Raw genomic sequence first — 57,034 nt, 5'->3', positions numbered from 1 at the left:
CAGCGACTCGACGTAGTCCCCGATGAAGATCGAGATCGCGGCGGGGGCGAGGACGTACTCGATGAGGATCGCCGTACCGGTGAGGAAGCCGCCCCAGGTGCCGAGCGCCCGCCGCGCGAAGCCGTAGCCGCCGCCCGCGGCCGGCAGGACGGCGGAGAGCTCGGCCAGGGCGAGGACCAGGCAGGCGTACATCGTGCCCATGAGGAGCGTGGCCACCGCGAGCCCGCCGAAGCCGCCCTTCGCCAGGCCGATGTTCCAGCCGGAGTAGTCCCCGGAGACGACGTAGCCGACGCCGAGCCCCGTGAGCAGCAGCCAGCCCGCGCTGCCGCGCCGCAGGGCGCGGCGCCGGAGGTAGTCGTCGGCCGGCGGGGCGCCGGGCGGGCCGGCGTGGGGTGACCCGGCGCCGGGCGGCGCGGTGTCGGGGTTCTCGTCCAGGGTCATGGCAGCGTCAGCTCCCCGCCTCGGTCCAGCCAATGGGATGGACCCATACCTTTGCGGGGGTCGGGGATCGGCGCAATACCCTCGGCGCCACTTCGCCGTCAGGCGAGGAAGCCGCGCAGCAGCGCCGCCGTCCCCGCGCAGTGCTCCCGCGCGACCTCCCGCGCCCCCTCGGCGTCGCCCTCCAGGACCGCCTCCACCAGCGCGTCGTGCTGGTGCTGGGCGTGCTCCAGGTTCCGTACGAGCAGCGGTATGCAGTCCAGCAGGTCGTTGACCGTGGCGCGGACGGCCGCGTACCGCTCGGCCAGCGTCGGCGAGCCGGACAGTTCGGCGAGGGTCAGGTGCAGCAGCGTGTCCTGCCGCCGGTACTCCTCCAGCGGCGCGTCGTGCGTGGCCCGCAGCGCCGCGCGCAGCCGGGCGGCGTCCGCCCCGTCCAGCCCGCGCCCCGCGCACAGCCCGGCCGCCCCGGTCTCCAGCACCTCGCGGAAGAGCAGCACGTCCGCGAGGTCGACCGCCGCCGTGCGCCGCCGCAGCTCCTCCCCGCCCGGCCGGACCTCCCGACGCAGCACGAAGGTGCCGCCGTACCGGCCCCGCCGGCTCTCCACCAGCCCCTGCTCCTGGAGCACCCGCAGCGCCTCGCGCAGCGTGACCCGGCTGATCCCCATCCGCTCCGCGAGCTCCCGCTCGGCGGGCAGCCGCCCCCCGGCGGGCACCAGGCCGAGCCGCACCACCTGGAGGAGCTGCTCCAGCGCCTCCTCGAACCCGCTGCCGGCGCGCACCGGCCGCAGCACCGGCGTCAGCCGATCGGGCGCCTGCTCCGTCGCCATGTGTCCGCCCTCTTCCCAATCAAAGGTCCACGGCAATACCTTATGGCTTCCGGCTGACCCAAGGAGGACCCACCCCGTGGCAGACCGCACACCCCCGCTCACCGTCGACGACCTCCGCGCGCTCGTCGCGGACGGCGAGATCGACACCGTCGTCCTGGCCTTCCCCGACATGCAGGGCAGGCTCCAGGGCAAGCGGTTCGCCGCCCCCTTCTTCCTCGACGAGGTGCTGGAGCACGGCGCCGAGGGCTGCGACTACCTGCTGGCCGTCGACACCGAGATGAACACCGTCGACGGCTACGCCGCCTCCTCCTGGTCCACCGGGTACGGCGACTTCGCCCTGCGCCCCGACCCGGCCACCCTGCGCCGCGTCCCCTGGCACCCCGGCACCGCGCTGCTCGTCGCCGACCTCCTCCGGCGCGACGGCTCCCCGGTCGACGTCGCGCCCCGCGGGATCCTCCGCCGCCAGCTGGAGCGGCTCGCCGCGCACGGCTACACCGCCCACGTCGGCACGGAGCTCGAGTTCATCGTCTTCAAGGACACCTACGAGCAGGCGTGGGACGCCGGCTACCGCGGCCTCACCCCGGTCAACCAGTACAACGTCGACTACTCGATCCTCGGCACCGGCCGCGTCGAACCCCTCCTGCGCCGCATCCGCACCCAGATGGCCGGGGCCGGCATGACCGTCGAGTCCGCCAAGGGGGAGTGCAACCCCGGGCAGCACGAGATCGCCTTCCGCTACGACGAGGCGCTCACCACCTGCGACCACCACGCCGTCTACAAGACCGGCGCCAAGGAGATCGCGGCCCAGGAGGGAGTCGCCCTCACCTTCATGGCGAAGTACAACGACCGCGAGGGCAACTCCTGCCACATCCACCTCTCCCTCCAGGACGCCGACGGCCGCAACCCCTTCGCCGGGGACGGCCCACCGGGCGGCCCGGACGCCCTGTCCCCCGTGATGCGCCACTTCCTCGCCGGTCAGCTCGCCGCCCTGCGCGAGTTCTCCCTCCTCTACGCCCCCAACATCAACTCCTATAAGCGGTTCCAGCCGGGCTCCTTCGCCCCCACCGCCGTCGCCTGGGGCCACGACAACCGCACCTGCGCCCTGCGCGTCGTCGGGCACGGCCCCTCCACCCGCTTCGAGAACCGCCTCCCCGGCGGCGACGTCAACCCCTACCTCGCCGTCGCCGCGCTCGTCGCCGCCGGCATCCACGGGATCGAGCAGCGGCTCGAACTCCCCGACCCGTGCACCGGCAACGCCTACGCCGGCGACCACGACCACGTGCCCACCACCCTGCGCGAGGCCGCCGGGCTGTGGGAGGGGAGCGCGCTCGCCCGGGCCGCCTTCGGGGACGAGGTCGTCGCCCACTACCTCAACATGGCCCGCGTCGAACTGGCCGCCTTCGACGCCGCCGTGACCGACTGGGAGCTGCGCCGCTCCTTCGAACGCCTGTGAGGCCGCGTTGACCACCGAGCCCCCCGCCCCGGCCCCCGCCGGCGGGTCGCCCGCCCGGCACCCCGGCGACGAGCCGCCCGCCACCGAGCTGCACGTCCTGAACCCCGCCACCGAGGAGCACGTCGCCACCGTCGCGGCCGCCGGCGCCGCCGACGTCGACGCCGCCGTGACCCGGGCCGCCCGCGCCCAGCGCGCCTGGGCCGCCGCCGCCCCCGGCGACCGTGCCCGGCTGCTGCGCCGCTTCGCCGCCGTCGTCGACGACCACGTCGAGGAACTGGCCCTGCTGGAGGTCCGCGAGGCGGGCCACACCCTCGGCAACGCCCGCTGGGAGGCCGGCAACGTCCGCGACCTCCTCGACTACGCCGCCGGCGGCGTCGAACGCCTCACCGGCCGGCAGATCCCGGTCGCGGGCGGCGTCGACGTCACCTTCCTCGAACCGCTCGGCGTGGTCGGCGTCATCGCCCCCTGGAACTTCCCCATGCCGATCGCCGCCTGGGGCGCGGCCCCCGCCCTCGCCGCCGGCAACGCCGTCCTCCTCAAGCCCGCCGAGACCACCCCGCTGACCGCCCTGCGCCTGGCCGAGCTGGCCCTGGAGGCCGGCCTGCCCGAGCACCTCCTCCAGGTGCTCCCCGGCGAGGGCCCCGTCGCGGGCGCCGCCCTCGTCGAGCATCCCGGCGTCGCCAAGATCGTCTTCACCGGTTCGGCCCGCGTCGGCAAGGGCGTCATGGCCAAGTGCGCCGACCGCCTCGCCCGCGTCACCCTCGAACTGGGCGGCAAGAGCCCCAACGTCGTCTTCGCCGACGCCGACCTGGAGGCCGCCGCCCTCGCGGCGCCCATGTCCTTCCTCGACAACGCCGGCCAGGACTGCTGCGCCCGCACCCGCATCCTCGTCCAGCGCACCGTCCACGACCGCTTCCTGGAGCTCCTCGCCCCCGCCGTGGAGCGGGTCGTCGTCGGTGACCCGGCCGACGAGCGCACCCAGATGGGCCCCCTCATCTCCCGCGTCCAGCTCGACCGCGTGCGCTCCTACGTCCCCGACGGTGCCGACGCGCTGCGCGGCAGCGCGCCCCGCGGGCCGGGGTTCTGGTACCCGCCGACGGTCCTGACCGGCGTCGACCCCGGCGCCCCGGTCGCCACGGAGGAGGTCTTCGGCCCCGTCGCCGTCGTCCTCCCCTTCGACGACGAGGCCGACGCCGTACGCCTCGCCAACGCCACGGACCACGGCCTCTCCGGCTCCCTGTGGACCCGCGACGTCGGCCGCGCGCTGCGCGTCTCCCGCGCGGTCCAGGCCGGAAACCTCTCCGTCAACTCCCACTCCAGCGTCCGCTACTGGACCCCCTTCGGCGGCTTCAAGCAGTCCGGCGTCGGCCGCGAGCTGGGGCCCGACGCCCTCGCCTCCTTCACCGAGACCAAGAACGTCTTCATCAGCACGGAAGGCTGACCCATGACCGAGAGCACGGACACCGCCGTCGTCTGCCGCCGCCTCGTCGGCCGTACCGCCGTCGTCACCGGCGCCGGCAGCGGCATCGGCCTGGCCACCGCCCGCCGCCTCGCGTCCGAGGGCGCGCACGTGGTGTGCGGGGACATCGACGAGAAGGCGGGCAAGGCCGCGGCGGAGGAGGTGGACGGCCTCTTCGTCCGCGTCGACGTCACCGACCCCGAGCAGGTCGAGGCGCTCTTCCGGGCCGCGTACGACACCTACGGCAGCGTCGACGTCGCCTTCAACAACGCGGGGATCTCGCCGCCCGACGACGACTCCATCCTGGAGACCGGCCTGGAGGCGTGGAAGCGCGTCCAGGAGGTCAACCTGACCTCCGTCTACCTGTGCTGCAAGGCCGCCATCCCCTACATGCGCCGCCAACGCCGGGGCTCCATCATCAACACGGCCTCCTTCGTGGCCCGCCTGGGCGCCGCGACCTCGCAGATCTCGTACACCGCCTCCAAGGGCGGCGTCCTCGCCATGTCCCGTGAGCTGGGCGTGCAGTTCGCCCGCGAGGGCATCCGCGTCAACGCCCTGTGCCCCGGGCCCGTCGACACGCCGCTGCTGCGCGAGCTGTTCGCCAAGGACCCCGAGCGGGCCGCGCGCCGCCTGGTGCACGTACCGGTCGGCCGGTTCGCCGAGGCCGAGGAGATCGCCGCCGCGGTCGCCTTCCTCGCCAGCGACGATGCCTCGTTCGTCAACGCCACCGACTTCCTGGTCGACGGCGGGATCGCGGGAGCGTACGTCACCCCGCTCTGAGCGGGCCCGCGGTGACTACCCTGACCGCATGAGCATGACGACACCGCCGGGCTGGTACCGCGATCCGTCCCTCCCCGCCGTGGAGCGCTGGTGGGACGGGACCGCGTGGACCGCGCACACCCGCCCCGCGGCCGGCCCCACGCCCCCCGCCACCGTCCCCGCGGCGCGGGCCTCGGGCGGGCGCGGGGTGCGGATCGCGGTGGCGGCGGCCGTGGCCGCCGCGGTGGCGGTCACCGCCGTGGTCGTCCTGCGTCCGGGAGACGACCAGGCGCCCGAGGCGCGGCCGCCGGCCGCCGCCTCCGGACCCGCCGCGGCGACCGGCTCCCCGGACCCGGCGACGCCCACCCCGCCCCCGCCGGCCGCCCCCTCCGCGCCCGAGGAGGACGCCACGGTCCTCCTCGACCAGCTCAACGGCATCGACCTCCCCATCCCGGAGGGCTGGTCGAAGGCGGAGATCGGCATCGACCAGGCACCCACGATGGTCACCGTCGCCGACGGCCAGTGCCCCGGATCCACCCGTCTGTGCAAGCCCGGCCGGGTCCTCTCCCGCACGCTGACCTCCACCGCGACCACCCACCGGGCCATGGCCGAGCAGGACGTCGTGGACGCCGCCGAGCAGCTGTACGGCGACGACGGGCTCGGCAACCAGCACTACGGAGGCGTCACCGGCCACACCGTGGTCGCCGCGCGCCAGGCCGTCGTCGCCGGACGCACGGGCTACCTCGTCCGCTGGCGGGTCACCACCGGCAAGGGACCCGGCGGTCACGTCCAGTCGCTGGTGTTCCCCTCGCCCAACGGCGTCGAGCAGCCCGTCGCCGTGCGGTTCGCGTTCGACGCCGGGCCCGACGGGCCGCCGCTCGCCCTGATGGACCGGATCACCCGGGGCATCCGCCCCACCGGCAGCGCCACGGGCGGCGGCGTGGGCAGCAGCCTCGCACCGGGCGGCACCCGGTAGCGGTGGAGCGGGGCGGGCGACGGCAGGGCGCACGGCGGGGGAGGGGCGGAGGCGGGGGAAGGGCGCCCGGGGAAAGCGAGCCGGGTGAGCGGGCGCCCGGGGGCGTCTAGAGGAAGGTCCGTCCCTCGCCGCGGTAGGTCGGGACGACCGCCGTGACCCGGTCGCCCTCGATCAGGTGGAGCCGGTCGAACCGCTCGCACAGTTCGCCCGCCTTCGCGTGCCGGAACCACACCTTGTCGCCGATCAGCAGGTCGTCGGCGGGCGGTCCGACCAGCGGGGTCTGCACCTCACCGGGCCCCTCCCGCGGGTCGTAGCGCAGCCCCTCCGGCAGGTACGGCACCGGCAGCCGGTCGCGCCCCGGGGCGCCCGACGCCGGGTAGCCGCCGCCCAGCACCGTCACCACGCCCACGCCCGGCCTGCGCACCACCGGCTGCGCGAAGAGCGCGGCGGGCCGGCCGGCGAAGGACGAGAAGTCGTCGAACAGCCGCGGCACGTACAGCCCGGAGCCGGCGGCGACCTCCGTGACCGCGTCCTCCGCGACCGTGTACTGCACGCTGCCCGTGCCGCCGCCGTTGACGAACTCCAGCTCCGGGGCCACCTCCCGCACGGCCGCCACCACCGCCGCCCGGCGCGCGGCCAGTTCCCGCCGCGCCACCGCCTGCATCAGCCGCACCGCCCGCGACCGCAGCGGCCGCCCGGCGACCGCGTCGCCGACCCCGGCCACGTGCCCCTCGTACGCCATCAGCCCCACCAGTCGGAACCCCGGCCGGCGGGCCACCGAGCGGGCCAGCTCGGCGAGTTCGGCCGGCTCGCGCAGCGGCGACCGCAGCGCGCCGATCCGCACCCGCCCGCCCAGCAGGCGCAGCGACGTGTCGAGCTCCAGGCAGACCCGCACCTCCTCCCGCCCGTCCCCGCGGGCGGCGTCGACGAGGTCCAGCTGCGCCGGGTCGTCCACCATCACCGTGACGGCGCCGGCCAGTGCGGCGTCCCCGGCCAACTCCGCGAAGCCGGCGCGGTCCGCGGACGGGTAGGCCAGCAGGACGTCCCGGAACCCCGACCGCGCCAGCCACAGCGACTCCGCCAGGGTGAACGCCATCACCCCCGCGAACCCCGGCCGCGCCAGGACCCGTTCGAGGAGTGCCCGGCAGCGCAGCGACTTGCTGGCGACCCGTACCGGCTTGCCGGCGGCGCGGGCCGCGAGGTCGTCGGCGTTGGCGTCGAAGGCGTCGAGGTCGACCACGGCGAGCGGGGCGTCGAGGTGCGCGGTGGCCCGGTCGTACCGGGCGCGGTCGGCGGCGCGGGGAGTCATGGCCCGAGCGTGCCAGACGGGGCTACCGGGGGGTAGGGGTGATCGAGGGGACGTTCCGGTCAGATCCGCCCCGACCTGCGGCCTCGTTCCCGCCCCCGCCCGGCCAGCCCTTAGAGTGACGCCTGCACGCTGACGCCTGCACGCCGCGGAACGGGCCTGCCCGGAGGCGTGCGGGTACGACGACGAGGGGGGCGGATGAGCACCGAGGCACGGCGCCCGGAGCCGCCCGGCACACCGGCCCCGCGCCGCCCCGCCGCGGAGCCCGCGACCGACACGGAGACCACCACCCGCCTCCGGCCCGTACCCCCCTCCTCCCCGCGGCCGCCCGCCGCGCGCGACCCGCGCGGCACGCCGCCCCCGCGCCCCGCCCGGGCCCCCGGCCCGACGGCGGACGCGCACACCGGCACGGGCACGGGCACCGCGGAGGGCACCGGAACGGGAACGAGTACGGGCACAGGAACGGGCACGGGCACCGGAACGGGAACGAGTACGGGCACGCCCGCCGTCCCCCGGCAGCCCGCCCCGGCGCCCGCGCCCGACCGGGCGCCGACCGCGCCCCAGGCCGCCCCGCGGCCCGCACCGCCGCGGCCCGCCCGACCGCCCCACACGACGACAGCCGCACCCGGCCCCGCAGCCCCCGCCGCACCCGGCCCCGCAGCCCCCGCCGCGCCCCACCCCGGATCGCCGCCGCCCCGCCCCGCGCCGGCGCACCCCGCCGCGCCCCCGCACCGGCCGCCGCCCGAGGCGCCCGCCGAGATCACCACACGGCTGCGCCCGATCCCCGCCCCGCGCCCCGCGCGCACCGCCACGGCCGTCGCCTGCCTGGTGCTGGGGCTCGGGCTGCTCGGCGGCGCCGCGGCCGGCTCCTGGGTGCTGCGCGACCCCGGCACCACCACCGAGCGCACCGCCTACACCGAGACCGCCACCCTCTGGCACAGCACCCCGGTCGACACGCTCTTCCCGCGCGCCCTCAAGGGCGCCGGCGCCGGGCCCGGCGGTGCCGACCGCTCCTGGACCCGCGTCGCCGTCGCCCCCGACGCGCCCTGCGCCGCCGTGCTCCAGCCGCGACTGGCCGCCGCCCTGCGCCCGGCCGGCTGCCTGCGCGTCCTGCGCGCCACGTACACGGACGCCACCTCGACCCACGTCACCACCGTCGGCATGGCCGTGATGCGGACCGACGCCGCCGGCATGACCGCCCTGCACAGCCGCTTCACCGCCGGGGGGCTCGACCGGAACCCCGAGCTGATACCGCCCTCCCTCGCCGCCCCCGGCACCGTCGCCGCCGGCTTCGGCAACGCGCAGCGCGCCAGTTGGCACGTCAGCGTCCTCACCGAGGTCCCCGCCGTCGTCTTCGCCGTCTCCGGCTTCGCCGACGGCCGCGCCGTGACCCAGCCCCAACCCGCCGCCCTCGCCATGGCCAAGGGCCAGTCGACCGCCCCCGCGCAGGCCGGGCTCGGCCACGAGGCGCGCGGCGTCGCCGACCGCGTGGAGCAGCAGCTGCGCTCCGCGGTCACCCGGGCGATCGAAGGCCCCGCGGCGAAGGGGGAGCGGTGAAGCGCACCCCCGGGGCCCGCACCGCCCGCCTCCTGCTGGCCGCCGCCACCGCCACGGCCTTCGCCGTCCTGCCCGCCGCCCCCGCCCGCGCGGACGCCATCCGCGCCCGCCAGTGGGGCAACGAGGCGCTCAACGCCGAGCAGGCGTGGCGCACCACCAAGGGCGCGGGCGTCACCGTCGCGGTCCTCGACACCGGGGTCGACGACAGCCACCCCGACCTCGCGGGCAACGTCCTGCCCGGCAAGGACCTCGTCGGCTTCGGCGCCCGGCGCGGCGAGCGCGCCTGGGCCCGCCACGGCACCGCGATGGCCGGCATCATCGCCGGCCACGGGCACGGCCCGGGCAACGGCGACGGCGTCCTCGGCGTCGCCCCCGAGGCGAGCATCCTGCCCGTACGGGTCATCCTGGAGGGCGGCGACAAGGCCCGCGCCCGCGCCCGCCACACCCGGGGCAACGCCCTCGCCCAGGGCATCCGCTGGGCCGCCGACCAGGGCGCCGACGTGATCAACCTCTCGCTCGGCGACGACAGCGAGTCCGCCCATCCGGAGCCCGCCGAGGACGCCGCCGTCCAGTACGCCCTCGCCAAGGGAGCCGTCGTGGTCGCCTCGGCCGGCAACGGAGGCGAGAAGGGCGACCGGGTCTCCTACCCGGCCGCCTACCCCGGCGTGATCGCCGTGACCGCCGTGGACCGGTTCGGCACCCACGCCTCCTTCTCCACCAGCCGCTGGTACGCCACCGTCAGCGCGCCCGGCGTCGACGTCGTCATCGCCGACCCCGACCGCAAGTACTACGAGGGCTGGGGCACCAGCGCCGCCTCCGCGTTCGTCTCCGGCGCGGCCGCGCTCGTCCGCGCGGCCCACCCGCACCTCACGCCCTCCCAGGTCCGCAAGCTGCTCTCCGACACCGCCCGCGACCGGCCCGCCGGCGGCCGCGACGACGACAAGGGGTACGGGACGGTCGACCCGGCCGCCGCCATCGAGGCGGGCGCGAAGCTCCGCCCGGCCGACCTCAAGGCGGCGACCGCCGGCTACGGCGGCCGCTACTTCGGGCCGGGCCCGGAGCCGGCGCCCGCCCCCGGCGGCTCCCCGGGGCTCCTCGCCCCCGTCGCGGGCGGTGCCGGCGCGCTCCTCCTGGCGGTCGCCGCCGTCCTGTGGCGCTCGGGGCGCCGCCCCGGGTGAGCGGGGACGGGGCGCCGTACGGGGCGGGCCGGGCGCCCGGATAGGCTCGGCGCGTGGCGCTCAAGAACATCCCCGATCCCGGTTTCTCCGACGACGACGGCTCCGCCGACCCGCGGCTCGCCGAGGCGCTCGCCGCCTGGGCGCAGGACCGCTCGGCCGAACCGCGCGTCCTGGAAGCCCTCCAGGGGGCCCGCCTCCTCGTCCCGGTCGTCGCGGTCCTCGGCGAGGTCGAGGAGGACGAGAACGGGCTGCGCCGCGAGAAGACCAGCGACATGGCCGTGCCGACGCTCACCGCGGGCGACCGCCGCGCGCTGCCCGCCTTCACGTCCACCGAGGCGCTGGCCCGCTGGGACCCGGCCGCCCGGCCCGTCGCCGTACCGCTGCGCCAGGCGCTCCAGGCGGTCGCGCACGAGAAGGCCGACACGCTCGTGCTCGACCTGGCGGGCCCCGTCCCGTTCCAGCTGACCGGCCGGACGCTGCTCGCCGCCGCGGAGGGCCGCACCAGCACCGATCCGCTCGCCGACCCGGCCGTGACGGCCGCCGTGCGGGCGCTCCTCGCCGCCGAGCCCGCCGTCCTGCGCGCCCACCTCGGCCGGGGCGCGGACGCGGACGGCACGCTCGCCCTGGTCCTCGCCCCCGAGGCCGCCCCCGCGGAGGCGGCCCGCCGGGTCGCGACGGCCATGGCGGCCGACGAGACACTGAGGGCCCGCCTGGTGCGGGGCCTCGACCTGGCACTGCTGCCGGCCGGGGCCGCCGCGCCGGGCGAGCCCTTCTACGTACGCGGGGCGTGACCCCTCGGGGGCGTCAGCCGTAGACCGGACCGGTGTACTTCTCGCCCGGGCCCTGGCCCGGCTCGTCCGGCACCAGCGACGCCTCGCGGAACGCCAGCTGCAGGGACTTCAGCCCGTCCCGCAGGGGAGCCGCGTGGAAGGAGCTGATCTCGGTCGCGCCCGCGTCCAGGAGGCCCGCGAGGGCGTGGACGAGCTTGCGGGCCTCGTCGAGGTCCTTGTGCGCCTCGCCCTCCTCGGTCAGCCCGAGCTTCACGGCCGCGGCGCTCATCAGGTTGACGGCGACCGTGACGATCACCTCGACGGCGGGGACCTCCGCGATGTCGCGGGTCAGGGCGTCGAAGTCGGGCTGGGGCCGGCTGGGCGTGGCGTCACTCATGCCCCACACGATAGGCGGTCCCCGCCCGGGCGGACGCCGCCCGCCCGGTTGGGTCCGCCCCCGGACAGCTGGTAACCTGGAGGGACGACCGGCCGGAACCGATGTGCTCCGGCCCACAAGTGGAGGCTCCGCTCTCCCACCTGGCCGCTCTCAGGGCGGCGGGTCACCGGTCAGGTGGTGCCCATCGTTCCGTACGGACGATGGAAGCCGCCCGATGTGCGCCCCGCGGTACGCCGTGGCGGTGCTCCGGTATGACGAGGAGCCCCGCCTGTGTCCCGTCCGGGGCGTTTTTCATGCGCCGGCGCGGTTGGTCTCAAACAGACGTTACGCGTCCGTCCGCCAGGCGGTCGCGTGGTGCTACCGAGGAGGATCCATCAGCGCCGAGCCCCGCATCAACGACCGGATTCGCGTTCCCGAGGTGCGACTTGTCGGTCCCAGCGGCGAGCAGGTCGGGATTGTTCCGCTTGCCAAGGCCCTGGAGCTTGCGCAGGAGTACGACCTCGACCTCGTCGAGGTCGCGGCGAACGCCCGTCCGCCGGTCTGCAAGCTCATGGACTACGGGAAGTTCAAGTACGAGTCGGCCATGAAGGCCCGTGAGGCGCGCAAGAACCAGGCGCACACGGTCATCAAGGAGATGAAGCTCCGGCCGAAGATCGACCCGCACGACTACGACACCAAGAAGGGTCACGTCGTCCGGTTCCTCAAGCAGGGTGACAAGGTCAAGATCACGATCATGTTCCGTGGTCGCGAGCAGTCCCGGCCGGAGCTCGGCTTCCGGCTGCTGCAGCGGCTCGCGGAGGACGTCCAGGACCTCGGTTTCGTCGAGTCGAACCCGAAGCAGGACGGCCGCAACATGATCATGGTCCTCGGCCCGCACAAGAAGAAGACCGAGGCCATGGCCGAGGCCCGCGAGGCGCAGGCCGCCCGCAAGGCGGAGCGCCAGGGCCAGCCCGCCCAGGCGGAGCAGTCCGCCGACGCGGACCAGTCCGTCGAGGCGGCGCAGCCCGTCGACGCGGAGCAGTCCGCCGAGTAGTCCACCAGGGCCGTGTCCTGGGCAACCAGCCCGGGACGCGCAACGATCCATCTGACGCTCCCGAGCGCCGGTCCCCGGACCGGCTGGGAGCGCCACTGACGAGGAGATAACGGCGCTATGCCGAAGAACAAGACGCACAGCGGTGCCAAGAAGCGCTTCAAGATCACCGGCTCGGGCAAGGTGCTCCGCGAGCGCGCCGGCAAGCGCCACCTGCTCGAGCACAAGTCGTCCAAGCTGACGCGCCGCCTCACTGGCAACGCCGAGATGGCCCCGGGTGACAGCGCCAAGATCAAGAAGATGCTGGGCATCTGACCCCGCTCGTCTGATCAAGCCCCCGACACCGGGACCCATTCGTTTCCGGGCCGTGTGAACACCACCACGGCCCCGCTGCAAGGAGTCAACACGTGGCACGCGTCAAGCGCGCAGTCAACGCTCACAAGAAGCGCCGGGCGATCCTCGAGCAGGCCAGCGGTTACCGCGGCCAGCGCTCCCGCCTGTACCGCAAGGCCAAGGAGCAGGTCACCCACTCGCTGGTCTACAACTACAACGACCGCAAGAAGCGCAAGGGTGACTTCCGCCAGCTGTGGATCCAGCGCATCAACGCCGCTGCCCGCGCCAACGGCATCACGTACAACCGCTTCATCCAGGGTCTGAAGGCCGCCAACATCGAGGTGGACCGCAAGATCCTCGCGGAGCTCGCGGTCAACGACGCGGGTGCGTTCGCCGCCCTCGTCGAGGCCGCCCAGAAGGCGCTGCCGAGCGACGTCAACGCCCCGAAGGCCGCCGCCTGATCGCCCAGGCGCGTACTTCCCACCGGACCCGCAGGCGCCGCGAGCGCCTGCGGGTCCGATGCGTTCGCCGTCCACCGCGCCGCCGCCGGGCCCGGCCCGGCGCCGCCCGCGACCCCGTCCCGCCGCCAGACGCCGTCAGAAAGAGCCGCCGAGCACCATGGGCACCCCCGAGCTGATCTCCTCGCGTTCCCCCCGCGTCGCCGCCGCCAGGCGACTCGCCAAGCGGAACTTCCGGGGCAAGGACCGCCGGTTCATCGCCGAGGGGCCACAGGCCGTCCGCGAGGCCGTCGCCCACCGCGGGCCCGACGGCGAGCCGACCCTCGTCGAGCTCTTCGCCACCCCCGAGGCCGCCACCCGGTACGCCGGCATCGTCGAGGCCGCCCAGGCCGCCGGCGCCCGCGTCCACCTCGCCCCCGACACCGTGCTCGCCGAGGTCTCCCAGACGGTCACCCCGCAGGGCATCGTCGGCGTGTGCCGCTTCCTCGACTCGCCGTTCGAGGACGTCCTGCGCGCCCGCCCGCGGCTGGTCGCCGTCCTCGCCCACGTACGCGACCCCGGCAACGCCGGCACCGTGCTCCGCTGCGCCGACGCGGCCGGCGCCGACGCCGTCGTCCTCACCGACGCCTCGGTCGACCTGTACAACCCCAAGTCCGTCCGCGCCTCCGTGGGCTCCCTCTTCCACCTGCCCGTCGCCGTCGGCGTCCCCGTCCGCCAGGCCGTCGCCGGACTCCAGGAGGCGGGGGTGCGGATCCTCGCCGCCGACGGCGCCGGCGACGACGACCTCGACGCCGAACTCGACGCCGGCACCATGGGCGGCCCCACCGCCTGGGTCTTCGGCAACGAGGCGTGGGGCCTGCCCGAGGAGACCCGCGCCCTCGCCGACGCCGTCGTCCGCGTCCCCATCCACGGCAAGGCCGAGAGCCTGAACCTGGCGACCGCCGCGGCCGTATGCCTCTACGCCTCCGCCCGTGCGCAGCGTGCTGCGGGAGGGTGCCGCTCCGTCACCCCGAACTAGTAGGGTGACGGGCTCGGGGGCCCGTCGCGCGAGCCTGAGGGGTGGGGTACGGGGATGACGCTCGGCACGAGCAGCCACACGGAGGGCCGCGGCGCCTTAACGCGCCCGGCGGCCCACCACGGCGCCCCCGGGTACGACCCCGACGAACTGCCCGACGGGCTCGTCGTCGCGGACGCGCGCGGACGGGTCGTCTGCTTCAACGCGCGGGCCGCCCGCATCACCGCCGTCCCGCGCGACCGCGCGCTCGGCCGCCCCTTGGAGGAGGCCCTCCCACTGGAGGACCTCAAGGGCCGCCGCTGGTGGGCGCTGACCGACCCGTACGGCGGGCTCGCCACGCGCACCGGCCAGCCCGAGCGCAACCTCCTCCTGCCCGGCGGCCGCGAGGTGCTCGTCGCCGCCCGGTACGTACGGGACCGGCCCCTCGGCCCGGTGGCCCGCGTCGTGGTCACCCTGCGCGGCACCGAGGCGCGGCGCCGCACCGAGCGCAGCCACGCCGAGCTGATCGCCACGGTCGCCCACGAACTGCGCTCCCCGCTCACCTCCGTCAAGGGGTTCACGGCCACGCTCCTCGCCAAGTGGGAGCGGTTCACCGACGACCAGAAGCGGCTGATGCTGGAGACGGTCGACGCCGACGCCAGCCGCGTCACGCGCCTGATCGCCGAACTCCTCGACATCTCCCGGATCGATTCCGGCCGCCTGGAGCTGCGCCGCCAGCCCGTCGACGTCGCCGCGGCCGTGGAGCGCCACATCCAGGCGCACACCGCGCGCGGCCAGGCCCCCGACCGCTTCCGCGTCCGCGTCCAGGGCCCGCTGCCCGACCTGTGGGCCGACCCCGACAAAGTCGACCAGGTCCTGTCCAACCTGCTGGAAAACGCGGTGCGGCACGGCGAGGGAACCGTCACCATCGAGGTGGCCCCCACCGGCCCGCAGGACGACGAGAAAGGAACGGCGGTCACCGTGAGCGACGAGGGACCGGGCATCCCCGAGGAGTCGATGGGACGGGTCTTCACCCGCTTCTGGCGGGGCAGCACCCGCGGCGGCACGGGCCTGGGCCTGTACATCGTCAAGGGGATCGTCGAGGCGCACGGCGGCACCATCACCGTCGGCCGCGGCCCCGCCGGGGGCGCGGAATTCCGGTTCACCCTGCCCGTGGCGGCCCCGGCCTACCTGACCCAGGGCTTCTGAGCCGCCGGTCGCACCCGGCCCCACCCGGGCGGACTTATCCGGGTCCGCCCCGCCCCGTTAGACTCGTCCTTTGGCACCTTTGCGTCCTCGGTCGTCGAGCGGGGGCTCCAGCCAGACCATTCGGAAGCACGGGAAGAGATGTCCGCACCCAACAAGTCGTATGACCCAGTCGAGGTCGAGGCACTGAAACCGGCAGAGATCGAGCGCATGCGGGACGAGGCGCTCGCCGCCTTCGCGGCCGCGGGCGACCTCGACGAGCTCGCCCACGCGAAGGTCGCCCACACCGGCGGCACCTCGCCCCTCGCCCTCGCCAACCGCGAGATCGGCGCCCTGCCCCCGCAGGCCAAGGCCGAGGCCGGCAAGCGCGTCGGCCAGGCGCGCGGCGCCGTCTCCAAGGCCCTGGCCGCCCGCCAGGCCGAGCTGGAGGCCGAGCGCGACGCCCGTGTACTGGTCGAGGAGGCGGTGGACGTCACGCTCCCCTACGACCGCACCCCGGCCGGCGCCCGGCACCCGCTGACCACCCTCATGGAACGCGTCGCCGACGTCTTCGTCTCCATGGGGTACGAGGTGGCCGAGGGCCCCGAGGTCGAGGCGGAGTGGTTCAACTTCGACGCCCTCAACTTCGTCCCGGACCACCCGGCCCGGCAGATGCAGGACACGTTCTTCGTCCGGGGGACCTCGCCCGACGGGAAGGACACGTCCGGCGACGAGTCCGGCATCGTGCTGCGCACCCACACCTCCCCGGTGCAGGCGCGCACGCTCGTCGACCGCGAGCCGCCCGTGTACGTCGTCTGCCCCGGCCGCGTCTACCGCACCGACGAGCTGGACGCCACGCACACCCCGGTCTTCCACCAGATCGAGCTGCTCGCCGTGGACGAGGGCCTCACCATGGCCGACCTCAAGGGCACCCTGGACCACATGGTCCAGGCGCTCTTCGGGCCGGAGATGAAGACCCGGCTGCGGCCGAACTTCTTCCCGTTCACCGAGCCGTCCGCCGAGATGGACATGCTCTGCTACGTCTGCCGCGGCGAGTCCGTCGGCGACGCCGACCGGCCCTGCCGCACCTGCGGCAGCGAGGGCTGGATCGAGCTGGGCGGCTGCGGCATGGTCAACCCCAAGGTGCTCGTCGCCTGCGGCGTCGACCCGGAGCGGTACAGCGGGTTCGCCTTCGGCTTCGGCATCGAGCGGATGCTGATGTTCCGGCACAACGTGGAAGACATGCGAGACATGGTCGAGGGTGACGTCCGGTTCACCCGGCCGTTCGGGATGGAGATCTGATGCGGGTCCCGCTTTCGTGGCTGCGGGAGTACGTCGACCTGCCGGCGACGGAGACCGGCCGTGACGTACAGGCCAAGCTGGTGTCCGCCGGGCTGGAGGTCGAGACCGTCGAGCGGCTCGGCGCCGGCCTGAGCGGCCCGCTGGTGGTGGGCAGGGTCCTCACCATCGAGGAGCTCACGGAGTTCAAGAAGCCCATCCGCTTCTGCACCGTCGACGTCGGCCCGGCCAACGGCACGGGCGAGCCGCAGGAGATCATCTGCGGCGCCCGGAACTTCGCCGAGGGCGACAAGGTCGTCGTCGCCCTCCCCGGCGCCGTGCTGCCCGGTGACTTCCGCATCGCCGAGCGCAAGACCTACGGCCGCGTCTCCCGCGGCATGATCTGCTCCGGCGACGAGCTCGGCATGGGCGACGACGGCACCCACGGCATCATCGTCCTGCCGCCGGAGCACGAGGTCGGCACCGACGCGACCGCCCTGCTGGAGCTGTACGACGAGGTCCTCGACATCGCCGTCACGCCCGACCGCGGCTACTGCCTGTCGATGCGCGGCGTCGCGCGCGAGACCGCCACCGCGTACGGCCTGCCGCTGCGCGACCCGGCGCTCCTCGACGTCCCCGCGCCCAACGGCTACGGCCACCCCGTCCAGGTCTCCGACCCGATCGGCTGCTCCCGCTTCACCGCGCGCACCGTCGTCGGCCTCGACCCGGAGGCCCGCTCCCCGATCTGGCTCCGGCGCCGCCTCCAGAAGGCCGGCATGCGCCCGATCTCCCTCGCCGTCGACGTCACCAACTACGTGATGCTCGAACTGGGCCAGCCGCTGCACGCCTACGACCGCGCCCGCCTCGACGGCGCGATCGGCGTGCGCCGCGCCGAACCCGGCGAGAAGATCACCACCCTCGACGGCACGGTCCGCGCGCTCGACCCGGCCGACCTCGTCATCACCGACAACCGCGGCCCCATCGGCATCGCGGGCGTCATGGGCGGCGCCAACACCGAGATCGCCGACGCCGAGACCGACCCGGAGACGGGCCAGGTCCGCGGCACCACCGAGGTCGTCATCGAGGCCGCGCACTTCGACGCGATCTCGATCGCCCGCACCGCCCGCCGCCACAAGCTGTCCTCCGAGGCGTCGAAGCGGTTCGAGCGCGGCGTCGACCCGCAGGCCGCGGCCGCCGCGGCACAGCGCACCGTCGACCTGCTGGTCCTCCTCGCGGGCGGGACCGCCGAGGCCGGCGTCACCGAGATCATCGCGCCGAGCGCCCCGCGCACGGTCGCCATGCGCGCCGACCACCCCGACCGCGTCGCGGGCGTCGCCTACGGCCGCGAGACCGTCGTCCGCCGCCTCCAGGAGGTCGGCTGCGACGTCTACGGGCAGGACGAGCTCGTCGTCACCGTCCCGTCCTGGCGCCCCGACCTCAACGAGCCCAACGACCTCGCCGAGGAGGTCATCCGGCTGGAGGGGTACGAGAACCTCCCCTCCACGCTGCCCCGCCCGCCGGCCGGCCGCGGGCTCACCGAACGCCAGCGCACCCACCGCCGCGTGGGCCGCGCCCTCGCGGGCGCCGGGTACGTCGAGGCGCTGAACTACCCGTTCATCGGCGAGCAGGTCCTCGACCAGCTCGACCTCCCGGCCGACGACCCGAGCCGCGAGGTCGTCCGGCTCGTCAACCCGCTCTCCGACGAGGAGCCGGCGCTGCGCACCACGCTGCTGCCCGGCCTCCTCGCGGCGCTGCGCCGCAACGACGGCCGCGGCAGCCACGACCTGGCGCTCTTCGAGACCGGCCTCGTCTTCCGCGTGCCGGCGCGGCCCGGTGTCGCGGTGCGGCTGCCCGTCGACCGCCGCCCGACCGACGCGGAGATCGCGGGCGTCGACGCCGTCCTGCCCGAGCAGCCGCGGCACGCCGCCGTGGTCCTCGCCGGGGCGCGCGAGCAGGCCGGCTGGTGGGGCGCGGGCCGCCCGTCCGACTGGGCCGACGCGGTCGAGGCCGCCCGGACCGTCGCCCGCGAGGCCGGCGCCGAGCTGGTCGTCCGCCAGGGCCAGTACGGGCCGTGGCACCCGGGCCGGTGCGCCGAGCTGGTCGTCGTCGTGGACGGCGCCGAGCGGACCGCCGGCCACGCGGGCGAGCTGCACCCGCGCGTCGTCAAGGCGCTCGGTCTGCCCGCCCGCACCTGCGCCATGGAGCTCGACCTCGACCTGGTCGAGCGGGCCTCCGCGGGACCCGTGCGCGCCCCGCGGATCTCCACCTTCCCGGTGGCCACGCAGGACGTCGCCCTGGTCGTCGACGCGACCGTGCCGGCCGCCGAGGTCGAGGCGGCGCTGCGGGAGGGCGCGGGCGAGCTGCTGGAGTCGATCCGGCTGTTCGACACGTTCACCGGCGAGCAGATCGGCGAGGGCCGCAAGTCCCTCGCGTACGCGCTGCGGTTCCGCGCCGGCGACCGCACGCTCACCGTCGACGAGGCGTCCGCCGCCCGTGACGCCGCGGTGGCGCTCGCCGCCGAGCGCACCGGCGCGGTGCTGCGCGGCGCCTGACGCGGCCGCCGCGTCACCCCCGCGGAGGGGCGCATCCGGACCACCGGGTGCGCCCCTCCGGCGCGTCCGCCCTCCGGGGGGAGCGACGAGCGGGCCGGGCTCTGGGGCGCGCGCACGGTTGCTCACTCGTTCGGGTGAGAACCCTGGTGGACGTTCCCCGCGAGCCGGGACGATCGACAGAATCGTCCCGACCGCGACAAGGGGCCTGAAGAAGGGCGGTCCGCATGATCCGTTGGTGGTCCCGGCGACCCCGGGCTCGCGGACGCGCCCCGCTCGCCCCCCTCGTGGCGCCCGTTCTGTGGGCCGCCGTCGCCCTCGCCTGGGAGATGGGCAGCCCGCTGGCCCGCCGGGACGACACGCTGACCCGGACCGTCACCAGCGTCGTCTTCTCCGTCGTCGGCGTCGCCCTGGTCGTCGGGGCGTTCCAGCGGCTGCGGCGCGAGCTGAGACAGATCCACGCCGTCGCCGACGCCGCCCAGCAGGCGCTGCTGCGGCCGCTGCCGCACCACCTCGACGGCCTGTCCGTCGCCGGGGTGCAACTGCCCGCCGTGCCGGGGGCGGCCGTCGGCGGCGACCTGTACGAGGCGGTGGCCACCCCGTACGGCGTGCGCGTGATCATCGGTGACGTGCGCGGCCACGGGCTGGCGGCGCTCGGTGCCGTCGCCGCCGTCCTCGGCAGCTTCCGGGAGGCGGCGCACGAGGAGCCCGGCCTCGGCGGCCTCCTGCGGCGGCTGGAGCGTGCCCTCCAGCGGTACGTGAGCGAGCGGCAGCGCGACGAGGGCGAGGCGGCGCCCGGCGCGGCCGGGAACCCGTCGGCGGAGGAGTTCGTCACGGTGCTGCTGCTCGACCTCCACCCCAACGGCGACGTCCTGGTCCTCAACTGCGGCCACCCCTGGCCCTACCGGATCGGCGACGGGGCGGAGCCGCTCGCCGTCGGCGAGCCGCTTCCCCCGCTCGGGGCGTTCCCGCTGCCCGACACCCTGCCCGTCCGGCGGTGTGCGCGGCTGCTGCCCGGCGAGGCGCTGTTCCTGCACACCGACGGCGCCGAGGAGGCCCGCGACACCGCCGGGCGCTTCTTCCCGCTGGACGCCGTACTGGCCGGGGCCGCCGAGCCGCCGCGGTCGCCCGACGAAGTCATCGACCACGTCCGCACGGCGCTGCTCGCGCACACCGGGGGCCGCCTCACCGACGACGTGGCCTTCGTCGTCGTCCGGGACGACCGGACACCGGCGGCGGCGCCGTGCGCCCCGGCGCCCGGCCCACGGCCCGCCCGGACCGCACCGTCCTCCCGATAGCGGCTGGACACGGACGGTGCGGCCGGGCGCCACCCGCCCCTCCCCGGAGAACGCCTCCCCGGGGCTCCCAGGCGCGTCGGGCGGACCGGCGCGGCGGGTGGCGGTCGGACGGGCCGCCGCACTGTACGAGGGGGGAGCCGGCGGCCCGGCCGCCTCCTGCTGGGAGGCACCAAGTCAACCGGGGCCCCGCGCATGCCGACAGAGGGCGCGGGGCACGGATACGGACACTTCATTCACACCCCGTGCGAACCGGACCCCGCCGCGGCGGGGTCCGGCGGAGACACGGCACCGGAGGGGCACATGCCGCCCAACACCCTGCCCAACACGCTGCTCGACGCCCTGCTCGACGAAGCGGGGATGTCCCACGCGGGCCTCGCGGCCCACGTCAACCAGGCGGGTCGTGCGCGCGGGCTGGCACTGAGGTACGAACACACGGCCGTGGCGCGCTGGTTGAAGGGGCAGCGGCCGCGCGGGCAGGTGCCCGACCTGATCTGCGAGGTGCTCGGCGCGCGCCTCCGCCGCCCGGTCACCCTCGACGACATCGGGCTCGGCGTGGCCGGGGACGCCGCGGTGCCGCACGGGACGCCGCTGTCGGGGTTCGTGGAGCGCGCGACGGCCCTGTGGCGGTCGGACGAGCAGAACCGCCCCCACCTGATGGGCGTGGCGGCGGTGACCGGGACGCCCGCCGTGATGCCGGTCTGGGAGTGGGAGAACCCCCCGGAGGACGCGGACGTGTCGCGCCGCGGCCGGACCCGCGTCGGCTCGGGCGACATCGAGACCCTGCGCGCCGCCCGGGCCCACTACGAGCTGATGTACCGCAGGGCCGGCGGCATGGCGACCCGTTCCCGGATCGTGGGGTTCCTCAACGCGGAGGCCGCCCCGCTGCTGCGCGGCGCGTACGGCGACGCGGTGGGGCGCCAGCTGCACCGGGCGGCGGGCGGGCTGGTCGCGGTGGCCGGCATCTGCGCGTACGACTCCGACGCCCTCGGGCTCGCCCAGCGCTACTTCCACCAGGCGCTGCGGCTGGCCAAGGCGAGCGGCGACCGGGGGCTGGGCGCCTACGTGATCGCCCTCCTCGTCAACCAGGCGCTCTTCCTGGGCGAGTACCGGCAGGCGGTGGCGTTCGCGGAGGCGGCGCTGCGGGCGGCCCGGCGGGAGATCACCCCGGCGCTCGCCGCCGACCTGTACGCGATGCAGGCCAAGGCGTACGCGCACCTGGGGGACTCGGCGGCGGCGCTGCGGTGCATCCACCGCGCCGAGGCGGACGCCGAACGGATCAGTCCGGGACGCGAGCCGGACGAGACGGGGTACGTCCAGCCCGGCCTGGTCAACGTCCGGGCCGCCGAGGCGCTGCTGAGTCTGGGTGACCTCGCCGGGGCGCGGGAGAACGCGGCCGCGGCGGTGCGGACGCCGACGCACGACCGGGGCCGGGTGCACCGGCTGGCGATTCTCAGCCAGATCCAGCTGCGGCAGGGAGAGGCGGACGGGGCGGCGCGGACGGCGGTGGAGATGGCCGAGCGGGTGCGCGGGATGGAGTCCCAGCGGCTCAGGGACCGTCTGCGCGAGGTGCGCGGGCACCTGGTGGCCAGTGGTTCGGATGACGCCGGGGAGGCGGCGGATCTCATCGAGGCGGCCTTGCGCGTTCCGCTCTGAGCGGGCGCCTGCTGCGATATTGCCCCCGACACGACCTACACGTCGGAAGGTGGCAGAGCAGTGCGGTGGACCAACTTAGGTGAGACGACCGTGTACGAGAACCGCTGGTTCAAAGTGAACCTGGCCGATGTCGCCCTCCCCGACGGACGGCACCTCGACCACTTCCTCATCCGGCTCCGGCCGGTCGCGGCGGCCACCGCGGTCAACGAGGCCAACGAGGTGCTGCTGCTGTGGCGGCACCGCTTCATCACCGACACCTGGGGCTGGGAGCTGGCCGCCGGCGTCGTCGAGGACGGGGAGGACGTCGAGGCCGCGGCGGCCCGCGAGATGGAGGAGGAGACCGGCTGGCGCCCCGGCCCGCTGCGGCACCTGCTCAGCGTCGAGCCGTCCAACGGGCTCACCGACGCGCGCCACCACCTGTACTGGTCGGAGGAGGCCACGTACACCGGTGAGCCGCAGGACGGGTTCGAGTCCACCCGCCGCGAGTGGATACCGCTGAAGCTCGTCCCCGACATGGTGGCGCGCGGCGAGATCCCGGCCGCCAACATGGCGGCCGGCCTGCTGATGCTGCACCACCTGCGGCTGGGCTGAGGGGCGGTGCGGGCGCCGCACCGCGGCGCCCGGCCCGGCCCCCGCCCCGATGCGGCGTCAGGCGTAGGGGTAGAAGCCCGATCCGGTCTTGCGGCCCAGGCGGCCGGCGTCCACCATCCGCTGGAGCAGCGGCGGCGCGGCGTACAGCGGCTCCTTGTACTCGGCGTACATGGAGTCGGCGACCGAGGCGACCGTGTCCAGGCCGATCAGGTCGGAGAGCTTCAGCGGGCCCATCGGGTGGGCGCAGCCCATCTCCATGCCGTTGTCGATGTCCTCGCGGCTGGCGATGCCCGACTCGAACATCCGGATGGCCGACAGCAGGTACGGGATCAGCAGCGCGTTGACCACGAAGCCGGACCGGTCCTGGGCGCGGATCGCGTGCTTGCCGAGCACCTTCTCGACCAGCGCCTGGGCCCGGCTGATGGTGCCCTCGGAGGTGGTGAGCGCCGGGATCAGCTCCACGAGCTGCTGGACCGGGGCCGGGTTGAAGAAGTGGATGCCGATGACCTGGTCGGGGCGGGAGGTCGCGACGGCCAGCTTCACCAGGGGGATGGAGGAGGTGTTGGAGGCCAGGATGGCGTCCTGACGCGTGACGACCTGGTCGAGGATCTGGAAGATCTCCGTCTTGACCTGCTCGTTCTCCACGACGGCCTCGATGACGAGGTCGCGGTCGGCGAACTCCCCGAGGTCGGTGGTGAAGCTCAGCCGGGCCAGCGTGGCGTCCCGCTCGGCCTCGCTGATCTTGCCGCGCTGGGCGGCCTTGTCGAGCGAGTTGTACAGCCGGGTGCGGCCGATCTCCAGGGCCTCGCCAGTGGTCTCGGCCACCCTCACCTCCAGGCCGCTGCGGGCACACACCTCCGCGATGCCCGCGCCCATCTGGCCGCAGCCCACCACTCCCACGCGTGCAATGTCGGCCATTGAGTCCGTCACCTCGTGCCTTTCGTGATCTTCGGGTGGCGGCGGCCGTATGGTTCCGGCACTCCCGCCTCGACCCCACGACGTTACTCGGTGCGCGGGGATCGACGACCTTCCGGGCCGGGCATCCTTCCCGCGGAGGCCGGACCGTCCGGAGCACCGGGTTCGGGCGCATAGAGTACTCAAGGTGCAAAACGGCCTAAACGATCACGGTGGCGGCGGACGAGGAACGACTGGGGCGGCGGTATGAGGCACACGGGCGGTGGAATCGGACGGCGCGGGATGGTCGCGGCGGCGACCGGACTGGCGGCGTCCCTGCTGGTGTCGGGCTCCGGCGCCTTCGGGCAGCGGCGGCACGGCGGGGACGACGGGCACGGCGGGGACGGTGGCCGCGGCGGGGACGGCAAGTCCCGGGGGCGCCGGCGGACGGAGGAGTTCCGCGGCATGTGGGTGGCGACGATCACCAACCGCGACTGGCCCTCCAAGCCCGGGCTGCCCCCGGCCGAGCAGCGCGCGGAGCTCCTCGCCCTGCTCGACCACGCCGTCGAGCGGCGGCTGAACGCCGTGATCCTCCAGGTCCGGCCGAGCGCCGACGCCCTGTGGCCCTCGCCGTACGAGCCGTGGTCGCAGGTCCTCACCGGCACCCAGGGCAAGGACCCCGGCTGGGACCCGCTCGGCACGGCGGTGGAGGAGGCCCACCGGCGCGGTCTGGAGCTGCACGCGTGGTTCAACCCCTACCGCGTCGCGACGCACGCCGACCCGACCCGCCTCGCGCCCTCGCACCCGGCGCGCCTCAACCCCGACTGGGTCGTCACGTACGGCGGCAAGCTGTTCTACGACCCCGGCCTGCCCGAAGTGCGGCGCTTCGTCGAGGACGCCATGCTGGACGCCGTCCGCCGCTACGCCGTCGACGCCGTCCACTTCGACGACTACTTCTACCCGTACCCGGTCGCCGGGCAGGTCTTCGACGACGACGCGGCCTTCGCGGCGTACGGCGGCGGCTTCCCCGACCGGGCGGCGTGGCGGCGGGACAACATCGACCGCCTCGTCCGCGAGACGTCCGAGCGCATCGCTCAGGTGCGGCCCGGCACGCGGTTCGGGATCAGCCCCTTCGGGATCTGGCGCAACGCCGCGACCGACCCGCTCGGCTCCGACTCCCGCGGCCTGCAGACCTACGACGACCTGCACGCCGACACCCGCAAGTGGGTCAAGGAGCGGTGGATCGACTACGTCGCCCCGCAGCTGTACTGGCACATCGGCTTCGCCGCCGCCGACTACGCGAAGCTGCTGCCCTGGTGGAACGAGACCGTCCGCGGCACGGGCGTCCACCTGTACGTGGGCGAGGCCCTCTACCGCGCCGGCGACCCGGCGGCGCCCGCGCCGTGGCAGGACCCGGCCGAGCTCTCCCGCCACCTCACCCTCGCCCACGAGTACGACCACGTGCTGGGCCACGCCTTCTTCGGTGCCCGGGACGTGGTCGCGGACCGGATCGGGGCGATGGCGAGGGTCGTCGCCGACCACTACCCGACGCAGATCCGCCCGCCGGCCCGGTGAGCCGCCGGCGGGGCGCACCCCGTCGGCGGCGCGGAGCCGCTGCCGGTCAGGGGCCCAGGGGCCTGTCGACCGCGTCCCGGTGGCGTACGACGGAGTCCGGGCCGGGGGACATGACGGCCTCGTGCCCGTCGTCGAAGCGGACCCGGTACGGGGGGTGGCCCCGGTCGCCCAGGACCTCCACGATCTCGGCCTTGCGGTCGTGCTGTCCGACCACCCGGCCGTGCATCAGCAGTTGGTCGCCCACGGTTGCTTCCATCGGGAGTGCCCTTCTCGCGCTGGATGTCCGTATCTGGGAGTCTACGTCCGTGGGTGTGGTCCGCGTCACCCGAGGCGGCGGCCCCGGATCAGTAGGCCGGCGCCGACCCGCTGAGCCACTCGGCCCCGTCCAGTACCTGCGGTGTCAGCCGCACCCCGGTCAGCCGCTCCGCCAGGGCGAACGCCGCCTCCGTCGCCGCGCCGACGTCACCGCCGTCCCGCCGCGGGTCGAAGCCGACGTCCCGCAGCAGGGCCGCCGCGCCGCCCGGGTCGGCGTCCTGCGGGGCCGGCGGGGAAAGGGGCTCGACGCGCAGCCTCAGCGCGCCGTCCACGTACCGGCTGAACTGGTCCACCGCGTTCACGTTGCGGAAGTGGGTCACCAGCTCCGTGCCGCGCGACAGCTCGGCCGCGGTCTCGTGCAGGCTGCCCAGGTAGCCGTTGGGCTCGACCAGCACGCTCCAGCCGTCGACCCGGGCCACCGCGAGGTAGTGCCGGTCGCCGCCGGTGGCCCGCCAGGCGTCGCGCGCCGCGTCGACCAGTGCGCGTATGCCGGTGACCCGCCCCTCGGGACGGGCGCCGAGCCGGCCCAGGACCTCCTGGGGCGTTACGGCGTGCACCAGCGTGACGCAGTAGGCCTCGATCAGCTCCGGGCAGTGGTCGTCGAGCCAGCGGTAGTCGGCGGCGGTCGCGTTCATGCACCGATCGTGGCACCCGCCACTGACAACACACCCCCTCCCTGCGAACGTTCGACCATGAACGAGACGATCACTTTCGGCAGGTACGAGATCTCGACCGACCCTGCCCGACTCGACCGCGCACTGGTGCACCGATGGCTCTCCACCGACGCCTACTGGGCGCGCGGCCGCGAGCGGGGGAGGCAAGACCGCGCCATCGACGGGTCGCTCAACTTCGGCGCGTACGACGGCGAGACGGGCGCCCAGGCCGCGTACGCCCGCGTCGTCACCGACCTCGCGACCTTCGCCTGGCTCTGCGACGTGTACGTCCACCCCGCCGCCCGCGGCGGCGGACTGGGCACCGGGCTCGTGGGGGCGGTCCGCGACCACCTCGCCCCCTACGGCCTCAAGCGCGTCCTGCTCGCCACCGAGGACGCGCACGGGCTCTACGCCCGGCTGGGCTTCGAGCCGCTGGCCGACCCCGGCCGCTGGATGTCCCTCGCCCCGAGCTGAGGCGGCGGGCCCGGCGGGCGCCGGCGCCGCCCGGTCCTCGGCCGCCGCCCGGTCCTCGGCCGCCGTCCGGCCCCCCGTGCCGTCCGGCCCCCCGTGCCGTCCGGCCCGCCGTGCCGGGCGGTGCCGTCCCCGCGCCGTGCGGGTGGTCGCCGGGGACCGGCTAGCCTGAACCCACGATGAACCGTCTGACCACGTCATGGGGCGAGTACGCGCTCACCCGCTTCCCCGAGCACCCCCGCGACCCGCTGCGCGCCTGGGACGCCGCCGACGAGTACCTGCTGCGGCACCTGGCCGCGCCGGGCGCCCCCGCCCTCACCGGCCGCGTGGCCGTCGTCGGCGACCGGTGGGGCGCCCTCGTCACCGCGCTGGCCGGCCACCCCGGCCCCGACGAGCTGGTGCAGATCACCGACTCGTACCTCGGCCGCGAGGCCACCCGGGCCAACCTCGCCCGGGCCGGTCGCGCGGAGGGCGCCGTGCGCCTGCTCACCACGCGGGACGCGCCGCCGGACCGCGTCGACGTGCTGCTGGTCCGCGTCCCGAAGAGCCTGGCCCTGCTGGAGGACCAGCTGCACCGGCTCGCGCCGGCGCTGCACGCGGGAACGGTCGTCATCGGCACCGGCATGGTCAAGGAGATCCACACCTCCACCCTGCGCCTCTTCGAGCAGCTCGTCGGCCCCACGCGCACCTCCCTCGCGGAGCGCAAGGCCCGGCTCGTCCACAGCACCCCCGACCCGGACCTGGAGCGGCCGGCCAACCCGTGGCCGCTGCGGTACGCGCTGCCCGAGGACGCCGCGGCGGTGGCCGGACTGACGGTCGTCAACCACGCCGGCGTCTTCTGCGCGGACCGGCTGGACATCGGCACCCGGCTCTTCCTCCGGCACCTCCCCGAGGGCCTCGACGGCCGCCGAGTCCTCGACCTCGGGTGCGGCAACGGCGTCGTCGGCCTCGCCGCGGCGGTCGCGTCCCCGGGCGCCGAGGTGCTCCTGACCGACGAGTCGTACCAGGCGGTCGCCTCCGCCGAGGACACCTTCCGGGCCTCCGCGCCGGCCGGGGCGAAGGCGCGCTTCTCCGTCGGTGACGCGACGGCCGACGTCCCGGACGGCTCGGTCGACGTGGTCCTCAACAACCCGCCCTTCCACAGCCACCAGGCGGTCAGCGACGCCGCCGCGCGCCGCATGTTCGCCGCGGCCCGCCGCGCCCTGCGCCCGGGCGGGGAGCTGCGCGTCGTCGGCAACCGCCACCTCGGCCACCACGTCACGCTGCGCCGCCTCTTCGGCGGCTGCGAGGTCGTCGGCAGCGACCCGAAGTTCGTGGTCCTGCGCGCCGTGAAGCGCTGACGGCCGCCCCGGTCAGTCGCGGGACGCGCCGCCCCGGCCGCCTCCCGGTGCCTTGGCCCGCCGGTGGGCGGCCACCCGCTCGCGCGTCGCGCACCTCCGCGAGCAGTAGCGGCGCGGTACGCCGCTGCCCAGGGTGAGGTAGACGTTGCCGCAGCCGGGCGCGGCGCACAGCCCGCCCGGCGGGCGCTGGCGCTCCCACAGCAGGACCGTCAGGCACAGGCAGGACGAGGCGAGGAACCACTCGCCCCAGGGGGCGTCGTCCGCGCGGTCGAGGTGCGGGTGCCACGGGCTGTCGCCGCCGTGCGCGGTGAGCCGCAACGGCCCGGTACCGCGCGCGAGGAGCCGGTTCAGGGCGGCGGCGGCCGCGTCGGTGCCGGTGGCGGCGAAGACCTCCCGCAGGGCCAGGGCGGCCGTGCGCAGCTCGGCCACGTCGGCGGGGGCCACGGTGACCGGCTCGCTCTCGCCGTGCTCGCGCAGCAGCCGCGCCACCTCCTCGGGGGCCGGGCCGTCGGCGCCGTCCCGGCCGTCTCCACCGCCAGCGCCGCGCGGGCCGTACCGGCCCTGGCCCGTGAGGGCGTTGACGAGGGCCTCGGTGCGGCGGGCGACGGCGTGCACGGAATGCCGGGTCGACCGGTCGTCGGGAGCGAACACCCGGCGAATGTAACGCATATGGCGCTCTTTTCCGTTACCCCCGTACCGTCCCGGGCGTGAAGAACCGTTCCGTCCTCACCCGGTACACCCTCGGCGCCGCCCTCGCCCGCACGGGCGACGAGGCAGCCGGCCCCGCCCTGCTGCTCGCCGGCCTCGCGGCGACCGGCTCGTCGGCCCGCGCCTCCGCCCTGCTCGCCGCGGGCACGGCGGCAGCGGCGGTCGGCGGCCCGGTCGTCGGGGCGCTCCTGGACCGCTCGGCGCGACCGGGCCGGCTGCTGGCGGGCGCCCTCGCCGGGTACGCGGCCGCCCTGGTCGCGGTGTCGCTGTGCCTCGGCCGCACGCCGGACACCGTCCCGTTGCTGGTCGCGGCCGGCTCGGGGCTCCTCGCCCCGGCGCTCTCGGGCGGGTGGACGGCGCAACTGCCGCACGTCGCGGGACCCGGCGCGCTGCGGCGTGCCACCGCCCTCGACGCGATGACCTTCCACGTGGCGGCGCTCGCCGGCCCGGCGCTGGCGGGTGCCGCGGCCGCCCTGCACGGGGCCTCGGCCGGGGTGGTGGCCGCCGCGGCCCTGGTCGGCGCGGTCGCCCCGGTGGCGTGGGCGCTCCCGACCGGTACGTCCGCGCGGCCCGCCCCCGGCGGGACGCGGACCGGGGACGGCGGCGCGCCGCGACAGGGCCGGGACGCCGCGCCTCGGGAGCCGTCGCGGGGTGTCTCGGGGGTGGCCGGGGACGTCGTCGCGGGTTTCCGCGCCCTCCTCCGCAACCGGGTGCTCGGCCGGGTCACCGCCGCGTCCGTGCTGTCCTGCGCGGGGCAGGGCGTCCTCGTCGCGTGTACGCCCCTGCTGGGCGCGCGGTACCTCGGCGGCGCCGGGCAGGGGGCGCTGCTCCTGGCCGGGGCCGCCGGCGCGGCCCTGGTCGCCAACGCCGCGCAGGCCCGCGCCCGTCGCCCGCCTGGCCCGGAGGGCGCCTTCCGTACGGCGACCCTCGTCCAGGCGGCGGCCCTGTCCGCGGCGGCCGGGACGGTCGCGGTGGCAGGGATGGCCGGGATGTCCGGGGCGGTAGGGGTGCCCTGGGGCTACGCCGCCGTCGTGGTGGGCGCCGTGCTCCTGGCCGGCGCGGGGGAGGGGCCGCAGCTCACGGCCCTGCTCGCGCTCCGCCACCGCCAGTCGCCTGAGGGGCTGCGCGGCCAGATCCAGACGACCGGCGCCAGCCTCAAGATCACCGGTTTCGCCTGCGGCGCGGCCGTGGCGGGGCCGCTGGCGTCGGCGTCCCTGTCCGGCGCACTCCTTGCGGCCGCCGCCGCGCACGCGGCCGCCGCCGCGGTCAGCCCTCGGGGAGCCGGTGCCCGCACCGGCCGCAGAAGCGCACGTCGGCTCCTTCGGGCGCCAACCGCCCGCACTCCGGGCACACCCGGTCCAGCAGGCAGGCCGGCTCACCACCCGACCGCTCCACGCCCGCCGCGCGGCCGATCGTCATACCGGGGCGACGGCGGTGCGCGGTGAGGTAGTCGAGGCCGTGCGGCCCGGCGGTCAGGCCGCGCCGGGAGCCGCGCGGCAGCCAGACCACGGCCCCGGCCTCCAGCGGCTCGGTCCCGTCCCCGGTCGACAGCTCGCCGTGGCCGTTCACCACGAACACCAGGACGTCCAGGTCCGGCTCCACGTGGACGGCGACGCCCGCGCCCGGGGCGAGCCGCACCACGTTCGCGTCGAGTTGCCGGTCCGCCGCGGCGAGGCGCCACAGGGTGCCGCCCCGCTCGGCCGGCATGGCGCGCACGAGATCGGCCATGCGGGCGAGCACCGCGGCTGCCGGGGACACTGTCACGTTTCCTCCCATGAGGTACGAGAACCGGACGTCGAGGGCCTCCGGATCCTAGCGACACACCCGGTTCGAGGCCGTCGGTGGACGTGGGGGCCCGGATGTCGAAAAGACGTTTTCAGCCAAGGTGGCCGTCGAGGCGCCTTGTTTCGGCCATCCTCTCCGATCCGTACGGCGTTCGTATGAAATATTCCGGTGTCAACGCGAGTTGATCATGCCTTTGCCCGTCAGCGCCCGCTGCCGCCCGTGGTGACGGCCGCCGCCCGAAGCGGGTCGCGCCGGTGCCCGCCCCGAGAGGGGAAGGGACGGCGCCGGGCCCTCATGTGAGGACCGCACCCACGTGCTCGGTACACCGTCCAGGACCAGACACCCCCGCGGCATGGCCACCGCCCTCGTCGCCGCCCTCGCCGCCGGACTGCTCACGGCGCCGGCCGCCCACGCGCTGAGCGGCGCGCCCGCGGCCGACGGGGCCCACGCCTTCACCGCCCAGCTGCGCATGGGCGACCCCGCCGCCCCGGCCCGGGGCTGCTCCGGCGTCCTGGTCCACCAGCAGTGGCTGCTGACCGCGTCCAGCTGCTTCACCGACACCCCCGGCTCCGCCGTGCCGGCGGGCCGCCCCGCCGTGAAGACCGCCGCGACCCTCGGCGGCCAGACCGTCGACGTGGTCGAGGTCGTGCCCCGCACGGACCGCGACGTGGCCCTGGCCCGTCTCGCGCGCCCCGTCACCGGGATCACCCCGATCGCGCCGGCCGCGTCCGCCGCCGTCGCGGGCGAGACCCTGACGGGCGCCGGCTTCGGCCGGTCGCAGACCTCCTGGGTCCCCGACCGCCTCCACACCGGCGACTTCCTCGTCGACGCGGTGGACGCCACCACCGTCTCCCTGACCGGCCAGGGCGGTGCGTCGGTCTGCATGGGCGACACCGGCGGTCCCGCGCTGCGCCAGAAGGACGGCAAGGTCGAACTCGTCGCCCTCCACAGCCGGTCCTGGCAGGGAGGATGCTTCGGGGCCCCCGCGTCGGAGACCCGCACCGGCGCGGTCGACTCCCGCGTCGACGACCTCGCGGGCTGGATCAAGGAGGTGCGCAACCGAGACCGGATCACCCCCGCCGACGTCGACGGCGACGGCAAGGACGACCTCGTCGTCCAGCACACCAACGGTGACGTCGTGGTCCACCGCAACCTGGGCGCCCGCTTCGACGCCGGCCGGGTCTGGAGCACCGGTTGGGGCCGCTTCGTCGACGGCAAGGACCTCGGTCGGCTGTACTTCGCCGACATCACCGGCGACGGCAAGGCCGACCTCGTCGTGCACGGCAGGGACGGCAAGGTCTCGGTGCGCAAGAACATGGGCACCTACTTCGACGGCGGTACGGAGTGGAGCGCCGGCTGGGGCCGCTTCGTCGACGGCAGCGACCTCGGCCGGCTGTACTTCGCCGACATCACCGGCGACGGCAAGGCCGACCTCATCGTGCACGGCACGGACGGCAAGGTCTCGGTGCGCAAGAACATGGGCACCCACTTCGACGGCGGCACCCACTGGAGCGCCGGCTGGGGCCGCTTCGTCGACGGCAGCGACCTCGGTCGCCTGCGCTTCGGCGACGCCACGGGCGACGGCAAGGCCGACCTCTTCGTGTACGAGGCCCCGAGCGGCGCCGTCTCGGTCCGCAAGAACATGGGCACGTACTTCGACGGCGGCACCCTGATGATCACTCTGTAACCCCCCTGCCGGGCCCGGCCCCCGCGCCGGGCCCGGCGCGCCCTCCCGTCCGACCCGCAGGTCCCGGTGGAGAAACCACGTACCACGACGGCCGTCCCGCAGAGGGTGGGCAAGAGCGACTTGCCAAGGCAACAGTCCAACAGTCGTCGCCACGATGGTCCGCCGACAGACCTGGCGGGCAGTCACCAAGCCCTGGTTGGAACACCAGAAGGCTGCGGAACGGTCAAGACCGCTGGGCGAAGGAGACCCCGGGGCGCGCAGATGGAGCTGCCCGCAAACCAGCGTGTCGTACATGGAGATGCGAGTTACCGGACGGCTGGAGTAGGCCGCCTTACGGCTTCCAGTACGTCCGCGCCGTGCCAGACGGGCGGGTCGACCACGTCGAGCTGAGTTTCCAGCCGCGCTGGGAGCGTTCCCCGTGTTACTCCGGGCTCCTGACCACGGGCGAAGACACGGCACATGCCAAACTGTTCGACACACTTTCGTGTGGTGAGCGCAAACGGGGGCTGTCGAGTCGTGGGATATGTGATACCTGAAGGCGTCGACACGATGCTCGATGTCATCGGAGTGGGCTGGCCAAACGTGGACGAGGACGCGTACCGCGACATGGCTGACATGTTGCGTGAGTTCGCGGACGACGCCGACGACGACGCGGGCACCGCGTACGCCCACGTGCAGACGCTGCTTTCCAGCGGGCAGAGTGAGTCGCTCACCGCCCTGGACGAGCACTGGTCCAAAGTGCAGGGCAAGCACAAGGATCTGGCGAAGGCGGCCCGCTTGGTGGCCGGTGCCCTAGACCGGGTCGCCGACATCATCGTCGCCCGGAAGGCCGCCGCGGTGGGTGAACTCGCGGACCTGTGCGCGACGGTGGGGGTCACGCTGGCGTTCGCGCCGGTGACGGCCGGCCTGTCGACGTTGCTGGCCGGCGCCAAAATCGCCGCGACTCGCATCGCGTTCAAGCGAATCCTGAAAGAGATGGCGGAGGCGGCCGTCGCCGAGATCCTCGCCACGCTCACCGCGCCCGCGGTCGCCGCGATCGAGAACATCGTCGCCGATCTCGCGATCCAGACCGCGTTCAACGCGGCCGGTGTCCAAGACGGGTACGACACCGGCCGGACCGTGCAAGCGGGTAAGGACGGACTGCAGCTCAATTCAGCCGGCTCCGCCGGCCCGGGGCCCGGCGGCGGCCCGAAGATCGACCACGACGCCCATGGCAACGCCGCCACGCACCTGGCCTCCGTGCAGATCACCATGAAGTCCCGGGCCGGCAGCAAGCTCGGCAAGGCCAAGGGGCACCACGGCCGCGCCAAGGGCAAGGACTCTCTGACCGCCGTGCTCGACACCTCCATCGAGGGCATCACGGAAAAGCTCACCAAGGCGCTCGGCGATCTCGGGGACCACATCGGCAAGAAGGTCCCGGACGCGATCAAGGGTGGTTCGAAGACGCACAAAGACACTGACGCCGATGTCCGCGACCGTCTGCGAGCCATTGCCTCGAACGACGGCAAGGGCGGGGACCGAGGCGGCACGGACCCTCGCCGCGGCGGCTCGGAGCAGGTGCGTCGGCGTCGCCCCACTTCGATGCGCGAGGCACTGGACCGCCTTCGCGAGGTCGCGATGTCTCTGCTCAGCAGAAGGTGCAAGACCGACCCGGTGGACGTGGCCACCGGGGAGATGGTCATGCCCCAGACCGATCTCGTCCTGCCGGGGATCCTCCCACTGGTGCTACGGCGGACCCACATATCCGGTTATCTCTTCGGTCACTGCTTCGGGAGCAGTTGGGCCTCCACGCTCGACGAGCGCCTGGAGATGACCGGGGCGGGTGTGGCATGGGCACGGGAGGACGGCTCTGTTCTGTTCTACCCGGCAGTGCCGACCGAGGTCGGCCAGGAGCTGATGCCGGTGGAGGGTGAACGGCTGCCCCTCGTCCTCGCCGGGCGGGGCCTCCTCGGAGAGGTCACGTACGCGGTCACCGACCCGCGCACGGGGCTCACTCGGCGCTTCGACGGCAACCCTTACCACTCGGGGCTGTACTGGTTGACCGACGTCGAGGACCGCAACGGAAACGCCTACCGGATAGGCCGCTCCGAGGACGGCCTGCCGGCGCTGGTGAGCCACGACGCGGGGTACCGGGTCCGCGTCGGCACCGACCCTGACCGAGGTGTGGTCACCACCCTGGACGTGGAGACTCCCGAAGGACCGGTGCGCGTCGCCTCCTTCGGATACGACGCCGAGCGGAACCTGGACTCGGTCGCCGGTCCGTCCGGTGTGCCACTGCGCCTCACCTACGACGAGCACCGGCGAGTGACGTCGTGGACCGATCGCAACGGGCACACGTACACCTATGTGTACGACGACGCCGGCCGCGTGGCGGAGACGATCGGCCCCGACGGGGCGCTCTCCTCTCGCTTCTCCTACGACGTCGAGGCCCGTGTCACCCGGTTCACCGACTCCACGGGCGCGGTGACCGTCACACGGTTCAACAGCATCGGCCAGACTGTTGCCGAGACCGACGCCCGCGGCCACACCGTGTGCTTCGCCTGGGACCGGTACGACAACCTGCTGTCCCGCACCGACGAACTCGGCAATACGGCCGAGTTCCGTTACGACGAGCGGGGCGACCTGGTCGGGATGGTGCTGCCCGACGGGCGCCGCACATCCGTCGTCTACGACGGGATGCATCTGCCTGTGGCGGTCACCGGGCCGGACGGATCGGTCTGGCGGCAGACCTTCGACGAGCGGGGGAACCGACTGTCGCTGACGGCCCCTGACGGAACGTCCACCCATTACACGTATGACACGGCGGGTGCCCCCGCTGCGGTGGTCTTCCCGGGCGGGCTGTCGGAGCGACGGGTGAACGATGCGGCGGGACTCACCCTTTCGGTCACGGATTCCCGGGGCGCTACCTACACCGTGACCCGGGACGCCTTCGGGCGGCCACGCGAGTCGGTGGACCCGGCCGGGTCCGTCACCCGGCTGGAGTGGACACCGGACGGCTCGCTGTCCCGGCGCACCGCCCCGAACGGGACAGCCGAGTCATGGACCTGGGACGAGGAGGGCAACTGCCTCTCGTACACCGGTCCCCGGGGCGGCACCGTCCGATTCGAGTACACCTGGTTCGACCTGCTCGCCGCGCGGACCGGTGTGGACGGCGCTCGGTACGAGTTCTCGTACGACACCGAACTGCGGGTCACCTGCGTCCGCAACGCCCAGGGTCGGACCTGGACCTACGGCTACGGCCCCACCGGGTTGACCACGTCGGAGACGGACTTCGACGGTCGAACCTCGTGCTACGAGCACGACGCGGTCGGCCGGCTCGTCGCCCGCGTCACCCCGGCCGGCCACCGCCTCGCCCTGACCTACGATGCCCTCGGCCGGCTGCGGGAGAAGGACGCCGCCGGGACGGTCACCCGGTTCGCCTACGATGCGGCCGACAGGCTGACCCAGGCCGCGACACCGACGTCCGTGCTCGCCCTGGAGTACGACGCGATGAGCCGCCTGCTGTCGGAGACCGTCAACGGGCGCACCATGCGGTTCGGCTACGACGCCCATGGTGAGCTGGTCTCGCGCACCACGCCGACCGGCGCCGTCACCTCCTACGGGTACGACGAGGGTGGCAACCGGACTCGCGTCGCGGTCGCCGGCCACGCCCTCGACTTCACCCGCGACCTGCTGGGCCGCGAGCTGACTTGCACTTTTGGGCCCGCCGCCGCCCCGGTGGTGCTCGCCTCCACCTGGGACACCATCGGCCGCCTGATGTCCCAGACGGTGTCCACGAACCGCCGCACGGTCCGCTCCCGGGCGTTCGCCTACCGTGCCGACGGCCTTCTCACCTCGGTAACCGACGAGCTCAAGGGGCTGACCACCCGTTTTGACCTCGACCCGTTGGGGAGGCCGCTCGGAGTCACCATGGAGGACTGGTCCGAGCGGTACGGTTACGACGCCGCCGGCAACCAGACCGGCGCCCAGTGGCCCGCCCGGGCCCGGTACACGGAGAGCCGCGGGCAGCGAGTGTACGAGGGGACGCGGCTGGTCTCCGCAGGCGGGCTGCGCTACGCGTACGACGACGCCGGCCGGGTCGTCATGCGTCAGAAGAAGCGCCTGTCCCGGAAGCCTGACACCTGGTGCTACACCTGGGACGCCGAGGACAGACTCACCTCCTGCACCACCCCGGACGGCACTGTCTGGCGCTACTCCTACGACCCCCTCGGCCGCCGCACCGCCAAGCACCGTATGGCCGCCGACGGCACCACGGTCGCCGCCACGGTCCTCTTCTCGTGGGAGGACACCCGGCTGGCCGAGCAGACCGACATGACGTCCGGGGTCACCCTGACCTGGGACCACGAGGGCTACCGCCCCCTTTCCCAGTTGGAGCGCCGTACCGTCGGCGACGGTCCCGGACCGGACGAGGAGGTCGACAGCCGCTTCTTCGCCATCGTCACCGACCTGGTCGGCACGCCGACGGAACTCGTCGACGAGCGGGGCGACATCGCCTGGCACAACCGTTCCACCGTCTGGGGGCTCACAGCCTGGAACCGTGACGCCACCGCCTACACGCCGCTGCGCTTTCCGGGTCAGTACGACGACCCTGAGACCGGACTGCACTACAACGTCTACCGGCACTACGACCCGGAAACCGCCCGGTACGTGTCCGCCGATCCTCTGGGGCTCGCCCCCGCCCCCAACCCGGCTGCCTACGTCACGAACCCGTACACCCTGATGGACCCCGAGGGGCTGATCGCCAAGGGCTGCACGACGAGGGCCGGTTGGTACGGGGGCCTGCTTCCGGCCAATCAGAAGGTGAACGGGCGGCGGGTCTCCTCCGTCGACATGGAGGTCAACCACATTCCTCCCAAGTCGGCGTGGAAGGACATCATCGAGCCCGGCTTCTACATCGCGAACAGACCACACAAGAAGCAGAAGGTCAACAATGGTCCGGCGATTCGCATGGATCTCGACGACCACCAGAAGCTGTACAGCTCAGGGTCCAGCCTGGAGGCGCAGGCGTGGCAGCTATGGCAACGGGAACTGATCAATCAGGGGCGCCTCACGGAGGCCATGCGCATGGACATCGACGATATCAAGGCGCGATTCCCTGGAAGGTACGATGATCATATTAAGGAGATGGTGGAAAGCCTGAAGGACAACAAGAATTTCCAGGCCATGCTCACCAAGAGAGGGTGGGCGGTCGACGAAGTCGCCCTGCTGGCATGACGAAATCTGACACGAATATGAAGGAGTGGACGTGGACGTGGAACTGTTGCCGCACATCGGCTTCGCGACGTTCCGGTTCGGCATGTCGGCCGAAGAGGCCGGGAGCGCTGCACGGGAGCTGGGTCTGACCACCCCGGACGCGGACGCCGAGGCGGAGCCGGGGCAGATCCTCTGCAAGCACGACGGCTACCGGGCGAACGTCATGCTCGGCTTCCGCAAGGGCGAGCTGACCAATGTGGAGGTTTGGCGGTTCCGCGACGAGGGCGCTGATATGAGGGTCACCCTTGACGGGCTCGACGTCTTCCGCACTCCGAGCGATGAATTGCTGACGCGGCTTGAGGAACGGGGCCACGTCGTCGAGGAGAACGACCTCGGGTTCGACGTCCTGCCGGAGCTCAAGGTGATCTTCGCGAACAACAGCAGCTTCGAGTACCCGGTGGACGAGGACGGGGATCCCCTCTATTTCGATTACGCCCTGGTGACGACGGACCCTGTGGGATGAGGCGGTCCGTTCGGATCGCGGCGCTGTCGCGCGGCACGGCTCCCGGCGGCCGGAAGGAGCCGTCCGGCGCCTGATCTTCGCCTGCGTGAGCGTGCCCCCGGCGGCGCGCTCGCGTGTACGTGTGGGGTCGGCAGTGAGGGGGCGCGGCAGGGACGCTCCATCCCCGCCTCTCGAGGAGTGCTTGGCGCGGACTGCCGCGCCGGGCTCGGAGGCGGCCCGGGAGCGTCCCGGCACTGCGCGTCACGGACCGGTCACGGCCTCCGCGTCCGACCTTTGCATAAAACTGCATAGCTGCGTATAGTCATGCCATCACCGAGGAGGGTCCGATGACGGTACGTGTGGCAGTGGCCGGTGCGAGCGGGTACGCGGGGGGAGAGCTCCTCCGCCTGCTGCTCGCCCACCCCGCGGTGGAGATCGGCGCCCTGACCGCCAACTCCAACGCCGGCGAGAGGCTCGGCGCCGTGCAGCCCCACCTGTTGCCGCTCGCCGACCGCGTCCTGGAGCCGACCACCCCCGAGGTGCTCGCCGGCCATGACGTCGTCTTCCTCGCCCTGCCGCACGGCCGGTCCGCCGAGGTCGCCGAGCGGCTCGGCGACCGGGTGCTCGTGGTCGACATGGGAGCCGACTTCCGGCTGGCGGACGCCGCCGACTGGGAGCGGTTCTACGGCACCCCGCACGCCGGGACCTGGCCGTACGGCCTGCCCGAGCTGCCGGGCGCCCGCACCGCGCTGGAAGGGGCCCGGCGCGTCGCCGTGCCGGGCTGCTACCCGACCGCCGTCACCCTCGCCCTCTTCCCCGCCTACGCCGCGGGTCTCGCCGAGCCCGAGGCGGTGGTCGTCGCCGCGAGCGGCACCTCCGGCGCGGGCAAGGCGCTCAAGCCGCACCTGCTCGGCGCCGAGGTCATCGGCTCGATGTCGCCCTACGGCGTCGGCGGCGGCCACCGGCACACGCCCGAGATGGCGCAGAACCTCGGCACGGTCGCCGGCGAGCCCGTCACCGTGTCGTTCACGCCGACCCTCGCGCCCATGTCCCGCGGCATCCTCGCCACCTGCAGCGCCAAGGCGAGGCCCGGCACCACGGCGGAGGACGTACGGGCCGCGTACCACAAGGCGTACGCCGACGAACCGTTCGTGCGGCTCCTCCCGGAGGGGCGGTGGCCGGCCACGGCGTCCGTGCTGGGCTCCAACGCCGTCCAGGTGCAGGTCGCCCACGACCCGGCGGCGGGGCGGATCGTCGCCGTCAGCGCCATCGACAACCTGACCAAGGGCACCGCGGGCGGCGCGGTGCAGAGCATGAACATCGCCCTCGGCCTCCCCGAGGAGACCGGACTCCCCGCGGTGGGGGTCGCCCCGTGAGCGGGGGGCGCCACCCGGAGCCCGCCGGGGAGGCCCGCCCGGACGCGACCGGGGGAGCGCACGCGGCCGCCGGGCCGCGGACGACGAAGAGGCCCGCGCCCACGTGCCGCGCGGGTGGAGAACCGAACGGAGACACACAGTGAGCGTCACGGCAGCCAAGGGATTCACGGCGGCGGGCATCGCCGCCGGGATCAAGGAGAACGGCAACCCGGACCTGGCCCTCGTGGTCAACACCGGCCCCCGCCGCGCCGCCGCCGGCGTCTTCACCTCCAACCGCGTCAAGGCCGCCCCGGTCCTCTGGTCCGAGCAGGTCCTCAAGACCGGCGAACTGGCCGCCGTCGTCCTCAACTCCGGCGGCGCCAACGCCTGTACCGGCCCCCAGGGCTTCCAGGACACCCACGCCACCGCCGAGCGGGCCGCGGAGGTCCTCGGGATCGGCGCGGGCGAGGTCGCCGTCGCCTCCACGGGCCTCATCGGGCTGCCGCTCCCCATGGACCGGCTCCTGCCGGGTATCGACAAGGCCGCCGCCGAACTCTCCGAGCACGGCGGTGAGAAGGCCGCCATCGCCATCAAGACCACCGACACGGTCCACAAGACCGCCGTGGTCAGCCGCGACGGCTGGACCATCGGCGGCATGGCCAAGGGCGCCGGCATGCTCGCCCCCGGCCTCGCCACCATGCTCGTGGTGCTCACCACCGACGCCGACGTCGCCGCGCCCGACCTGGACAAGGCGCTGCGCGAGGCCACCCGCACCACCTTCGACCGGGTGGACTCCGACGGCTGCATGTCCACCAACGACACCGTCCTGCTCCTCGCCTCCGGCGCCACCGGCGTCACCCCCGCCCACGACGACTTCGCCGAGGCCGTCCGCGAGGTGTGCGACGACCTCGGGCGGCAGCTCATCGGCGACGCCGAGGGCGCCTCCAAGGAGATCCGGGTCGAGGTCGTGAACGCGGCGACCGAGGCCGACGCCGTCGAGGTCGGCCGCTCCATCGCCCGCAACAACCTCCTCAAGTGCGCCATCCACGGCGAGGACCCCAACTGGGGCCGGGTGCTGTCCGCCATCGGCACCACCGCGGCCGCCTTCGAACCGGACCGGCTGAACGTCGCCATCAACGGCGTGTGGGTCTGCAAGAACGGTTCCGTCGGCGAGGACCGCGACCTCGTCGACATGCGCTACCGGGAGGTCACCATCACCGCCGACCTGTCCGCCGGCACCGAGTCCGCCGTCATCTGGACCAACGACCTCACCGCCGACTACGTCCACGAGAACAGCGCCTACAGCTCATGACCTCACCCAAGCCCCGGCCGGGCGTACCCCCGCGCAAGCACACCGTGCTGCCGAAGGCGCAGATCCTCATCGAGGCCCTGCCCTGGCTCACCCGCCACCACGGCAAGACCGTCGTCATCAAGTTCGGCGGCAACGCCATGGTCGACGAGGACCTGAAGGCGGCCTTCGCCCAGGACGTCGTCTTCCTCCGCCACGCCGGCCTCAAGCCCGTCGTGGTGCACGGCGGAGGACCGCAGATCAGCGCCGCACTCGACCGGCACGGCCTGGTCAGCGAGTTCAAGGCGGGGCTGCGCGTCACCACCCCCGAGGCCATGGACGTGGTCCGGATGGTGCTCGCCGGGCAGGTCCAGCGCGAACTCGTCGGACTGCTCAACCAGCACGGGCCGTTCGCCGTCGGGATGACCGGCGAGGACGCCCACACCATCACCGCCGTCCGCCACCAGCCCCTCATCGACGGGGAGGCCGTCGACATCGGCCGCGTCGGCGAGGTCACGGCCATCGACACCGGGGCCGTCGAGGCGCTCCTCGCCGACGGGCGGATCCCCGTGGTGTCGTCGATCGCCCGCTCGGAGGACGACGGACATGTCTACAACGTCAATGCTGATACGGCGGCTGCGGCACTCGCTGCGGCGCTTGGCGCGGAGACCCTGATGGTCCTCACCGACGTCGAGGGGCTGTACGAGGACTGGCCGCACAGCGACGAGGTCATCAGCCGCCTCACCGCCACCGAGCTGGAGAAGCTGCTGCCCGAGCTGTCCAGCGGCATGGTCCCCAAGATGGAGGGCTGCCTCCACGCCGTGCGCAACGGCGTCCGCACGGCGCGGGTCATCGACGGGCGCGTGCAGCACTCCATCCTGCTGGAGATCTTCACCGACGAGGGCATCGGCACGATGGTCGTGCCCGACGCACAGGAGGCACCCGCATGAGCAACGAGCAGCTCGCCCGGCGCTGGCGGTCCACCATGGCGGACAACTACGGCACGCCCCGCCTCGCCCTCGTCCACGGCGCCGGCAGCCGCGTCCGGGACGCGGACGGCAACGAGTACCTCGACTTCGTCGGCGGCATCGCGGTCAACGCCCTCGGCCACGCCCACCCGGCCGTCGTCAAGGCCGTCTCCGACCAGATCGCCGCCCTCTCCCACGTCTCCAACCTCTACGTCGCCGAGCCGCCCGTGGCGCTCGCCGAACGGCTGCTGCGGCTCTTCGACCGCCCCGGGCGGGTCTTCTTCGCCAACTCCGGCGCCGAGGCCAACGAAGCCGCCTTCAAAATCGGGCGGCTGACGGGCCGTCCCCACATGGTCGCCACCACCGGCGGCTTCCACGGCCGCACCATGGGCGCCCTCGCCCTCACCGGGCAGCCCGCCAAGCGCGAGCCGTTCCTGCCGCTGCCCGGCGACGTCACGCACGTCCCGTACGGGGACGCGGCGGCGCTCCGGGAGGCCGTCACGACCGACACCGCCCTCGTCGTCATCGAGCCCGTCCAGGGTGAGAACGGCGTCGTCGTACCGCCCGCCGGCTACCTGGAGGCGGCCCGCGCGATCACCCGCGCGACCGGCACCCTCCTCGTCCTGGACGAGGTGCAGACCGGCGTCGGCCGGTGCGGCCACTGGTTCGCGCACCAGGCGGACGGCGTCGAGCCGGACGTCGTCACCCTGGCCAAGGGCCTCGGCGGCGGACTGCCCCTCGGGGCGACCGTCGCGTTCGGTGAGGCGGCCGAACTGCTGAAGCCCGGCCACCACGGCACGACCTTCGGCGGCAACCCCGTCGCCTGCGCCGCCGGCCTCGCCGTCCTCGACACCCTCGGCGCGGACGGCGCCCTGGACGAGGTCAAGCGCCTCGGCGAGAGGCTGCGCGACGGGATCGAGGGCCTGGACCACCCGTTGGTCTCCCACGTCCGCGGCGCGGGCCTCCTGCTGGGTATCGTGCTCACCGAGCCCCTCGCGCCCCAGGTGCAGCAGGCGGCTCAGGACGCCGGCCTCCTGGTGAACGCGCCCGCACCCGATGTCGTACGGCTCATGCCGCCGCTCGTCATCGGGGACGAGGAAGCGGACGCCTTCCTCCGGGTGCTGCCCGGCGTCCTGGACCACGCCTACGGGGAGACACGAGCCGGAGAATGACACAACGATGACCGAGGCGCAGGACAACGGCCATGGCGGACCCTCCGTTCCGCAGACCCGCACGGCGCGCCACCGCCGGATCGTGGACATCCTCAACCGGCAACCCGTGCGCTCGCAGAGCCAGCTGGCCAAGCTCCTGGCGGACGACGGGCTGAGCGTCACGCAGGCGACGCTCAGCCGCGACCTCGACGAACTGGGCGCGGTGAAGATCCGCAACACGGGCGGCGAGCTGATCTACGCCGTACCGAGCGAGGGCGGATTCCGCACGCCGCAGGCGCCGCTGGGCGAGTCGGCGAAGGAGGAGCGCATGCGGCGCCTCTCCGGCGAACTCCTCATCTCCGCCGAGGCGTCCGCCAACCTCGTCGTGCTGCGGACGCCGCCCGGCGCGGCCCAGTTCCTCGCCTCCGCCATCGACCAGGCCGAGCTCCACGCGATCCTCGGCACCATCGCGGGCGACGACACGCTGCTGCTCATCTCCCGCGACCCGGCCGGCGGGCAGGCCCTCGCCGACCACCTGCTGCGCCTGGCGCAGAACGACCGGTAGCGGCACCCCCGGACGGCACGCGGCGCCCGGGCACCCACGCGTCGGCCGGGTGGCCCCGCCGCACGCGGTGTCCGGGCGACCCGCCGCACGCGGCGGCCGGGTGGCCCCCGCCGTACCCGTACGCGCCCGTCAGGCGCCCGTCCACCCGATCGCGATGCGCGGTCGGGCTTCGGGGCGCACCCAGGCGAGGATCCGCGCCATCGCCTCCGCCGGCACCGACACGCACCCGGCGGTCGGGCCGGCGCCGTTCACGTGCAGGAAGATCCCCGCGCCCCGCCCGCGCACCGGCCGGTCGTAGTTGAAGCCGATCACCAGGGCGTGGGCGTAGACCGGCCCGTACGACACCAGGTGCTCGGCCTCGCCGGCGCGGCAGTCCGCGGGCAGCGGGTCCACCCACCGGTTGTACGACCGGGACGCGTTGTCCTGGCACCACCACGACGAGGGCGTGACCCGCCGGTAGGGGTAGGTCGTCCCGGTCGGCGCGGCCTCGTTGCCGAAGGCGAACGGCAGGTCGTACACGCCGGCGGGGGTGGTCGACGTGCCCTGCTCCCGCCGGTCGCCGCGGACCAGCCCGCCCGCCCCGAACCGGGCCGGCGCCGAGCCGGCGCGTTCCCAGGCCCCCGCGCGCCGCTCCCACCAGGTCACCGTCCCCGAGGTGGCCCGCGCGTGCGGGGCCTCGGCGGTGAGGAACTGCGCGCCCTCCGCCGCCTCCGCGGGGGGAGCCGCGGACGGCCGCGGCCCGGCGGGCGGCGGGGCGTCGGCGCGGGCGGGGGAGTGGGCCGGCCAGAGCAGCAGGACGGCGGCGAGGACGAGTGCGGGGCGCATGTCCCGACCGTACGGCCGGGGCACGCGCCCGCGCCCTCCCGGCACGTCCGTCCGGGGCGACCCGCCGCCGCGACCCCTCCTCAGCCGCGCCCGAGCGGGTGGCACGCCCGCGTCCCGCGGGCCCTGACCGGGCGCTTTGACAAACCATACGGAGGTCTGCATAGTTATACCCATCGTTGGATGCACCGCTAAGGAGAAACCCGTGACCGAGCGCGTCGTACTCGCCTACTCGGGCGGCCTGGACACCTCCGTCGCCATCGGCTGGATCGCCGAGGAGACGGGCGCCGAGGTCATCGCCGTCGCCGTGGACGTCGGCCAGGGCGGCGAGGACCTGGACGTCATCCGCAAGCGCGCGCTCGCCTGCGGTGCCGTGGAGGCCGAGGTCGCGGACGCCAGGGACGAGTTCGCCGAGCAGTACTGCCTCCCCGCGATCAAGGCGAACGCCCTGTACATGGACCGCTACCCGCTCGTCTCGGCGCTCTCCCGGCCGACGATCGTCAAGCACCTCGTCGCCGCTGCCAAGAAGCACGGCGCCTCGGTCGTCGCCCACGGCTGCACCGGCAAGGGCAACGACCAGGTCCGCTTCGAGGCCGGCATCGCCGCCCTCGGCCCGGAGCTGAAGTGCATCGCCCCGGTCCGCGACTACGCGATGACCCGGGACAAGGCCATCGCCTTCGCGGAGAAGGCCGAGCTGCCCATCGCGACCAGCAAGAAGTCCCCGTACTCCATCGACCAGAACGTCTTCGGCCGGGCCGTCGAGACCGGCTTCCTCGAGGACATCTGGAACGGGCCGATCGAGGACATCTACGACTACACCTCCAACCCGGCCCTGCCGCGCGAGGCCGACGAGGTCGTCATCTCCTTCAAGGAGGGCGTCCCGGTCGCGATCGACGGCAAGCCCGTCACCGTCCTCCAGGCCATCCAGCAGCTCAACGAGCGCGCGGGCGCCCAGGGCGTCGGCCGGATCGACATGGTCGAGGACCGGCTCGTCGGCATCAAGTCCCGCGAGGTCTACGAGGCGCCCGGCGCCATCGCGCTGATCACCGCCCACCAGGAGCTGGAGAACGTCACGGTCGAGCGGGAGCTCGCCCGGTACAAGCGGCAGGTCGAGCAGCGCTGGAGCGAGCTGGTCTACGACGGCCTGTGGTTCTCGCCGCTGAAGCGGGCCCTGGACGGCTTCATCGACGAGGCCAACCAGCACGTCACCGGCGACATCCGGATGACCCTGCACGGCGGCCGCGCGGTCGTCACGGGCCGGCGGTCCGAGCAGTCGCTGTACGACTTCAACCTCGCCACCTACGACACGGGCGACACCTTCGACCAGTCGAAGGCCCAGGGCTTCATCGACATCTTCAGCCTGTCGGCGAAGATCGCCGCCAAGCGTGACCTGGCCTGATCACCGCTCGTTCCACAACCCGTCCGCCTCCCCGCCCCCGCCGCGGCAGGGAGGCGGACGCGCATCCGCACCGCCCATCCCTCCCGACCCGAGGAGCTTCCGCAGTGAGCAGCAACAACGGTGACGTCCGGCTCTGGGGCGGCCGGTTCGCCGACGGCCCGGCCGAGGCGCTGGCGAAACTCTCCGCCTCCGTCCACTTCGACTGGCGCCTCGCGCCGTACGACATCGCCGGGTCGCGCGCCCACGCGCGCGTGCTGCACCAGGCCGGGCTGCTGACCGCCGACGAGCTCACCCGCATGCTGGCGGGCCTGGACCGGCTGGAGGCGGACGTCGCGGACGGCTCCTTCGTCGGCACCGTCGCCGACGAGGACGTCCACACCGCGCTGGAGCGGGGCCTGCTGGAGCGGCTCGGCCCCGACCTCGGCGGCAAGCTGCGGGCCGGCCGGTCCCGCAACGACCAGGTCGCCACCCTCTTCCGGATGTACCTGCGCGACCACGCCCGCACCATCGGCGGCCTCCTCGCCGACCTCCAGGACGCGCTGGTCGGCCTCGCCGAGGCGCACCCGGACGTCGCGATGCCCGGGCGCACGCACCTCCAGCACGCGCAGCCGGTGCTCTTCGCCCACCACGTCCTCGCGCACGTCCAGTCCCTCTCGCGGGACGCGGAGCGGCTGCGGCAGTGGGACAAGCGCACGGCGGTCTCCCCGTACGGCTCCGGCGCGCTCGCCGGCTCGTCGCTCGGGCTCGACCCGGAGGCCGTCGCCCGGGACCTCGGCTTCGAGAACGGCAGCGCGGGCAACTCGATCGACGGCACCGCGTCGCGGGACTTCGTCGCCGAGTTCGCGTTCATCACGGCGATGATCGGCGTCAACCTCTCGCGCATCGCGGAGGAGGTCATCATCTGGAACACGAAGGAGTTCTCCTTCGTCACCCTCCACGACGCCTTCTCCACCGGCTCCTCGATCATGCCGCAGAAGAAGAACCCGGACATCGCCGAGCTGGCGCGCGGCAAGTCGGGCCGCCTCATCGGCAACCTGACCGGGCTCCTGGCCACGCTCAAGGCGCTGCCGCTCGCGTACAACCGCGACCTGCAGGAGGACAAGGAGCCGGTCTTCGACTCCTGCGACCAGCTGGAGGTCCTGCTGCCGGCCTTCACCGGGATGATGGCGACGCTGACCGTCCACCGCGAGCGCATGGAGGAGCTGGCGCCGGCCGGCTTCTCCCTCGCCACGGACATCGCCGAGTGGCTCGTCCGGCAGGGCGTGCCGTTCCGTGTCGCACACGAGGTCGCGGGCGAGTGCGTGAAGGAGTGCGAGGCGCTGGGCATCGAGCTGGACCAGCTCACGGACGAGCAGTTCGCCAAGATCTCCGAGCATCTGACCCCCGAGGTGCGGACCGTCCTGAACGTCCCCGGCGCCCTCGCCTCCCGCAGCGGCCGGGGCGGCACGGCTCCCTCCGCCGTCGCCGCGCAGCTCGCCGAGGTCAAGGCGGACCTGGTCGTCCAGCACGCCTGGGCCACCGCCAGGAAGTAGCGCCCGCGCATGACCGGAAGGCCCCGAGAGGGGCCTTCCGTGTTTTGTGGGCCGGCCCGCCGCCACTCCGGCGCGGGGATCCGGCGGTGCACGGAAAATGAGGCATGCACATGCCGAATGAGACATTGATGTCTCACTTGGGTTAGGCTCGTCTCATGACAGTCGACCGTGAGCAGGTGCTGCGCACCGCTGCCGCCCTCCTCTCCCGCAAGGCGACCGCCACCATGGACGAGGTCGCCCGCGCCGCCGGGATCGGCCGCGCGACCCTGCACCGGCACTTCGCCGGGCGGGACGCGCTGGTCAGGGCGCTGGAGGCGCTCGGAATCCAGGAGTTCGAGGCGGCCCTGGACGCCGCCCGCCTCGACGAGGACCGCGCCGAGGACGCCCTGCGGCGACTGATCGCCGGCGTGGAGCCGGTCGCCGGCCTGCTGTCGTTCCTCGTCACCGAGAACCAGCTCTTCGAGGGCGACCAGGTCAACCAGGGCTGGGCCCGTCTCGACGCCCGCGTCTCGGCCCTCTTCCGGCGCGGCCAGGAGAGCGGCGAGTTCCGCATCGACCTCACGCCCGCCTGGCTGACCGAGGCGCTCTACGGCCTCGTCGGGGCCTGTGCCTGGGCCGTCCAGGACGGCCGCGTCGCGGGCAAGGACTTCCACTACATGATCGTCGAGTTGCTGCTCGGCGGAGCGCGCAGGAGCGTGGAGAAGTGACCGGAACCGAACAGCGGACCGCGGAAGCGGACATCGCACGGCGGCCGGGCCGCTGGCTGGCGCTCGCCGTCCTCGTCCTGGCCGTACTGCTGGTGGCGGTCGACGCCACCGTCCTCGGCCTTGCCACCCCGTACCTGAGCGAGGACCTCAAGCCGTCCGGCACCCAGCTCCTGTGGATCGGCGACGTCTACTCCTTCGTCATCGCCGGCCTCCTCGTCTCCATGGGCAGCCTCGGCGACCGCATCGGCCGCAAGAAGCTGCTCCTCACCGGCGCCACCGCCTTCGGCGCGGTCTCCGTGCTCAACGCCTACGCCACCACCCCCGAGCTGATGATCGCCGCACGGGCACTGCTCGGCGTCGCGGGCGCCACGCTCATGCCGTCCACGCTGGCCCTCATCCGCAACCTCTTCCACGACCCCCGCGAGCGGAGCTTCGCCATCGGCATCTGGGGCGCGATGGCCTCCGCCGGCGCCGCCGTCGGACCGGTCGTGGGCGGCTTCCTGCTGGAGCACTTCTGGTGGGGGTCGGTCTTCCTCATCAACCTGCCCGTCATGGCGGTGCTCGTGGTGGTCGGCCTGAGGTACATCCCCGAGTCGAAGAACCCCGCGCCCGGACCGTGGGACCTGCCCAGCGTCGCCACCTCCCTCGTCGGCATGATCGGCGTCGTCTACGCGATCAAGGAGGCGGCCGCGCACGGCGCCCGCGCCGACGTGTTCGCCGCCGCCGCGGTCGGCGTGGGCGCGCTGGTCTGGTTCGTCCGCCGCCAGCTGCGGCTCCCCTCGCCCCTCCTCGACATGCGGCTCTTCCGCCACCGGGGCTTCTCCGGCGCGGTCCTCGCCGACCTGCTGACCATCCTGGGGCTCTCCGGGCTGATCTTCTTCCTCTCCCAGTTCCTCCAGCTGGTGCAGGGCCGCAGCCCGCTGGAGGCCGGGCTGGCCGAGCTGCCGGCGGCGCTCGGCGCGGTCTGCGCCGGACTGCTCGCGGGCATCGCCGCGCGCCGCTTCTCGGTACGGTCCGTCGTGGCCGGCGGCCTGGCCGCGGTCGGCCTCGCCCTGGCCGCGCTGACCGTGCTCGACCGCACCACCGGCTACCCGGTGCTGGGCGTCTCCCTGCTGGTCGTGGGCGTCGGCGCCGGCCTCGCCTTCACGGTGACCGCCGACGTCATCCTCTCCAGCGTCCCCAAGGAGCAGGCGGGCTCCGCTTCCGCCGTGTCGGAGACGGCCTACGAGCTGGGCGCCGCGCTCGGCATCGCCCTGCTGGGGTCCGTCGTGACCGGGGTCTACCGGGACTTCGCCACGCCCCCGGGCGTACCCGCCGGGACGGCGGCCGCCGCGCACGAGTCCCTGGGCGGCGCGGTCGAGGCGGCCAAGGCCCTGCCGGAACGTTCCGCCGAGGCGCTGGTGACCGCCGCCCAGCACGCCTTCGTCGAGGGCCTGCGCCTCGCGGCCGGCTTCGGCGCGGCCGTCCTCCTCGCCACGGCGGTGGCCGCCTGGTTCCTGCTGCGCGGCCAGCGCCTGGAGGAGGGCGTCGAGCACCCGTGACCGGCGCCGGGGGCCGGCCGGCGGCGACCGGCCCGCGCGGCGGGCCGCGCCACCGCGCCGGGCGCCGAGGCCCGGTCGGCGCCGCCGGACACGGCCGAGGGCCGCACCCCGTGTGGGGTGCGGCCCTCGGCGTACCGGCCGGCTGTCGGAGGCGCCGCCCCCGGCGGGCGACCGCCCGTCAGCGGACGGGCGGTCAGGCGGCCTTCGCCTTGGTGGCGTACATGTCGACGTACTCCTGCCCCGACAGGCGCATGACCTCCGCCATCACCGAGTCCGTCACCGCCCGCAGCACGTACCGGTCGCGGTCCATGCCCTCGTAGCGGGAGAACTCCATCGGCTCGCCGAAGCGCACCGTCACCCGGCCCGGCCGGGGCAGCCCCGCGCCGCCCGGCTGGAGCTTGTCCGTGCCGATCAGCGCGAACGGGACGACCGGCGCGCCGGTCATCAGCGTCAGCCGCGCGATGCCGGTACGCCCCCGGTACAGCCGCCCGTCGGGGGAGCGGGTGCCCTCCGGGTAGATGCCGAAGATCCGGCCCTCCTCCAGCACCCGGCGCCCGGTGTGCAGCGCGGCCACGGCGGCGCCCGCACCCTCCCGGTCCACCGGGATCATGCCGACGCCCGTGAAGAACCACGCCATCAGCCGGCCCTTGAAGCCCTTGCCGGTGACGTACTCGTCCTTGCCGATGAAGCACACCTGGCGGTCCACGACCAGCGGCAGGATCATCGAGTCGATGAAGGTCAGGTGGTTGCCCGCCAGGATGACCGGCCCCGACCCCGGGATGCGGTCGACGCCCTCCACCCGCGGCCGGAACATCAGCCGCAGGACCGGGCCGAGCACTGCCTTGATGAGCGCGAAGCGGGACAACGAGTCCTCCGGTGTCGTGAGCGGTCGTGGTGGGCGCGGGCCGGCCGGCCGACGCGGTCCGTGCAGGTGAGGACGATACTCGTGAGTCACGTCCCTCCGCACGCCGGGTTGACCGGACCGGTACCCGGTGTTGACCGACGTTTTCCCCGTGTTCGTCCGAGGTCTCCCACCAGGACCGGGCAGCCGCCTACGATCGGCCGCGCCCGACAGGGTGAAATCGAAGAGACGTTCAGTGGAGGAGCCTTCATGACTCAGGGTGCGCGCAGGAGTCCCGCCCGCCGGACCGTACTGGGAGCGGCCGCGGCGCTGACCGGCGCGGCCGCCGCGACGGCCGCGGGCGCGGGCGCGGCCTCGGCGGCGGCGCCCGCCGGCCGCGGCGGTGAGGCGGGGCGGCGCCCGTCCCGCCCCGGGCTGCCCGTCCCCGCGGTCATCGCCCACCGCGGCGCCAGCGGCTACCGGCCCGAGCACACCCTCGGCTCCTACCAGCTGGCCCTCGACATGGGCGCCGACGTGATCGAGCAGGACCTCGTGCCCACCCGCGACGGCCACCTGGTGTGCCGGCACGAGAACGACATCACCGGCACCACCGACGTCGCCGACCACCCCGAGTTCGCCTCCCGGCGCACCACGAAGACCGTCGACGGCCAGGCGCTCACCGGCTGGTTCACCGAGGACTTCACCCTCGCCGAGCTGAAGACGCTGCGCGCCAAGGAGCGCATCCCGGGCACCCGCCCCGACAACACGCTCTACGACGGCCGGTGGACCGTACCGACCTTCGAGGAGGTGCTCCGCTGGGCCGAGGCGGAGGGCCGCAAGCGCGGGCGGCCCGTCTGGCTGCACGTCGAGACCAAGCACCCCACGTACTTCCGCGGCCTCGGACTCGGCCTGGAGGAGCGCCTCGCGCGGCTGCTGCGCCGCTACGGCCGGCACCGCGCCGACTCGCCCACCTTCCTCCAGTCGTTCGAGCCGACCAGCATGCGGCGCATGGCCGGGCTCGTCGGCACGCCGCGCGTCGTCCTGCTGTGGACGCCCGATGACCGGCCCTGGGACTTCGTGCAGACGGGGGACCCGCGGACCGTCGCCGACCTCGTCACCCCGCGCGGCCTGGCCTGGATCGCCACGTTCGCGCAGGGCATCGGCCCGCTGCTGGACCTCGTCATACCCAAGGGCCCCGACGGCCGGCTCGGCGAGCCCACCACCCTCGTGCGCGACGCCCACGCCCGCGGCCTGGTCCTGCACCCCTACACGGTGCGCAACGAGAACACCTTCCTGCCCGCCGACTTCCGGCGCGGCACCGACCCGGCGGCGTACGGCGACGTCTTCGGGGCGTACCGGGCGTACTTCGCCACCGGCATCGACGGCATCTTCACCGACCAGCCCGACACCGGCCTGCTCGCCGCCGCCGACCACCGGGCCCGCTGACCGCGTCAGGCCCGGCCGCATCGGGGCCCGGCCGCATCGGACCCGACCGCGTCCGGCCCGCTGACCGCGCCCTGACCGCACGCGCCCTGACCGCACCGCGCCCTGACCGCACCGGGCCCGCTGACCGCACCGGGCCCGTCCGCCCAGCCGGTACGTCCCGCCCGCCGGCGGCCGCCCCCGCGGGCCACGCGCCCCGCGGGGGCGGCCGCGTACCGGACGCCGGGGTGCGGCGGGGCCGCCGGCCGCGTCACCCGTACGCCTCCGCCGCCGCACCATCGGGCGATTCGCGGCCCTGCCGGCAACCACCGCGGTGCCGCCGCGTGTCCTGCCCGGCATGACGCCCCGTGAACCTGCAGCCCACCCGCCGGCCGCGCCCGACCTCGTCGGCTCCCTCACCCGGCTCCTCGCCGCCGAGTCCGACGCCGAGGCCGCCGCGGCGGGCGTCGAGTCCCACGACATCCAGCAGGCCGTCTGGCTGCGGCTGCTGGAGCGCCTGCACGGGCCCGGCGCCCCCGAGGACCCCGCCCGCTGGCTGCGCGGCGCCGTCCGGGCCGAAGCGCGCCGTGCCCGCCGGGCCGCCGTACGGGAGCTTCCCTACGGACGGGAGCCCGACGCCCGGTGCGGCCCGGCGGGCGCGGCGGGCTCCGGGCCCGAGCGCGCCGCGCTGGACGCCGAGCGCCGCCGCGCACTGCGCTCCGCCGTACGCCGCGCCCCCGCCCGCTGCCAGAGGCTGCTGTCTGCGATGTTGTCGCCGAGCGACCCCACGTACCGTGAAATCGCAGGGAAGTTGGGTATCTCACAGGGCAGCTTGGGACCGATGCGTTCCCGTTGCCTGGGATGCCTGCGCAGAATGCTGGCGGCAGAGGTTGCCGTTCCCGACCATCGGGGAAGGGTGCGGTAGACCGACAGGGCGTATCAGGTGAGCCGGAGGCATGCACACATGGGCATGAGCGTGACCATCTCAGCGGCAAGCGCGCAGGACGCCGAGCACATCCTCAAGCTTCAGTACCTGTGCTACCAGGGCGAGGCCGAGCTGTGCGGCGACTACACCATCGAGCCGCTCACCCAGCCGCTGGAGGACCTGCGGGCCGAGCTGTCCCGCGGCCACGCGCTCGTCGCCCGACTCGGCGACGAGATCGTCGCCTCGGTGCGCGGCGAGGCCGACGAGACCGGCACCGTCCGCATCACCCGGCTCATCGTCCACCCCCGGCTGCGCCGCCACGGCCTGGGCGGCCGGCTCCTCGACGCGATCGAGGAGCACTTCGCGACGGGCGGTGACAGCGCCCCCAAGCGGTTCCGGCTCCTCACCGGCCACCGCGGCGACGGCAACCTGCGCCTCTACCGCGGCAGGGGGTACGAGACGGTCGCCGTCGAGCGGGTCGCCCCCGGCCGCACGCTGCTCACCCTGGAGAAGGCCGCCTGACGCACCCGACGGACCCCGACGCACTCGGCGGACCCTGACGCACCCCGGCGGACCCTGACGGAGCCGTCCGGGGTCGGGCCTCGGCTCCGGACGGGGGCGTCAGGGTCCGTCAGCGTTCAGTCGGCGTCCGTCAGCCGCGTGCCGGGCGCCGGCGGTCCGGGGCTCAGCCGGCCGGGGCGACCCGGCGGGCGCGGCGCAGCCACATGATCCCGGTCACCGGGAGCAGGACCGGGATGAAGACGTAGCCGTAGCCGAACTCCGACCAGACGGTGCTGTCGGGGAACGCCGCCGGGTCCACCAGCGTCCACGTGCCGACCGTGAGCACGCCCACCAGCTCGGCGCCGCAGCACGCGAGGGCCGCCCGCCGGGCGGTCTCACCGCCGCGCACCAGCGTGTAGGTGATGAAGACGTAGACGACGGCCGCCACCGCCGACAGCGCGTACGCCAGCGGCGCCCGGTCGAACTCGGTGGCGATCTGGTACGCGGATCGCGACACCGCGCCGACCGACATCACCCCGTACAGCCACACCAGCAGCATGCCGGGTCCCTTGACCAGCCGCTCGGCCGTCATCTCAGCCCTCCCACCAGATGTCGTGGAGGCGTACCTCCAGCACGGCCAGGACCACGGCACCGGCGGCGACGGTCGCCGACCCCCACCGGCTCCGCTCGACCAGCGACATGAAGCCGGCCGCCGGCACCGCGAAGAACGCCCCCAGCAGATACGCCACGAAGATCGCCGTGCCCTCCTCGGCCCGGCCGCCCTGGGCCAGCCGCACCACGCCCACGACGAGCTGCGCGAGCGCCAGCACGGTGACCACGGCCATGCCGATGAAGTGCCAGTCCTTCGTCGGCTGGTCCCGGTACGCGGCCGCGCCGCACCATGCGGCGAGGGCCAGCGCGGCCAGGGACACGGTGAGCGTCAGGGCGTTGAGCATGGGGCGAGACTATTACGGACGAAAGACCCGGCTGCGGCCGCCCCCGCCCACCACGTGGTCTTGACCACAGCCCACCCGGCCCCCCGCCCCCTCTCCGCCCGGGGCGCCGCACGGGGAGCCGCGCGGCGCCGGGTGCGTCGGCGCAGGCAGGAGGGGGATCGGCGGGCGGAGCCGGGGCCTTCGGCACCGCCCGGGGCGTCCACATGCCGCACCACCGTCGTCCGCTATGCGGACAGCGCGGATCGGCGCGCGAGGGGGTCTGGTTTACTGGCGCCATGACCACGACGAGCATCCGCATCCCTGCGACCGAGGCGATCACCGCGCCCGGTGCTCGTCGTACGTGTCGAATGTGCGCCTTCTAGAGGGCCCCCGACCGAGCCTCGCGCCCCGAAGCGAGAGACCCGACGGCGAGCAGCCGGCCGCGTCCGCGTGCAGTCGTCACGCCGGGCCGCGCCCGCCCCGCGCACCCGACCGCGAGTCACCGCGCGCCCCCGCCGCCCGTCGGACCGACGAATGCCCCGTGCCCGGCCGACCCCGCCGTGCACTCGACAGTGACGGAAAACCCCTGTGATCACCACCAAGGGCCTGACCAAGGTCTACGAGTCGCGAGGCCGCCAGGTCACCGCTCTGGACGGCGTCGACCTGCACGTCCGCGAGGGCGAGGTGTTCGGCGTGATCGGACAGAGCGGCGCCGGCAAGTCCTCGCTCATCCGCTGCGTCAACCTCCTCGAACGCCCCACCTCCGGCACCGTGACGGTGGACGGCACCGACCTCACCGCCCTCGCGGGCCGCGGCCGGCGCGCCGGCAAGGACCTGCGCCGCGCGCGCAGCCGCATCGGCATGGTCTTCCAGCACTTCAACCTGCTGTCCTCGCGCACCGTCCAGGACAACGTCGAGCTGCCGCTGGAGATCCTCGGCGCCTCCGGCGCCGAGCGCTCCCGCCGCGCCCTCGAACTGCTCGACCTCGTCGGCCTCGCCGACAAGGCCAAGGCGTACCCCGGCCAGCTCTCCGGCGGCCAGAAGCAGCGGGTCGGCATCGCCCGCGCCCTCGCCGGCAACCCCAGGGTGCTGCTCTCCGACGAGGCCACCAGCGCCCTCGACCCCGAGACCACCCGCTCCATCCTCCAGCTGCTGCGCGACCTCAACCGGCAGCTGGGCCTGACCGTCCTGCTGATCACCCACGAGATGGACGTCGTGAAGACCGTCTGCGACTCCGCCGCGCTCATGAAGAGGGGCCGGGTCGTCGAGTCCGGCACCGTCGCCGAACTCCTCGCCACCCCCGGCTCCGAACTGGCCGCCGAACTCTTCCCGGTCAGCGGCCACGCCACCGGCCCGGACCGCACCGTCGTCGACGTGACCTTCCACGGCGAGGCCGCGACCCAGCCGGTCGTCTCCCAGCTCGCCCGCACCTACAACATCGACATATCGATCCTCGGCGCCGCCATGGACACCGTCGGCGGCCGGCAGATCGGCCGCATGCGCATCGAGCTCCCCGGGCGCTACGACGAGAACGTCGTCCCCGTCGGCTTCCTGCGCGAACAGGGCCTCCAGGTCGACGTGGTCGAGGACGCGCCCCCCGCCCCGCGGGCCGGCACCGATGCCACCGCCCGCCCGGCCGCCGAGGAGGTCGCGAAGTGACCTGGTCCGAGATGCAGCCCCTGCTCACCCAGGGCACCATCGACACCCTCTACATGGTCCTGTGGGCCACGGTCGTCTCCGTACTCGGCGGACTGCCCCTCGGCCTCCTCCTCGTCCTCACCGACAAGGGCGGACTGCTGCGCAACACCCCCGTCAACAAGGTCGTCGGCGCCGTCGTGAACATCGGCCGCTCGCTGCCGTTCATCATCCTGCTGATCGCGCTGATCCCGTTCACCAAGCTCGTCGTCGGCACCTTCATCGGCCCCACCGCGATGATCGTGCCGCTGGCCATCGGCGCCGTCCCCTTCTTCGCCCGGCTCGTCGAGACCGCCGTCCGCGAGGTCGACCACGGGCTGGTCGAGGCGGTGCAGTCCATGGGCGGCTCCGTCCCGACCATCGTCCGCAAGGTGCTGCTGCCGCAGGCCCTGCCGTCCCTGGTCTCGGCCGTCACCACCACCGTCATCGTCCTCATCGGCTACTCCGCCATGGCCGGCGCGGTCGGGGGCGAAGGCCTCGGCTCCAAGGCCATCACCTACGGCTACCAGCGCTTCGACACCGCGTTCATGCTGGTCACCGTCGTGATCCTGATCGTGGTCGTCTCCGCGGTCCAGCTGGTCGGCGACGCCGTCGTCCGGCTCCTCGCCCGCCGCGGCCGCACCGCGTCCTGACCCGGCGCACCACCGGCTTCCCGCGGCCGGCGCCCCGCCCCGTGCGGCGGACGCCGCCCGCCGCGGAAGAAAGGGCCCGCACTCCTTGTCCGGGCCTCGTCCGCACCACCAGAAAGAGGCACTCTTCGTGCGTAACACCGTCAAGACCATCGCCGCGTTCGGCGGCATCACCGCCCTCACCCTCGGCCTCACCGCCTGCGGCACCGCCTCCGACCCGGCCTCCGCCGGCGCCGGCGACGCCTCCGCGCCGCTCGTCGTCGCCGCGTCCCCCACGCCGCACGCCGACATCCTCACGTACGTGAAGGACAACCTCGCGCAGAAGGCCGGCCTCAAGCTGGAGGTCAAGGAGTTCACCGACTACGTCCTGCCGAACACCGCCACCCAGGACGGCCAGGTCGACGCCAACTACTTCCAGCACAAGCCCTACCTGGACGACTTCAACAAGAAGCAGGGGACCACCATCGTCCCCGTCGTCGACGTCCACCTGGAGCCGCTCGGCCTGTACTCGCAGAAGGTGAAGTCCCTCAAGGACCTCAAGCCGGGCCAGACCGTTGCCGTCCCCAACGACACCACCAACGAGGGCCGCGCCCTCAAGCTGCTCGCCGACAACGGCGTGATCGCCCTCAAGGCCGGTGTCGGCGCCGACGCCAAGCTCTCCGACATCACCGACAGGAAGGGCCTGGAGTTCAAGGAGCTGGAGGCCGCCACGGTCCCCCGCGCCCTGAGCGACGTCGACGCGGCGGTCATCAACGGCAACTACGCCATCGAGGCCAAGCTCACCCCCGCGAAGGACGCCCTCGCCCTGGAGAAGTCCGAGGGCAACCCGTACGCCAACTTCCTCGCCGTGAAGAAGGGCAACGAGGACGACCCGCGCGTGCGCAAGCTCGCCGGGCTCCTCAACTCGCCCGAGGTCAGGAAGTACATCGAGGACACCTACAAGGGCTCGGTGACCCCCGCCTTCGGCGCCGCCGGGTGACAGCGGCACCGGACGGGGCCCCGCGCACCACCCGGTGCGCGGGGCCCTTCCCGTCCCGCCCTGCACACCGACCCGTTCATGCTGCATGCTGTCCGTTCACGGCCCTCACCCCCAGTCCCCGGCCATCGGCATGGAGTTGCGCATGACCCTCACCTTTCCGGACGTCT

At 74.1% G+C, this 57,034-nt stretch carries 52 protein-coding genes and 1 pseudogene (2 of these 53 cut by a window edge); 40 read left to right on the top strand and 13 right to left on the bottom strand.

Annotated features, from left to right (window positions below; translation table 11 throughout):
- On the bottom strand, positions 1-441 hold the start of the coding sequence (gene eat / locus LPA54_RS09030) for an ethanolamine permease (protein WP_228975552.1). The gene continues 1,071 nt to the left of window position 1, outside the view; the window shows 441 of its 1,512 coding nt (coding positions 1-441); its start codon is at positions 439-441; its stop codon lies beyond the left edge, outside the window.
- 98 nt (positions 442-539) lie between these two features.
- Positions 540-1,265 (bottom strand): FadR/GntR family transcriptional regulator, encoded by a 726-nt coding sequence (locus tag LPA54_RS09025; RefSeq protein WP_228975550.1) that lies wholly within the window; start codon positions 1,263-1,265, stop codon positions 540-542.
- Between the two features lie 76 nt (positions 1,266-1,341).
- Between LPA54_RS09025 and LPA54_RS09020 the strand changes: the two genes are divergently transcribed.
- The 4 genes from LPA54_RS09020 (at position 1,342) to LPA54_RS09005 (ending at position 5,912) form a co-directional block, all read left to right on the top strand.
- A complete protein-coding gene (locus LPA54_RS09020; protein ID WP_228975548.1) occupies positions 1,342-2,718 on the top strand; it encodes a glutamine synthetase family protein in 1,377 nt (458 codons plus the stop codon).
- Positions 2,719-2,806: 88 nt separating this feature from the next.
- Complete coding sequence (locus LPA54_RS09015) at positions 2,807-4,159, top strand: aldehyde dehydrogenase (RefSeq protein WP_228975611.1); 1,353 nt, start codon at positions 2,807-2,809, stop codon at positions 4,157-4,159.
- A 3-nt stretch (positions 4,160-4,162) separates the two neighbouring features.
- Complete coding sequence (locus LPA54_RS09010; RefSeq protein WP_228975546.1) at positions 4,163-4,957, top strand: 3-oxoacyl-ACP reductase; 795 nt, start codon at positions 4,163-4,165, stop codon at positions 4,955-4,957.
- A gap of 28 nt (positions 4,958-4,985) precedes the next feature.
- Entirely contained in the window at positions 4,986-5,912 is a 927-nt protein-coding gene (locus LPA54_RS09005; protein ID WP_228975545.1) for a DUF2510 domain-containing protein, read from the top strand.
- Positions 5,913-6,018: 106 nt separating this feature from the next.
- On the opposite strand, the gene LPA54_RS09000 is transcribed toward LPA54_RS09005, so the two are convergent.
- Positions 6,019-7,221 (bottom strand): alanine racemase, encoded by a 1,203-nt coding sequence (locus LPA54_RS09000; RefSeq protein ID WP_228975543.1) that lies wholly within the window; start codon positions 7,219-7,221, stop codon positions 6,019-6,021.
- 195 nt (positions 7,222-7,416) lie between these two features.
- Between LPA54_RS09000 and LPA54_RS08995 the strand changes: the two genes are divergently transcribed.
- The 3 genes from LPA54_RS08995 to LPA54_RS08985 are packed head-to-tail and all read left to right on the top strand — an operon-like array spanning position 7,417 to position 10,744.
- On the top strand, positions 7,417-8,775 hold the full coding sequence (locus LPA54_RS08995; RefSeq protein ID WP_228975615.1) for a hypothetical protein: 1,359 nt from the start codon (positions 7,417-7,419) through the stop codon (positions 8,773-8,775).
- Positions 8,772-9,953 carry a type VII secretion-associated serine protease mycosin gene (mycP, locus tag LPA54_RS08990; RefSeq protein ID WP_228975541.1) on the top strand — a complete coding sequence of 394 codons (1,182 nt, stop codon included), beginning with the start codon at positions 8,772-8,774 and terminating at the stop codon, positions 9,951-9,953. Before LPA54_RS08995 ends, mycP begins: the two co-directional genes overlap by 4 nt.
- Positions 9,954-10,006: 53 nt before the next feature.
- Positions 10,007-10,744, top strand: a complete 738-nt coding sequence (locus LPA54_RS08985; RefSeq protein ID WP_228975540.1) for an SseB family protein — start codon at positions 10,007-10,009, stop codon at positions 10,742-10,744.
- Positions 10,745-10,757: 13 nt separating this feature from the next.
- Here the strand turns inward: LPA54_RS08985 and LPA54_RS08980 are convergent, their stop codons facing one another.
- A complete protein-coding gene (locus tag LPA54_RS08980) occupies positions 10,758-11,120 on the bottom strand; it encodes a DUF1844 domain-containing protein (protein ID WP_228975537.1) in 363 nt (120 codons plus the stop codon).
- Between the two features lie 307 nt (positions 11,121-11,427).
- On the opposite strand from LPA54_RS08980, the gene infC reads away from it, so the two are divergent.
- From infC to LPA54_RS08930, 10 genes are all read left to right on the top strand, one after another.
- Complete coding sequence (gene infC / locus LPA54_RS08975; RefSeq protein ID WP_228975534.1) at positions 11,428-12,153, top strand: translation initiation factor IF-3; 726 nt, start codon at positions 11,428-11,430, stop codon at positions 12,151-12,153.
- 117 nt (positions 12,154-12,270) lie between these two features.
- Complete coding sequence (rpmI, locus tag LPA54_RS08970) at positions 12,271-12,465, top strand: 50S ribosomal protein L35 (protein ID WP_010476245.1); 195 nt, start codon at positions 12,271-12,273, stop codon at positions 12,463-12,465.
- A 92-nt stretch (positions 12,466-12,557) separates the two neighbouring features.
- On the top strand, positions 12,558-12,944 hold the full coding sequence (gene rplT / locus LPA54_RS08965; protein WP_058944927.1) for a 50S ribosomal protein L20: 387 nt from the start codon (positions 12,558-12,560) through the stop codon (positions 12,942-12,944).
- A 157-nt stretch (positions 12,945-13,101) separates the two neighbouring features.
- Positions 13,102-13,959, top strand: coding sequence for an RNA methyltransferase (locus LPA54_RS08960; RefSeq protein ID WP_228975532.1), 858 nt, complete (start codon positions 13,102-13,104; stop codon positions 13,957-13,959).
- Between the two features lie 54 nt (positions 13,960-14,013).
- Complete coding sequence (locus tag LPA54_RS08955; protein ID WP_228975530.1) at positions 14,014-15,144, top strand: ATP-binding protein; 1,131 nt, start codon at positions 14,014-14,016, stop codon at positions 15,142-15,144.
- 138 nt (positions 15,145-15,282) lie between these two features.
- Positions 15,283-16,422, top strand: a complete 1,140-nt coding sequence (gene pheS, locus LPA54_RS08950; protein ID WP_228975527.1) for a phenylalanine--tRNA ligase subunit alpha — start codon at positions 15,283-15,285, stop codon at positions 16,420-16,422.
- Positions 16,422-18,950, top strand: coding sequence for a phenylalanine--tRNA ligase subunit beta (gene pheT / locus LPA54_RS08945; protein WP_228975526.1), 2,529 nt, complete (start codon positions 16,422-16,424; stop codon positions 18,948-18,950). The genes pheS and pheT overlap by 1 nt, the downstream gene beginning before the upstream one ends.
- Positions 18,951-19,234: 284 nt before the next feature.
- Positions 19,235-20,245, top strand: coding sequence for a PP2C family protein-serine/threonine phosphatase (locus LPA54_RS08940; protein ID WP_228975525.1), 1,011 nt, complete (start codon positions 19,235-19,237; stop codon positions 20,243-20,245).
- 300 nt (positions 20,246-20,545) lie between these two features.
- Positions 20,546-21,898 (top strand): transcriptional regulator, encoded by a 1,353-nt coding sequence (locus tag LPA54_RS08935; RefSeq protein WP_228975523.1) that lies wholly within the window; start codon positions 20,546-20,548, stop codon positions 21,896-21,898.
- Between the two features lie 60 nt (positions 21,899-21,958).
- Positions 21,959-22,489 (top strand): NUDIX domain-containing protein, encoded by a 531-nt coding sequence (locus tag LPA54_RS08930; protein ID WP_228975521.1) that lies wholly within the window; start codon positions 21,959-21,961, stop codon positions 22,487-22,489.
- Positions 22,490-22,546: 57 nt separating this feature from the next.
- Here LPA54_RS08930 and LPA54_RS08925 read toward each other — a convergent pair whose 3' ends face one another.
- Positions 22,547-23,407, bottom strand: a complete 861-nt coding sequence (locus tag LPA54_RS08925) for a 3-hydroxybutyryl-CoA dehydrogenase (RefSeq protein ID WP_228975518.1) — start codon at positions 23,405-23,407, stop codon at positions 22,547-22,549.
- A 243-nt stretch (positions 23,408-23,650) separates the two neighbouring features.
- On the opposite strand from LPA54_RS08925, the gene LPA54_RS08920 reads away from it, so the two are divergent.
- Positions 23,651-24,958, top strand: coding sequence for a glycoside hydrolase family 10 protein (locus LPA54_RS08920; RefSeq protein WP_228975515.1), 1,308 nt, complete (start codon positions 23,651-23,653; stop codon positions 24,956-24,958).
- A gap of 46 nt (positions 24,959-25,004) precedes the next feature.
- Here LPA54_RS08920 and LPA54_RS08915 read toward each other — a convergent pair whose 3' ends face one another.
- Positions 25,005-25,214, bottom strand: a complete 210-nt coding sequence (locus tag LPA54_RS08915) for a DUF1918 domain-containing protein (protein WP_228975514.1) — start codon at positions 25,212-25,214, stop codon at positions 25,005-25,007.
- 88 nt (positions 25,215-25,302) lie between these two features.
- Entirely contained in the window at positions 25,303-25,908 is a 606-nt protein-coding gene (locus tag LPA54_RS08910) for a DUF6461 domain-containing protein (RefSeq protein WP_228975513.1), read from the bottom strand.
- A 57-nt stretch (positions 25,909-25,965) separates the two neighbouring features.
- Between LPA54_RS08910 and LPA54_RS08905 the strand changes: the two genes are divergently transcribed.
- Positions 25,966-26,400 (top strand): GNAT family N-acetyltransferase, encoded by a 435-nt coding sequence (locus LPA54_RS08905; protein WP_228975512.1) that lies wholly within the window; start codon positions 25,966-25,968, stop codon positions 26,398-26,400.
- Positions 26,401-26,576: 176 nt separating this feature from the next.
- The gene (locus LPA54_RS08900) at positions 26,577-27,737 is read left to right on the top strand and encodes a methyltransferase (protein ID WP_228975510.1); all 1,161 of its coding nucleotides are present in this window, start codon (positions 26,577-26,579) and stop codon (positions 27,735-27,737) included.
- 12 nt (positions 27,738-27,749) lie between these two features.
- Here the strand turns inward: LPA54_RS08900 and LPA54_RS08895 are convergent, their stop codons facing one another.
- Entirely contained in the window at positions 27,750-28,406 is a 657-nt protein-coding gene (locus LPA54_RS08895; protein ID WP_228975508.1) for a CGNR zinc finger domain-containing protein, read from the bottom strand.
- 38 nt (positions 28,407-28,444) lie between these two features.
- Between LPA54_RS08895 and LPA54_RS08890 the strand changes: the two are divergent.
- Positions 28,445-29,569: pseudogene (locus LPA54_RS08890) on the top strand (MFS transporter); the annotation flags it as partial.
- A 142-nt stretch (positions 29,570-29,711) separates the two neighbouring features.
- Here the strand turns inward: LPA54_RS08890 and LPA54_RS08885 are convergent.
- Positions 29,712-30,209 (bottom strand): cupin domain-containing protein, encoded by a 498-nt coding sequence (locus LPA54_RS08885; protein ID WP_228975505.1) that lies wholly within the window; start codon positions 30,207-30,209, stop codon positions 29,712-29,714.
- Positions 30,210-30,582: 373 nt separating this feature from the next.
- On the opposite strand from LPA54_RS08885, the gene LPA54_RS08880 reads away from it, so the two are divergent.
- The 8 genes from LPA54_RS08880 (at position 30,583) to LPA54_RS08845 (ending at position 42,939) form a co-directional block, all read left to right on the top strand.
- The gene (locus LPA54_RS08880) at positions 30,583-31,917 is read left to right on the top strand and encodes a trypsin-like serine protease (protein WP_228975504.1); all 1,335 of its coding nucleotides are present in this window, start codon (positions 30,583-30,585) and stop codon (positions 31,915-31,917) included.
- A 549-nt stretch (positions 31,918-32,466) separates the two neighbouring features.
- On the top strand, positions 32,467-37,131 hold the full coding sequence (locus LPA54_RS08875; protein ID WP_228975502.1) for an RHS repeat-associated core domain-containing protein: 4,665 nt from the start codon (positions 32,467-32,469) through the stop codon (positions 37,129-37,131).
- Between the two features lie 31 nt (positions 37,132-37,162).
- Complete coding sequence (locus LPA54_RS08870; RefSeq protein WP_228975499.1) at positions 37,163-37,633, top strand: hypothetical protein; 471 nt, start codon at positions 37,163-37,165, stop codon at positions 37,631-37,633.
- 326 nt (positions 37,634-37,959) lie between these two features.
- Positions 37,960-38,988 carry an N-acetyl-gamma-glutamyl-phosphate reductase gene (argC, locus tag LPA54_RS08865; RefSeq protein WP_228975498.1) on the top strand — a complete coding sequence of 343 codons (1,029 nt, stop codon included), beginning with the start codon at positions 37,960-37,962 and terminating at the stop codon, positions 38,986-38,988.
- A gap of 139 nt (positions 38,989-39,127) precedes the next feature.
- On the top strand, positions 39,128-40,279 hold the full coding sequence (gene argJ / locus LPA54_RS08860; protein WP_228975496.1) for a bifunctional glutamate N-acetyltransferase/amino-acid acetyltransferase ArgJ: 1,152 nt from the start codon (positions 39,128-39,130) through the stop codon (positions 40,277-40,279).
- Positions 40,276-41,205, top strand: coding sequence for an acetylglutamate kinase (gene argB / locus LPA54_RS08855; RefSeq protein WP_228975494.1), 930 nt, complete (start codon positions 40,276-40,278; stop codon positions 41,203-41,205). Before argJ ends, argB begins: the two co-directional genes overlap by 4 nt.
- The gene (locus LPA54_RS08850; protein WP_228975493.1) at positions 41,202-42,395 is read left to right on the top strand and encodes an acetylornithine transaminase; all 1,194 of its coding nucleotides are present in this window, start codon (positions 41,202-41,204) and stop codon (positions 42,393-42,395) included. The genes argB and LPA54_RS08850 overlap by 4 nt, the downstream gene beginning before the upstream one ends.
- A 7-nt stretch (positions 42,396-42,402) precedes the next feature.
- A complete protein-coding gene (locus tag LPA54_RS08845) occupies positions 42,403-42,939 on the top strand; it encodes an arginine repressor (protein WP_058942918.1) in 537 nt (178 codons plus the stop codon).
- A 129-nt stretch (positions 42,940-43,068) separates the two neighbouring features.
- Here the strand turns inward: LPA54_RS08845 and LPA54_RS08840 are convergent, their stop codons facing one another.
- Positions 43,069-43,764 (bottom strand): L,D-transpeptidase, encoded by a 696-nt coding sequence (locus tag LPA54_RS08840; protein ID WP_228975491.1) that lies wholly within the window; start codon positions 43,762-43,764, stop codon positions 43,069-43,071.
- 202 nt (positions 43,765-43,966) lie between these two features.
- Between LPA54_RS08840 and LPA54_RS08835 the strand changes: the two genes are divergently transcribed.
- From LPA54_RS08835 to LPA54_RS08820, 4 genes are all read left to right on the top strand, one after another.
- Positions 43,967-45,160: an argininosuccinate synthase gene (locus LPA54_RS08835; RefSeq protein WP_228975490.1), complete on the top strand. Its 1,194-nt coding sequence runs from the start codon at positions 43,967-43,969 to the stop codon at positions 45,158-45,160.
- 104 nt (positions 45,161-45,264) lie between these two features.
- Positions 45,265-46,692, top strand: a complete 1,428-nt coding sequence (argH, locus tag LPA54_RS08830) for an argininosuccinate lyase (protein WP_228975487.1) — start codon at positions 45,265-45,267, stop codon at positions 46,690-46,692.
- A 155-nt stretch (positions 46,693-46,847) separates the two neighbouring features.
- Complete coding sequence (locus LPA54_RS08825; RefSeq protein WP_228975485.1) at positions 46,848-47,399, top strand: TetR/AcrR family transcriptional regulator; 552 nt, start codon at positions 46,848-46,850, stop codon at positions 47,397-47,399.
- Positions 47,396-48,940, top strand: coding sequence for an MFS transporter (locus LPA54_RS08820; protein WP_228975484.1), 1,545 nt, complete (start codon positions 47,396-47,398; stop codon positions 48,938-48,940). The genes LPA54_RS08825 and LPA54_RS08820 overlap by 4 nt, the downstream gene beginning before the upstream one ends.
- A 193-nt stretch (positions 48,941-49,133) precedes the next feature.
- Here the strand turns inward: LPA54_RS08820 and LPA54_RS08815 are convergent, their stop codons facing one another.
- A complete protein-coding gene (locus tag LPA54_RS08815; protein ID WP_228975609.1) occupies positions 49,134-49,754 on the bottom strand; it encodes a 1-acyl-sn-glycerol-3-phosphate acyltransferase in 621 nt (206 codons plus the stop codon).
- A 297-nt stretch (positions 49,755-50,051) separates the two neighbouring features.
- Between LPA54_RS08815 and LPA54_RS08810 the strand changes: the two genes are divergently transcribed.
- From LPA54_RS08810 to LPA54_RS08800, 3 genes are all read left to right on the top strand, one after another.
- Complete coding sequence (locus tag LPA54_RS08810) at positions 50,052-51,227, top strand: glycerophosphodiester phosphodiesterase (protein WP_228975482.1); 1,176 nt, start codon at positions 50,052-50,054, stop codon at positions 51,225-51,227.
- Between the two features lie 334 nt (positions 51,228-51,561).
- Entirely contained in the window at positions 51,562-52,128 is a 567-nt protein-coding gene (locus tag LPA54_RS08805) for a sigma-70 family RNA polymerase sigma factor (protein WP_228975481.1), read from the top strand.
- Between the two features lie 39 nt (positions 52,129-52,167).
- Positions 52,168-52,650, top strand: a complete 483-nt coding sequence (locus LPA54_RS08800; RefSeq protein WP_228975479.1) for a GNAT family N-acetyltransferase — start codon at positions 52,168-52,170, stop codon at positions 52,648-52,650.
- A 163-nt stretch (positions 52,651-52,813) separates the two neighbouring features.
- On the opposite strand, the gene LPA54_RS08795 is transcribed toward LPA54_RS08800, so the two are convergent.
- Both LPA54_RS08795 and LPA54_RS08790 read right to left on the bottom strand, forming a co-directional pair.
- Positions 52,814-53,221, bottom strand: coding sequence for a hypothetical protein (locus LPA54_RS08795; RefSeq protein WP_228975476.1), 408 nt, complete (start codon positions 53,219-53,221; stop codon positions 52,814-52,816).
- 1 nt (position 53,222) lies between these two features.
- Positions 53,223-53,585: a hypothetical protein gene (locus LPA54_RS08790; RefSeq protein ID WP_058942929.1), complete on the bottom strand. Its 363-nt coding sequence runs from the start codon at positions 53,583-53,585 to the stop codon at positions 53,223-53,225.
- Between the two features lie 567 nt (positions 53,586-54,152).
- On the opposite strand from LPA54_RS08790, the gene LPA54_RS08785 reads away from it, so the two are divergent.
- From LPA54_RS08785 to LPA54_RS08770, 4 genes are all read left to right on the top strand, one after another.
- On the top strand, positions 54,153-55,223 hold the full coding sequence (locus LPA54_RS08785; RefSeq protein WP_228975474.1) for a methionine ABC transporter ATP-binding protein: 1,071 nt from the start codon (positions 54,153-54,155) through the stop codon (positions 55,221-55,223).
- Positions 55,220-55,891 carry a methionine ABC transporter permease gene (locus LPA54_RS08780; RefSeq protein WP_228975473.1) on the top strand — a complete coding sequence of 224 codons (672 nt, stop codon included), beginning with the start codon at positions 55,220-55,222 and terminating at the stop codon, positions 55,889-55,891. The genes LPA54_RS08785 and LPA54_RS08780 overlap by 4 nt, the downstream gene beginning before the upstream one ends.
- A gap of 127 nt (positions 55,892-56,018) precedes the next feature.
- Entirely contained in the window at positions 56,019-56,867 is an 849-nt protein-coding gene (locus LPA54_RS08775; RefSeq protein WP_228975471.1) for a MetQ/NlpA family ABC transporter substrate-binding protein, read from the top strand.
- A gap of 142 nt (positions 56,868-57,009) precedes the next feature.
- Positions 57,010-57,034: the beginning of a GNAT family N-acetyltransferase gene (locus LPA54_RS08770; protein WP_228975468.1), read on the top strand. Its footprint extends 611 nt past the window's final position; 25 of the gene's 636 nt are visible here — the first part of the coding sequence; the start codon lies at positions 57,010-57,012; its stop codon lies beyond the right edge, outside the window.

The organism is Streptomyces sp. DH12 (assembly GCF_020873895.1).
Lineage (GTDB): Bacteria > Actinomycetota > Actinomycetes > Streptomycetales > Streptomycetaceae > Streptomyces.
This window is presented reverse-complemented; position numbering and strand designations above follow the sequence as displayed.

Excerpts from the sequence above, each read along its gene's own strand:
- LPA54_RS09025 (WP_228975550.1), bottom strand. The coding sequence starts at position 1,265 with ATGGCGACGGAGCAGGCGCCCGATCGGCTGACGCCGGTGCTGCGGCCG.
- LPA54_RS09010 (WP_228975546.1), top strand. The coding sequence starts at position 4,163 with ATGACCGAGAGCACGGACACCGCCGTCGTCTGCCGCCGCCTCGTCGGC.
- LPA54_RS09005 (WP_228975545.1), top strand. The coding sequence starts at position 4,986 with ATGAGCATGACGACACCGCCGGGCTGGTACCGCGATCCGTCCCTCCCC.
- LPA54_RS09000 (WP_228975543.1), bottom strand. The coding sequence starts at position 7,221 with ATGACTCCCCGCGCCGCCGACCGCGCCCGGTACGACCGGGCCACCGCG.
- LPA54_RS08995 (WP_228975615.1), top strand. The coding sequence starts at position 7,417 with ATGAGCACCGAGGCACGGCGCCCGGAGCCGCCCGGCACACCGGCCCCG.
- LPA54_RS08980 (WP_228975537.1), bottom strand. The coding sequence starts at position 11,120 with ATGAGTGACGCCACGCCCAGCCGGCCCCAGCCCGACTTCGACGCCCTG.
- rpmI (WP_010476245.1), top strand. The coding sequence starts at position 12,271 with ATGCCGAAGAACAAGACGCACAGCGGTGCCAAGAAGCGCTTCAAGATC.
- LPA54_RS08960 (WP_228975532.1), top strand. The coding sequence starts at position 13,102 with ATGGGCACCCCCGAGCTGATCTCCTCGCGTTCCCCCCGCGTCGCCGCC.
- LPA54_RS08955 (WP_228975530.1), top strand. The coding sequence starts at position 14,014 with ATGACGCTCGGCACGAGCAGCCACACGGAGGGCCGCGGCGCCTTAACG.
- pheS (WP_228975527.1), top strand. The coding sequence starts at position 15,283 with ATGTCCGCACCCAACAAGTCGTATGACCCAGTCGAGGTCGAGGCACTG.
- pheT (WP_228975526.1), top strand. The coding sequence starts at position 16,422 with ATGCGGGTCCCGCTTTCGTGGCTGCGGGAGTACGTCGACCTGCCGGCG.
- LPA54_RS08935 (WP_228975523.1), top strand. The coding sequence starts at position 20,546 with ATGCCGCCCAACACCCTGCCCAACACGCTGCTCGACGCCCTGCTCGAC.
- LPA54_RS08925 (WP_228975518.1), bottom strand. The coding sequence starts at position 23,407 with ATGGCCGACATTGCACGCGTGGGAGTGGTGGGCTGCGGCCAGATGGGC.
- LPA54_RS08920 (WP_228975515.1), top strand. The coding sequence starts at position 23,651 with ATGAGGCACACGGGCGGTGGAATCGGACGGCGCGGGATGGTCGCGGCG.
- LPA54_RS08915 (WP_228975514.1), bottom strand. The coding sequence starts at position 25,214 with ATGGAAGCAACCGTGGGCGACCAACTGCTGATGCACGGCCGGGTGGTC.
- LPA54_RS08910 (WP_228975513.1), bottom strand. The coding sequence starts at position 25,908 with ATGAACGCGACCGCCGCCGACTACCGCTGGCTCGACGACCACTGCCCG.
- LPA54_RS08905 (WP_228975512.1), top strand. The coding sequence starts at position 25,966 with ATGAACGAGACGATCACTTTCGGCAGGTACGAGATCTCGACCGACCCT.
- LPA54_RS08900 (WP_228975510.1), top strand. The coding sequence starts at position 26,577 with ATGAACCGTCTGACCACGTCATGGGGCGAGTACGCGCTCACCCGCTTC.
- LPA54_RS08895 (WP_228975508.1), bottom strand. The coding sequence starts at position 28,406 with ATGCGTTACATTCGCCGGGTGTTCGCTCCCGACGACCGGTCGACCCGG.
- LPA54_RS08880 (WP_228975504.1), top strand. The coding sequence starts at position 30,583 with ATGGCCACCGCCCTCGTCGCCGCCCTCGCCGCCGGACTGCTCACGGCG.
- LPA54_RS08875 (WP_228975502.1), top strand. The coding sequence starts at position 32,467 with ATGCTCGATGTCATCGGAGTGGGCTGGCCAAACGTGGACGAGGACGCG.
- argC (WP_228975498.1), top strand. The coding sequence starts at position 37,960 with ATGACGGTACGTGTGGCAGTGGCCGGTGCGAGCGGGTACGCGGGGGGA.
- argB (WP_228975494.1), top strand. The coding sequence starts at position 40,276 with ATGACCTCACCCAAGCCCCGGCCGGGCGTACCCCCGCGCAAGCACACC.
- LPA54_RS08850 (WP_228975493.1), top strand. The coding sequence starts at position 41,202 with ATGAGCAACGAGCAGCTCGCCCGGCGCTGGCGGTCCACCATGGCGGAC.
- LPA54_RS08845 (WP_058942918.1), top strand. The coding sequence starts at position 42,403 with ATGACCGAGGCGCAGGACAACGGCCATGGCGGACCCTCCGTTCCGCAG.
- LPA54_RS08840 (WP_228975491.1), bottom strand. The coding sequence starts at position 43,764 with ATGCGCCCCGCACTCGTCCTCGCCGCCGTCCTGCTGCTCTGGCCGGCC.
- LPA54_RS08825 (WP_228975485.1), top strand. The coding sequence starts at position 46,848 with ATGACAGTCGACCGTGAGCAGGTGCTGCGCACCGCTGCCGCCCTCCTC.
- LPA54_RS08815 (WP_228975609.1), bottom strand. The coding sequence starts at position 49,754 with ATGTTCCGGCCGCGGGTGGAGGGCGTCGACCGCATCCCGGGGTCGGGG.
- LPA54_RS08810 (WP_228975482.1), top strand. The coding sequence starts at position 50,052 with ATGACTCAGGGTGCGCGCAGGAGTCCCGCCCGCCGGACCGTACTGGGA.
- LPA54_RS08805 (WP_228975481.1), top strand. The coding sequence starts at position 51,562 with ATGACGCCCCGTGAACCTGCAGCCCACCCGCCGGCCGCGCCCGACCTC.
- LPA54_RS08800 (WP_228975479.1), top strand. The coding sequence starts at position 52,168 with ATGGGCATGAGCGTGACCATCTCAGCGGCAAGCGCGCAGGACGCCGAG.
- LPA54_RS08795 (WP_228975476.1), bottom strand. The coding sequence starts at position 53,221 with ATGACGGCCGAGCGGCTGGTCAAGGGACCCGGCATGCTGCTGGTGTGG.
- LPA54_RS08790 (WP_058942929.1), bottom strand. The coding sequence starts at position 53,585 with ATGCTCAACGCCCTGACGCTCACCGTGTCCCTGGCCGCGCTGGCCCTC.